This is a genomic window from Kitasatospora sp. NPDC051984, assembly GCF_044593455.1.
Lineage (GTDB): Bacteria > Actinomycetota > Actinomycetes > Streptomycetales > Streptomycetaceae > Kitasatospora.
Map to the genome: position 1 here is coordinate 1 of NZ_JBIUCB010000036.1, position 46,199 is coordinate 46,199.

Below are 46,199 nucleotides of genomic sequence, written 5' to 3' on the forward strand. Positions count from 1 at the left end.
AACGCTCGGCTGGGAAACCCCAGCCGAGCGCCTGCATAAACTCATCGCAGCCTAAACAACCGACCACGTGTTGCAACGACCCCTAGAAACCACCACGACGCGGGGCGGGGCTCGACCAAAACCGAAGGAGCTACTTGCGCCGCCGCACCCGGCCGAGCCGGCGTTTGACGTCGTCGTGCGGGAGGAAGCTCGCCCAGCGTTCGGGGTACTCGCTCGGCACCGGCTCGTCGTCGTCCTCGTCGAAGAGGTCCTCGTCGTGGCCTTCGGCGAGGCCGAACTGGCGGGTGCGTTCGGCGCGTTCGGCGGCGCGGCGGGTGGCGGCCTCGCGGCCGCGCTGGACGGCGGCGTCCTCGGTGAGGCGTTCGACCTCGGCGCGGGCGTCGGCGGTTTCGACGGCGGGCCAGCGGCGGTCTATGGCGGCGTTCATCGCGGCGCCGATCAGGACGGCGAGCGCCACCACGAAGATCCACAGCAGTACGGCGACGGGGGCGGCGAGCTGCCCGTACACCGAGTGGCCTTCGACGGAGCTGACCAGGTAGAGCCGCAGGGCGACGCTGCACACCACCAGGACGAGGAGGGCGACGAGCGCGCCGGGGATGTCCTCGCGCCAGGGCGTGCTGACGGGGACGGCCACATGGTAGAGGGTGGTGAGGAAGACGATCAGCAGCATGATCGCGGCGGGCCAGTAGAGCGAGGTGATCACTCCGGCCCAGCTCTGGAAGGTGTTGATCAGCAGCCCGGGCCCGGTGACCAGCAGTGGCAGCACCAGGGAGCCGATCACCAGCGCGCCGAGGTAGAGGCCGAGCGACATCAGCCGGGTCTTGACCAGGCCGCGTTTGCCGTCGAGGCCGTACATCACGGTGATGGTGTCGATGAAGATGTAGAGGGCGCGGGAGCCGGACCAGAGCGAGAGCAGGAAGCCGATCGAGATCAGGTCCGGCCGGGCGCTGCCGAAGACGTCGTCGAGCAGGGGTTGGACGATCTGGTCGATGGAGCCCGGTGAGAGCACCGTCCCAGCTGCTGAGATGACGTCCGCCTTGAGCCGCACGATGGTGCCGGCGCCGAGGATGTCGTCGAGGTAGCCGAGGGTGCCGGCCAGGCAGAGCAGCAGGGGCGGGATGGAGAGGAGCGTGAAGAACGCCGCCTCCGCCGCGAGTCCGGTGACGCGGTACTCGACGCAGGTGTTGGTGGTGTCCTTCACCAGCGCCCACAGGGTGCGGTACCAGGTGGTTCGCTTTACGGCCCGGCGGCGGCCGCCGCGACGACGGGGCTGCCGGTCGGCGGTCGGACCGGCCCCCCCGGGCGGATGCGGAGTACTGCCTGCTGCTTGCACGTCCCTACGGTATCGGCCCGCACTCGCCGACCGATGCGCCACTGCCGGGAACCGACGGACCACAGGGCGCGGAACGGCCCGGGCCGGCCGACTGTCCCGGAATGCGGAACGTTCAGGTCCAGGATTCGGACGTTAGTGGACCGCGAGTCGCCAGCCGTGCGAATCTCTTGCCATGTCTAGCGCCGGAACCACCCTAGTTGGCCGACTCCACGTCGACCTCCTTCGCGTGTCCAGCGCCATCTGTCCGGTGACCTGAGCCCCACTCGCACGCCGCCCCGCACCGGCGCCCTGCCCGCCCATCCCCGCCGTCGCGGATGCGCGCACCCTCGACACCCGGCCCAGCGTCACCCCTCCCGCCGCCTGCTGAATTCCGCAGGTGGGAGCGGGGCACGCCCGGGAATCGGCCAGCACCCCCCGCACCTGCCAAGCCGCTCAAAGGACTGACACCATGGCCCGCACTCCCGAGCCGGAAGCGCCGGACGAGCCCCAGGCCGGCGCCGCCGTCGCGGCCCGCCCCGCCGCCCGCAAGGTGACCCGCCACCGCGGCGAGGGCCAGTGGGCGATGGGGCACCACACCCCGCTCAACGCCAACGAGCAGATGAAGAAGGACGACGACGGTCTCAATGTGCGGACACGCATTGAGACGATCTACTCCAAGGGCGGCTTCCACTCGATCGACCCGGCCGACCTGCGCGGCCGGATGCGCTGGTGGGGCCTGTACACCCAGCGCCGCCAGGGCATCGACGGCGGCCGCACCGCGATCCTGGAGCCGCACGAGCTCGAGGACGAGTACTTCATGCTCCGGGTGCGGATCGACGGCGGCCAGCTGACCGTCCCTCAACTGCGCGCCATCGGCGAGGCGTCCGAGCAGTACGCGCGCGGCACCGCCGATGTGACGGACCGCCAGAACGTCCAGTTCCACTGGGTGCGGATCGAGGACGTCCCGGCGATCTGGGAGAAGCTGGAGTCGGTCGGCCTGTCCACCACCGAGGCCTGCGGCGACTGCCCGCGCGTGGTGATCGGCTCGCCGGTGGCGGGCCTCGCCGCCGACGAGATCATCGACGGCAGCTGGGCGATCGACGAGATCAACCGCAGGTACATCGGCAACCCCGAGTACTCCAACCTGCCGCGCAAGTTCAAGACCGCGATCTCCGGCTCCCCGCTGCTGGACGTGGTCCACGAGATCAACGACATCGCGTTCGTCGGCGTGGTCCACCCCGAGCACGGCCCGGGCTTCGACCTGTGGGTCGGCGGCGGCCTGTCCACCAACCCGAAGCTGGGCGTCCGGCTCGGCGCCTGGGTGCCGCTGGCGGACGTCCCGGACGTGTGGGCCGGCGTGGTCGGCATCTTCCGCGACTACGGCTACCGCCGCCTGCGCAACCGGGCCCGGCTGAAGTTCCTGGTCGCCGACTGGGGCCCGGCCAAGTTCCGGCAGATCCTCCAGGACGAGTACCTGAAGCGGGAGTTGACGGACGGCCCGGGCCCGGAGCAGCCCGCCGGACGCTGGCGCGACCACGTGGGCGTCCACCCGCAGAACGACGGCCGCTTCTACGTCGGCTTCGCGCCGAAGGTCGGCCGGCTGAACGGCAAGCTGCTCCAGCAGGTCGCCGACCTGGCCGCCGAGCACGGCTCGGGCCGGCTGGCCACCACCGTCGAGCAGAAGCTGCTCGTACTGGACGTCGAGCAGGAGCAGATCGACTCGCTGGTGGCCGGCCTGGAGGCGCTCGACCTGCGGGTCACCCCGTCCACCTTCCGGCGCGGCACGCTGGCCTGCACCGGCATCGAGTACTGCAAGCTCGCGATCGTCGACACCAAGGACCGCGGCCGCACCCTGATCGACGAACTGGAGCGCCGCCTGCCGGAGTTCGACGAGCCGCTGAGCATCAACATCAACGGCTGCCCGAACGCCTGCGCCCGCATCCAGACCGCCGACATCGGCCTCAAGGGCCAGCTGGTCACCGACGAGAACGGCCGGCAGGTCGAGGGCTTCCAGATCCACCTGGGCGGCTCGCTCGGCTTCGAGAACGCCGCGTTCGGCCGCAAGATCCGCGGCCTGAAGGTCACCAGCGCCGAACTGCCCGACTACGTCGAGCGCCTGCTGACCCGCTACCAGGCGGACCGTCAGGACGGCGAGCGCTTCGCCCAGTGGGCGGTGCGGGCGAGCGAGGAGCAGCTGTCGTGAGCGAGCGCGCCGCACCTTTCTACTGCCCGTACTGCGGGGACGAGGACCTGCGCCCGTCCGAGAGCGGCCACGGCACCTGGGAGTGCCGGGCCTGCCGCCGGGGGTTCCAGCTGAAGTTCCTCGGGCTGTTGTCGACTTCCGACGGGGGGGGGGGGACCGGGAATGACGACCGCGACTGACTACGAAGCGATGGCCGTCAAGGCCGGCCGGGAGCTGGAGGAGGCCTCCGCGCAGGAGATCCTGCGGTGGGCGGCCGACACCTTCGGCAAGCGGTTCTGCGTCACCTCCTCGATGGAGGACGCGGTGGTCGCCCACCTGGCGTCCACCGCGCTGCCCGGCGTGGACGTGGTGTTCCTGGACACCGGCTACCACTTCGCGGAGACCATCGGCACCCGGGACGCGGTCGCCGCGACCATGCCGGTCAACGTGATCACGCTGACCCCGAAGCTCACCGTGGCCGAGCAGGACGCCCAGTACGGGCCGCAGTTGCACGACCGCGACCCGGACCTGTGCTGCTCGCTGCGCAAGGTCGAGCCGCTGAACCGCGGCCTGGGCGGGTACGACGCCTGGGCGACGGGACTGCGCCGCGACGAGTCGCCGTCCCGCGCCAACACCCCGGTGGTGGCCTGGGACGCCAAGCGCCGCAAGGTGAAGCTCGCCCCGATCGCCCGCTGGACGCAGGACGACGTGGACGCCTACGTGCAGGCCAACGGGGTACTACTGAACCCGCTGCTGTGGGAGGGCTACACCTCGATCGGCTGCTCGCCGCTGTCCTGCACCGCCAAGCCCGGCGAGGGCGAGCAGGGCCGGGTCGGCCGCTGGGCGGGCTCCGGCAAGACCGAGTGCGGCATCCACCTCTGAGCACCACTTGATCCACCGTCACCGACTGTCAGGAGTAACCACCGTGACCACCGCCGACACCCCGGCAGCGGGCCGCGAGCGCGGCGCCACCGTGTGGCTGACCGGGCTGCCCAGCGCCGGCAAGACCACGCTGGCGTTCGCGCTGGCCGAGCGGCTTCGCGCCGAGGGCCACCGGGTCGAGGTGCTGGACGGTGACGAGATCCGCGAGTTCCTCTCCAAGGGCCTCGGCTTCTCCCGCGAGGACCGGCACACCAACGTCACCCGGATCGGCTTCGTCGCCGAGAAACTCGCCGCCAACGGCGTCAAGGTGCTCGCCCCGGTGATCGCCCCGTTCGCGGACTCCCGCGCCGCGGTGCGCGAGCGGCACGCCGCGAACGGCACCGAGTTCCTGGAGATCCACGTCGCCACCCCGGTCGAGCTGTGCTCGGAGCGGGACGTGAAGGGCCTGTACGCCAAGCAGGCCGCCGGCGAGATCTCCGGTCTGACCGGCGTCGACGACCCGTACGAGGCGCCCGGGAAGCCGGAGTTGCGCCTCCAGACGCAGGGCCGGACGGTGGCCGAGTCCGCCGACGAACTGCACGCCTTCCTGACCGAGAGGGGCCTCGCGTGACCACTGTGACCGACAGCCCGGTCCGTACCGACGACACCCCCTTCGCGCTGTCCCACCTGGACGCGCTGGAGGCCGAGTCGGTGCACATCTTCCGCGAGGTGGCGGGCGAGTTCGAGCGGCCGGTGATCCTGTTCTCCGGCGGCAAGGACTCCATCGTCATGCTGCACCTGGCGCTGAAGGCGTTCGCGCCCGCCCCGGTGCCGTTCGCGCTGCTGCACGTGGACACCGGCCACAACTTCCCCGAGGTCCTCGAGTACCGCGACCGCACCGTGGCGCAGCACAACCTGCGCCTGCACGTGGCCTCCGTCCAGGACTTCATCGACGACGGCCGGCTGCGCGAGCGCCCCGACGGCACCCGCAACCCGCTGCAGACCGTGCCGCTGCTGGACGCCATCGAGTCGAACAAGTTCGACGCGGTCTTCGGCGGCGGCCGCCGCGACGAGGAGAAGGCCCGCGCCAAGGAGCGGGTGTTCTCGCTGCGCGACGAGTTCGGCGCCTGGGACCCGCGCCGCCAGCGCCCCGAGCTGTGGTCGCTGTACAACGGCCGGCACGCGGTCGGCGAGCACGTCCGGGTCTTCCCGCTGTCCAACTGGACCGAGCTGGACGTGTGGCAGTACATCGAGCGCGAGGGCATCGCCCTCCCCGAGATCTACTACGCCCACCACCGCGAGGTGTTCAAGCGCGACGGCATGTGGCTGACCGCCGGCGAGTGGGGCGGCCCGAAGGAGAGCGAGAGCACCGAGACCCGTCTCGTCCGCTACCGCACGGTCGGCGACATGTCCTGCACCGGCGCGGTCGACTCCGACGCCGACACCATCGAGGCCGTGATCGCCGAGATCGCCGCCAGCCGCCTCACCGAGCGCGGCGCCACGCGGGCCGACGACAAGCTGTCCGAGGCCGCCATGGAAGACCGCAAGCGCGAGGGGTACTTCTAACCGTGACCATCGACACCTCAACCTCCCTCCTGCGCTTCGCCACCGCCGGGTCCGTCGACGACGGCAAGTCCACCCTGGTGGGCCGGCTGCTGCACGACTCCAAGTCGGTGCTGGCCGACCAGCTGGAGGCCGTCGAGCACGCCTCCCGCCGCCGCGGCCAGGACGCGCCCGACCTGGCGCTGCTCACCGACGGCCTGCGCGCCGAGCGCGAGCAGGGCATCACCATCGACGTGGCGTACCGCTACTTCGCCACCGCCCGGCGCCGGTTCATCCTCGCCGACACCCCCGGCCACGTGCAGTACACCCGCAACATGGTGACCGGCGCGTCCACCGCCGAACTCGCCGTCGTCCTGGTCGACGCCCGAAACGGCGTCGTTGAGCAGACCCGCCGGCACGCCGCGGTCGCCGCGCTGCTGCGCGTCCCGCACGTCGTGCTGGCCGTCAACAAGATGGACCTGGTCGGCTACGCGGAGCCGGTCTTCGCGCGGATCGCCGAGGAGTTCACCTCCTACGCCGCCTCGCTCGGGGTCAAGGACGTCGTCGCGGTGCCGATCTCGGCGCTCGCCGGTGACAACGTGGTCGAGCCGTCCGGGCACATGGACTGGTACGGCGGCCCGACCCTGCTGGAGCACCTGGAGACCGTCCCGGTCGGCTCCGACCCGAGCACCGAGCCGGCCCGGTTCCCGGTCCAGTACGTGATCCGGCCGCAGAGCCAGGAGCACCACGACTACCGGGGCTACGCCGGGCAGTTGGCCTCCGGCGTGCTGCGGGTCGGCGACCCGGTGACGGTGCTGCCCTCGGGCCACACCACCACCGTCGCGGCGATCGACGCGCTCGGCGTCGAGACCGAACTCGCCTGGGCCCCGCAGTCGGTGACGGTCCGCCTCGCCGACGACCTCGACATCTCCCGCGGCGACCTGATCGCGTCCGGGTCAACCGCCCTGCCCAGCAAGGACATCGAGGCGACGGTCTGCCACCTGAACGAGCGCCCGCTGCACGTCGGCGCGAAGGTGCTGCTCAAGCACACCACCCGCACCGTGCGCGCGCTCGTCAAGGAGATCAGCTACCGCATCGACATCGACACTCTCGAACAGCGTTCCGGCGCCGAGGGGTTGAACGTCAACGACATCGGCCACGTGGTGCTGCGCACCGCCGAGCCGCTGGCCCTCGACCCGTACCGCGACAACCGGCGGACCGGCTCGTTCATCCTGATCGACCCGGCCGACGGCACCACGCTCACCGCCGGCATGGCGGGCGAGGCGTTCGACACCACCCCCGTCAGCACCATCGACGCTTCCACTGAGGAGGACTGGGTCTGATGCCCAGCGAGGCGTTCTCGGGCATGGACAAGGAAGGCGGCCGCATCGGCAGCGGCGTCCTCGGCAGCGGCCAGGGCGGCCTGACGCGATGTGAGGGCTGACAGGGGCGCTGATCCCCTGTCACGGGCCCGCAGCCGCCGCACCTTCCCACAGCAGGTACGGCGGGGGCGGCCCGGCCCCGGTCAGGCACGACCATCTTCCTTCTCCACGAACGGGACACCTCTCATGGCACCCAGCTCCCTGCCCACCCATACCCAGGCCCGCCCCACCGCCGGCCGGATCAGACGCACCGCCGTCGCGACCGTCGCCGCCCTCACCGCGGCCGGCCTGCTCACCGCCTGCGGCTACGGCTCCAAGAGCGACGACAAGGCCTCGGCCGCCCCCGCCGCGTCCGGCGCGAAGCTGTCCGCCGACACCGTGAAGATCGGCTACTTCGCCAACCTCACCCACGGCACCGCGCTGGTCGGCCTCAAGCAGGGCATCCTCCAGCAGGAACTCGGCGGCACCCGGATCAAGACCCAGGTCTTCAACGCCGGCCCCGCCGAGATCGAGGCGCTGAACGCCGGGTCCATCGACATCGGCTGGATCGGCCCCTCCCCGTCGATCAACGGCTACACCCAGTCCGGCGGCAAGTCCCTGAAGATCGTGGGCGGTTCGGCCTCCGGCGGCGTCAAGCTGGTGGTCAACCCGGCGAAGATCACCTCGGTGGACGAGCTCAAGGGCAAGCGGATCGCCACCCCGCAGCTCGGCAACACCCAGGACGTCGCCCTGCTCAACTACCTTGCGGGCAAGGGCTGGAAGGTCGACGCCAACACCGGCGACGGCGACGTCAAGGTGATCCGCAGCGACAACAAGGTCACCCCCGACGCCTACAAGTCCGGCTCCATCGACGGCGCCTGGGTCCCCGAGCCGACCGCCTCCAAGCTGGTCACCCTTGGCGCGAAGGTCCTGCTCAACGAGAAGGACGTCTGGCCGGACAAGAAGTTCGTCATCACCAACATCATCGTGTCGCAGAAGTTCCTCACCGAACACCCCGACGTGGTGCAGGCCGTCCTGCGCGGCTCGGTGAAGACCAACGCCTGGATCAAGGCCAACTCCGACCAGGCCAAGGCCGTCGCCAACGAGCAGATCAAGGCCGACGCCGGCAACGCGCTGGACGCCGCGGTCCTCGACCCGGCCTGGCAGGACATCGACTTCATCGACGACCCGCTGGCCAACACCCTGCAGGCCGAGGCCGACCACGCCGTCACCGCCGGCCTGCTCAAGAAGCCGAACCTGGCCGGGATCTACGACCTGACCTTGCTCAACAAGGTGCTCGCCGCGGCCGGGCAGCCCGCCGTCGCCGACGCCGGCCTCGGCGCCAAGTAGCCCTCCGGAAGCCCTCCCAGGCCCCGGCGTCCGTCTCGCGCCCGCCCACCCGATGCCCACTCGCCGGGCGGGCGCGGGACGGACCCCGGCCACCGCACCCCGCCCCTGCCCTGCCCGGCCCACACCCGCAGGAGGTGCCCGTGACCACGGCACTGACCACCTCGCCCGACGCCCCCGGCGCAGAACACCCGGACAGCGACTTCGCCGTCCGGATCTCGCACGTGCACAAGACCTTCGGCCGCCCCGGCACCGCCGCCCCGGTCCTGGACGACATCAACCTGACCGTCGCCCCCGGCGAGTTCGTCACCCTCCTCGGCGCCTCCGGCTGCGGCAAGTCCACCCTGCTCAACCTGGTCGCCGGCCTCGACCGGCCCACCTCCGGCACTATCGACGTCCCCGGCGGCCGCCCCGCCCTGATGTTCCAGGACCACGCGCTCTTCCCCTGGCTCACCGCCGGCAAGAACATCGAACTCGCCCTCCGCCTGGCCGGCGTCCCCAAGACCGAGCGCCAGACCGAGGCCGAACGCCTGCTCGACCTGGTCCGCCTCGGCGGCTCCTACAAGAAGCGCGTCCACGAACTCTCCGGCGGCATGCGCCAGCGCGTCGCCCTCGCCCGCTCCCTCGCCCAGGGCTCCCAAGTCCTGCTGATGGACGAGCCGTTCGCCGCCCTCGACGCCATCACCCGGGACGTCCTGCACAACGAGATCACCCGCATCTGGGCCGAACGCCGGCTCGCCGTCCTGTTCGTCACCCACAACGTCCGCGAAGCCGTCCGCCTCGCCCAGCGCGTCGTCCTGCTCTCCTCCCGCCCCGGCCGGATCGCCCGCGAATGGCGCATCGACCTGCCCCAGCCGCGCCGCATCGAATCCGCCGGGGTCGCGGATCTGTCCATCGAGATCACCGAAGAACTGCGTGGGGAGATCCGCCGCCATGTCCAGCACTGACACCCTCCCCGCCGCCGACGACTCCGCGGGTGTCGAGGCCGGCCTCGACGCACTCGAAACCGTCCACGCCACTCGCGCGCCCCTCTCCGTCGTCCTGCGCCGGTCGGTCCTCCCGCCCGTCCTCGGCGTACTCCTCGTCCTCGCCGCCTGGCAGCTCGCCTACAGCCTCCACCTCACCACCCCCGACAAGCTCCCCAGCCCCGCCGACGTCTGGGACTCCCTCACCGAACTCTGGTACGCCGGAACGCTGTTCTCCATCATCTGGACCAGCGTCTGGCGCGGCCTCTCCGGCTTCCTGCTCTCCGTCCTGATCGGCACCCCCATCGGCCTCCTGGTCGCCCAGGTCAAGCCGGTCCGCGCCGCACTCGGCCCCGTCCTCTCCGGCCTCCAGTCCCTCCCCTCGGTCGCCTGGGTCCCCGCCGCCGTCATCTGGCTCGGCATCAACAACTCCGCGATGTACGCCGTCATCCTCCTCGGCGCCGTCCCCTCCATCGCCAACGGCCTCATCGCCGGCGTCGACCAGGTCCCCCCGCTCTTCCTCCGCGCCGGCCAAACCCTCGGCGCCACCGGCCTGGCCGGCGCCCGGCACATCCTGCTCCCCGCCGCCCTCCCCGGCTACCTCGCCGGCCTCAAGCAGGGCTGGGCCTTCTCCTGGCGCTCCCTCATGGCCGCCGAACTCATCGCCTCCTCACCGGACTTGGGCCTCGGCCTCGGCCGCTACCTCGAGAACCAGCGCGAGTTCACCAACATGTCCGGCGTCCTCCTCGGCATCCTCCTCATCCTCACCGTCGGCGTCGCCATCGACCTCCTCTTCTTCTCCCCCCTCGAACGCCGAGTCCTCCGCAGCCGCGGCCTCCTCGTCACCACCCGCTGACACCGATGGCTCTCCGCAACCCTGGCCGCCAGGAGCGCAGCGACCTGACGCCCGATCGCAACCCCGCGCCTCGCCAGGAGCCAGCGCCTGACCGCAGCTTCGCACCCCGTCAGGACCGCAGCGACCTGACGGCCGGCAACGGCCTTGCACCTCTACAGGAGCGCGGCGATCTGTCCCGTCCTACGCCCCGCCAGGAGCGCAGCGACCCGACCGGCACTCCCGCGTCCCGTCAGTCGGGCGACAACCTGCCGCCGGGCGGCAGCCTCGCGCCCCGCCAGGAGCACAGCGACCTGACGCCCCGAAACCCCGCGCCCCATCAGGAGCGCAGCGACCTGCCTCACCCCAACCCCGCGCCCCGCCAGGGGCGCGGGGAACTGCGCGCAGCGGAAGGCAACGAGCCGCAGCCGGACACCGCGCCCACCCCCACCCACCGCTCGCTCCGGGCAGGTGAGGAACCACCGCGCCAATCGACCTACCCCGCCTCGGCCCGCCGGCGAGGCAAGGTCGCACGCACATCGGAAGGTAACAAGCCGCGCCCGGCGCGCACCGAACCCCTCCGCCCCCTCCTCCTCCTGGCCCACGGCTCCCGCGACCCCCGCCACGCCGCCACCGTCGAGGCTCTCGCCGACGCGATCCGGGCCCTCCGCCCCGAACTCCCCGTCACCACCGCGTACCTGGACCACTGCGCCCCTCGCATCGCCCAGGTCGTCCCGCGCCTCACCGACGCGATCGCCGTCCCCCTCCTCCTCAATCGCGCCTTCCACGCCAAGCACGACATCCCGGCCGCCCTCCGCGCCGCCGGCTCCGCCATCCCGGTCGCCGACGTCCTGGGCCCGTCCCCGCTCCTCCTCGACGCCCTCGACCGCCGCCTCGCCGAGTCCGGCCTCGACGTCACGGACCCCACCGCCCGCGCCCGTACGGGAATCGTCCTGGCCGCCGCCGGCTCCTCCGACCCGGCCGCCAACGCCACCACCCGCGCCGTCGCCGCCACTTGGCAACGCACCCGAGGCTGGGCCGCCGTCACCACCGCCTACGCCTCGGCCACCACCCCAACGGTCACCGACGCCCTCGCCACCCTCCGCGCCAACCCGACCGTCCACACCACCGCCGTCGCCCCGTACCTCCTCGCCCCGGGCCTCCTCCCGGACCGCATCGCCACCGCCGCAGCCCCGGCCGACCACCTCGCAGCCACTCTCGGCGCGGCCCCCGAACTCGCCCGCCTCGTCCTCACCCGCCACCACGAGGCCGCAACCGCCACCACCTCAACGGCCCGCACCGCCTGACGTCTCACCACAGCGAGGCCAAGTCGCCACTGCCACGGGGCCCGGCCGAACAGCATTCCCCGCCACGAAATTCCGACCGGAGGCATCAGCCCCCGACCGCCGCGAACGCCGCAGCCAGTTCGTCCGCCACCGACGGCAGCGGCGTCGTGACACCGACCCACGAGCCGTCGCGGAAGTGCACGTCGAGGCGGCCCCGCTGCGTGACGCCCTTCGCGTTGCGCTGAGCCCCGGCGATCTCGTCGCGCGGGAGTTCGAACTGCAGGGCGTGCTGTTCGGTGAGCTGCCAGAGCTTGGCGCGGTCGGCGAGCAGCAGCAGCCGCCGGCCGGTGAGGACGAGCAGCGCGCTGCCGTTCGCGCCGTCCTCGTGGAGGCGGACGACCAGGCGGCCGGCGGTGGTGTGCCAGTCGCCGGCCATGCCCTTGCCGTGCCAGACGGAGTCCGGCACGGCGTCCATCATCCGGTCCTCGACGGCGCCGACGCCGGCGGAGACGGGGTTGACCACCGCGTATGCGCGCCGCAGCAGGGTGAACGGCTTGGCCAACTTCTGTTCCAGTTCGCCCGGTTGGCGCGGGGTCAGCAGTGCCTCGGGCGGTCGCGGAATGCCGGGCGCCAGCGAGACGGGGGCAGCGGCCAGCAGCTCCTCGCCGGCGGCGAGGAACGGCGTGGCGAACTGGCGGTCCCGGTCGAGCACGGTGGTCCTCCTGAATGTGGTGGGTGGCTCAGCCGAAGGCGTCCTCGAAGCGGCGGCGGCGCTCCTCGGGGCTGAGGTCGGGTGCCTGGGCGGGCTGCGCGATGCCGGTGCGTTGACGGAGGCCGGTGCTGGGGCCGCGGTTGCCGCTGATCCGGTCGTCGGCCTCGTCGGCGACGATTCCGGCGCCGCTCTGGGTGATCTGCTGGAGCGCTTCGCCGGCCGGGTTGCCGGTCAGGCCGATGCCGTGCAGGCCGCCCTTGCCGATCATCTTGACGCCCGTCTTGGCCAGGTACGCCTCGACGTCGAGCGGCTTGTTCCAGGTCCAGGGCTTCTTCGGGTTGAGGTGTGGGCGCTTGGAGACGGCCTTGAGTGCCTTCATCGCATCGGCGATCTTCTTCAGCGCGCTGGCGAGTTTGCGCACCAGGTTGGCTATCCGGGCGCTGGCGATGGCGCCCTCGGCGGCAGCCGCGGCGGCTTCGGCGGCCAGCGAGATGCCGGCGGTGATCACGCTGAAGGCGAGCGACGCGGCGAGCGTGATGATCGCCCATTCGATCAGCTCGCGAATGATCGTCTCGACCAGGTCCTGTGCCATCCGGGCTTCGGCGGCGGCTTCGGTGAGGAGTTCGGCGGTGCCCTCCATGTCCTCCGCCTCGTCCTCCAACGCCTGCTCGTACTCGGCGAGTTCACGCTGGAACGCCTCGGACGCCTCGCCCTGCCATTCGCCGGCCAGGGCGGCCCGGTCGCGGCGCTGGTCGGCGATCACCTCGCGCAACTGCTCGGCCTGCTTCTGCCACAACTGGGCGGCGGCTTCCAGGCCTTCGGGGTCGCCGGTGACGAACTCCAGCGGCTCGGCGAGGGGTTCCACGATGGGGCGCATGATCTCGTCGATCAGGCTGCCCAGCGGGGTCATCCAGTCGTTGATCTTCGTGTAGGCGTCGACGGCGCCCGCGATCGGCCCGCTCATCCGCCCAGCCCTCCGGCGATCGCCTGCATGGTGCGCCCGATGCCCTCGTCGGTGCGTTCGTACGCGCCGGCCATGCCGTCGGCGTATTCGGCGATCCGGTCCATGGTGTCGGAGGCGGCCCCGGCGTTGTCGATCGCCGCCTCGGAGCGTTCCACGTAGTCGCGGCCGGTTTCGTCGGACTCCGGGAGTTTCCCGAAGGCGGACGGCGACAGCTGGTGTCCGCCGAGTTCGGCGCGGATCGCCCGCAGCCGCTCGGCCCGTTCGGTACTGGTGCGGGCGAACCGGCGCAACGCGTCCGGATCGACCGTGAACTCCCCCGCCATGTCGGCGTACCTCTTCCCCGTTGCCAAGGTCCGATGGCATGGGCGAAGGCATAGGCGGCACCATGCGCAGACCATGAATTGGCAAAAAAGCTAACACGGCGCGGCCCCCAAGTGGTACCCCTGCACGCCCTGCTGACGCTCAGTCGGCCAACCGCTCCCGCACCCACGGGTCGACGCAGCGCTCGGCCGCCTCCCGACGGACCGCCAGGAACCGCTCCGCCACCGGCCCGCCCCCGGCGTCCGCCCACCGCCACGCACCCACCGCGCACACCTGCCGCAACGGGTCTCCGCCCTCCACCGCCGCCACCAGCTCCTCCTGCAGCCGCCGCCGACCGCCCACCGTCAGCAGCACCTGCGCCAGCCAGCGCGGCGAGGACGGGTCGTCGTCGGCCAGCAGCGCGGCCAGCACCAGCGGATAGCAGTGGTGCGCGGCCGCCCGGTCCGCGCTCAGCCGCCGGTACGCGGCCTGCCGCTTGTGCCCGATCCGGTGGTACTGCGCGTAGCCCGGCGCCTGCGCGTCGAGCCGCGCCACCCGGTCGTCCTGCGAGGTGTCGCCCACCGGCTCGCCGAGAGCCTCCAGCAGGGCGTCCAGCGCCGCTTCCTGCGCGTCCATCCGCACGTGCTGCTCCATCGACGTCTCCTCATCTCCCGCAGACTCCCGCCGAATACTTGCAGGCGCGGGAATTTGCACATTTCGACTAAGCTTGTACGGAGTGAAGCGACCCCGAAGGGAGCGTGTCCGATGACCCGCCCTGATCCTGCCCTGGCCCACGGCTGGTGCGCCCTGACCGCTCTGCACGGCCGGATCGAGGCCCATGTCGAACGCGCCCTGCAGGCCGAACACGAGCTCAGCGTCCGCGAGTTCTCCGTCCTGAACGTCCTGAGCGAGCAGCACGACGGCGACGGCGGCCACTTCCGGATGAACCAGCTCGCCGACGCGGTCGTGCTCAGCCAGAGCGCCACCACCCGCCTGGTCACCCGCCTCGAGGACCGCGGCCTGCTCGCCCGCTACCTCTGCCCCACCGACCGCCGCGGCATCTACACCAACGTCACCCCGGCCGGCCTCGACCTCCTCGCCCAGGCCCGCCCCACCAACGACACCGCCCTCGCCGAGGCCCTCACCACCGCGGAGCAGCGCCCCGAGCTGGCTCCCTTGGTCGCGACCGTCCGCGAGATGTCCAAGGCCTGAGAGAGCACCATCAGGGGCGCGGGGAGACTCGCGCGAGCGGATGGGCACGAAAACAGGGGCGCTGGGGGTACCCCCAGCGCCCCTGATGGTGCTCTCCCCGGTCCCGCGAAGCGCTAGTCGGCCTTGCGCCGCTGCCGCCCCGTCCCGTAGTTGGAGCCACTCTTCGTCCCGGACCCCGGCTTCGCCCGCCCGGACGACTTGCCGATGAACCCGGCCGCCATCTGCGAAGTCCCGCCGCCGGGGCGCTGCTTGGGCCGGGGGCGGCGCGGGTTGCCGCTCATGTCGACGTCCTTGGGCAGGCCGCCGGAACGCTTCGCGGGGCGGCGTCGCGCCTCGCCGTCCGCCGGCTTGGCCCCGCCACGCCCGCGGCCACGGCCCTCCGTCCCCTCGGAGACGGGAGCGGCAACAGCCACCGCCGTCGCCGGAACCGGAAGCATGACCGCCACGCCGGACGGCATCCTCGCGCCGGTGATGCGCTTGAGCTCGCCGTCCTCGGGGCGGACCTTGGTGATAGTGGGCCGGATGCCGGCGATGCTCATCAGGCGGTTGACCTCGCGGCGCTGCTCGGGCAGCACCAGGGTGACCACGGTGCCGGACTCGCCGGCCCGCGCGGTGCGGCCGCCGCGGTGCAGGTAGTCCTTGTGGTCGATCGGCGGGTCGACGTTGACGACCAGGTCGAGGCCGTCGATGTGGATGCCGCGGGCGGCGACGTTGGTGGCGATCAGCGCGGTGACCTGGCCGTCGCGGAACTGGTCGAGGACCCGGTTGCGCTGCGGCTGCGACTTGCCGCCGTGCAGCGCGGCGGCGACCACGCCGTGGGCGCGCAGCTGCTTGGCGAGCCGGTCCGCGCCGTGCTTGGTGTGCACGAACATGATCACGCGGCCCTCGCGGGCGGCGATCCGGGCGGTGGTCTCGGCCTTGTCGGCGGGGTCGAGCTGGAGCAGGTGGTGGTCCATGGTGGTGACGGCACCGGCCGACGGGTCCACCGAATGGGTGACGGGGTCGGTCAGGAAGCGGTTGACCAGCCGGTCCACGTTGCGGTCCAGGGTGGCGGAGAACAGCATCCGCTGCCCGCCCTCGGCGACCTGCTCCAGGAGCTTGACGACCTGCGGCAGGAAGCCCATGTCGGCCATCTGGTCGGCCTCGTCGAGGACGGTGATCGCCACGTCGTCCAGGCGCACGTCGCCGCGCTGGATCAGGTCGTCCAGCCGGCCGGGGGTGGCCACCAGCACCTCGGTGCCGCGGCGGACCTGGTTGGCCTGGCGGGTGATCGACATGCCGCCGACCACGGTGGTGATCCGCAGGCCGAGCACCCCGGCGTAGGGGGCGAGCGCGTCGGTGACCTGCTGGGCGAGCTCACGGGTGGGGACCAGCACCAGGGCCAGCGGGTGGCGGGCGCCGGCCCGCTTCCCGGCGGTGCGCACCAGCAGCGGCAGGCCGAACGCCAGGGTCTTGCCGGAGCCGGTGCGGCCGCGGCCGAGGACGTCACGTCCGGCCAGCGCGTCCGGCAGGGTGGCGGCCTGGATCGGGAACGGCTCGGTCACGCCCTGCGCGCCCAGTTCCTTCATCAGCCCGGAGGGGAGGTTCAGCTCGGCGAAGCTCTCCGCCGCCGGGCGGGACGGGGTGCCCTGCACGTGCGTGAAGTCCTCGGCGGGCGCGGCGACCGACGGCGCGGCACTCCGGCGCGGCCGGCGCGGACGCTCGGTACGGGCCTGCTCGCCGCCGCGCGGCTGCTCGGTACGCGGAGCACCGCCACGCGCGGCGCCGGTGCGCGGCTTCCCGCTACGGGTGCGCGGCTTGTCGGCACGGGGCTGGTCGGTACGCGAACCGGACTGCGAAACGGACTTCGAACCGGATCGCGAAACGGACTGCGCCGCGGCCTTCTCGGCGCGCGGACGGGACTGCTCGGGCATGCGTGTTCCTCTTCCTGAGGGCCTTCGGCCGGCGCGCGCGGAGGCACGGCGGCGGGTGTGTCGGCCGTCAGGGAGAAGAAAGGCGCCGCCCCGGCCGTCGGGCGGCATGGGCGAGGGCCCGTACCTTGGAGGTACGGGCCCTCGCCTGCGTCACACTGAGTCGGCGTAGGCCGGGACTCAGATGGGGCGGATGTTCTCCGCCTGCGGGCCCTTCTGGCCCTGGGTGACGTCGAACTCGACCTTCTGGCCCTCGAGGAGCTCACGGAAGCCGGTGGACTGGATGTTCGAGTAGTGAGCGAACACGTCGGCGCCGCCGCCGTCCTGCTCGATGAAGCCGTAGCCCTTTTCGCTGTTGAACCACTTCACGGTGCCGGTAGCCATAACCGTCTCCACTTTCACTGGGGCGTTGGGGCACACACCTCGTGAGCCCCACGTAGCCGCGATCCCCATCCGGAGACTAAACACCGGACAAAACAAATGCGCCTGTGGTTGGAACCAGCAGGCGCACACACACGTTCATGGGAACCAATACTGCAACTGCTTCGACAATAGCACGGTCCCCCTCGCCAACGGCGGCAAAAGTTCCGCTGGTCACACCGCGTTTCAGTGCGACGCCAAGGGGGCATGCGGTCCCGTTGGACCGCATGCCCCCTTCTACTCGGGGCTACCCGTCGGTACCCCCGCAGGGCTGCCCGGCGCTACCCGCCGCCGAGCCCGTCAGGCCCGGCCGGCCACCTGCGGCTCGCGCTCGGCGACGGCCTCGGGGCCGTGGTCGGGCATCGCGCCGTGACCGGGCCACCAGGCCTTCTTGCCGAGCAGCGCGGTGATCGCCGGGGTGAAGAACATCGCCATCACGAAGGCCGCCAGCACGATGCCGATGGCCAGCGCGAAGCCCAGTTCGGCGAAGAGCACGTTGCCCGCCAGCATGAAGGTCGCGAAGGACGCCGCCAGGATGAAGCCGGCCGCGGCGACGGTCGGACCGGCGTGCCGGACCGCCTCCTTGGCCGCCTCGCGGGGGCTGCGGCCCTCGCGGGCCTCCTCGCGGAGCCGGGCGATGATCAGGATGTTGTAGTCGGTGCCGATCGCCACCACGAACAGGTAGATGAAGATCGGCAGCATGAACATCAGGCCGGACTCGGAGCCGAGCTTGAGGAAGGCCACCGTGGTGGCACCCAGCGTGGCCGCGAAGCCGAGGCCGACCGAGGCCATCAGGTACCAGGGCGCGACCACGCTGCGCAGCTGGAGGCCCAGGATCAGCAGGATCAGCACGCCCGCCACCGGGAAGACCAGCTTGTAGTCGTGCGCCATCGCCAGGTTGATGTCCTTGTACACCGACGAGGTGCCGCTGACCAGCGCCTCGGAGCCGGCGGGGGCGGCCGCGTGGGCGGCCGTGCGGACCTTGGTGACGCTGTCGATCGCCGCGTTGCTGGCCGCGGAGTCCTTGAGCACCACGACGAAGTCGGCGGTGGTGCCGTCCTCGCTGAGCTTGGGCTCGGGCTGGACGGCGGCGACGCCGGGGACCTGGCCGAGCTTCGCGCCGAAGCCGTCCAGGCCGGCCGGGTCGAGCTTGCCGCCGCCCTTGGTGCTGGTGGTCAGGAAGACGTGCGTGGGGTCGGCCGCACCCTCGCCGCCCTTCTTGCTGAGGGTGTCCATGACGAGCATGGACTCCTTGTCCTTCGGCATCATGCTCTTCGCCATGTCGAAGGTGCCCTGGTAGCCGAGGCCGGCCAGCGACAGGATCACCAGCAGGCCGCCGGAGACCAGCGCGATCAGGCCGGGGCGACGGCCGACCACCTTGCCGAGCTTGTGGAAGCGGGCGCCCTCCGGCTCCTGCATCCACTTGCGGCCGGGCCAGAACACCGCCTTGGTGGAGGTGACGGCCAGCAGCGCGGGGGTCAGGGTGAGCGAGGCCAGCGCGGTGACGATGACGGAGATCGCCAGCGCCGGGCCGAGCGACTTGAACATGCCGAGCTCGGAGAGCAGCAGCACCGCGAAGGCGACGGTGACCGCGCCGGCCGCGGAGGCGATCGCCTCGCCGACCCGGCCGACGCCGTTGGCCACGGCGGCCTTGCGGTCGTCACCGGCCCGCAGGCGCTCGCGGTAGCGGAACATCAGGAACAGGAAGTAGTCGGTGCCGACGCCGAGGATCACCACGATGTCGATCGCCGAGGCGATCGGCGAGGACTTCAGGTCGAACGCCTTGGTGACGAGGGCGATCAGGCCGCTGGCGGCGATCATCGGGAAGATCGACAGCAGCACCGGCAGCCAGCCGACCAGGATGCCGCGGAAGATCACGCCGACGATGACCACGATCAGCACGATGGTGGCGAGCATGGTGATCGCGTCGGTGGCGCTGGAGGACTCCTTCTGGTCCAGCCCCATCGCGGCCGGGCCGCCGACCTGGTACTTCAGCGCGGTGCCGCCGGCCAGCGCCCTGCCCTCTTCGCGCAGGTCCTTGGCGGCGACGGTGAACTCGTCGGTCTGCATCTTGGTCTTGTCGATGGAGACCATGCCCATGGCGTACTGCCCATCGGGCGAGAATGTCTTCCCCTCGATCGGGGGGATGATCTGCTCGACCAGCGGGATGTGCTTGTCGGTCAGCCCCTTGACGACCTTGGCCATGTCGGCCTTGTCGGCGTCGGTGAGCGCGGCGCCGTCCTTGCGTTCGAACAGCAGCAGTGCGCTCGGGGAGAACTCGGCCGGGAACTTGTCCTGCTGGACCACCGCGGCCCGGATGGACTCGTAGTGCTTCGGCAGGAACTCCGACTCGTCGGTCGAGGCGCTCATCTTCGGAGCGGTGGCGATCAGGGCTATGGAGCCGATCACCCACGCGATGATCACCCACCAGGCCCGCTTGACGACGAAGTGTCCAAGTCGGTGGAACATGATCGAAATGCCTCCCCTGGGCATGGTTCACCGCAGCCGAAAAAGACCAGGTACCGGGCAGCGGCAGGACCGGCGCGCGAAACCCTCAACAGGGCCTAGCCGGTCGGCAGGTAAGTAACAGCGGGCAGTTTACGGGAACTTGCTTGCCGCCCGGCAAGTGGGTTTCGCGTGTGCCCCCTGGGGGCGGCCACGGAACCTGCCCCCGCACTATCGTCGCCCGCCCGCACCCCCTCCCACCTCGTGCGTGGGGTGGAGATCGCTCCCCCTCAGGGTGGACGCCCGGCTGCCCTCAAGGAGGAGACCCCGACCCCGGGGGTGGGGTTAACCCCCTACTCCTTCCTGGGGACAGGGGGAGGAAAAAGTCGGTGACTAGCCGGATGGTTCGTCAGAACCCCAGCTCATAGCGTCTGTTGTGCCGCCGGAAGCAGCCCGGAGGCCCACCGACCGGGGCGGCCCGCACCCGCCCGTAGCCCCTGGGGGACACCACCGTGAAGCATGGAATCGCCGCCTCGATGGGCGCCTGGAGTGCCCGCCACAGAAAGACCGCGGTCTTCGGCTGGCTGCTCTTCGTCGTCCTCGCCGCCTACCTCGGCGGCATGCACGGCTCCACCAAGATCACCGATTCCGAGCAGATGCCGGGCCAGGTCGCGCAGGCCGCCAGGATTCTGGACGACGCGGGCATCAAGTCTCCGGCCGGTGAGGTCGTCCTGGTGCAGAGCCGCACGCTGATGGCGGACGACCCGTCCTTCAAGGCGGTGGTCGAGCAGGTCGCCACCGCCGTCCGGGCCACCGGCAAGGCCGGGGAGCTGCACAGCCCGTACGAGACGGGCGCGATCTCCGCCGACAAGCACTCGGCGCTGCTCCAGTTCACGGTGATCGGGGAGGACGACAAGGCGGCCGTCGCCAACGTGCCGCCGATCATGGACGCGGTGACGGGCGTTCAGAAGCAGCACCCCGAGCTGACGGTCGAGGAGTACGGCCAGGCCAGCTCCGGCAAGTGGTTCGACGAGCAGTTCTCCTCGGACTTCGCCCGCGCCGAGTGGACGGCCGTGCCGCTCGCCCTCGGCATCCTGCTGATCGCCTTCGGCGCGCTGGTGGCCGCGGTCCTCCCGGTGGTGCTGGCGCTGACCGCCTTCATCGCCGCCTCCGGCCTGGTCGCGCTCTCCTCCGGCATGCTGCACACCAGCGGCGACGCCTCCTCGGTGATGCTGCTGGTCGGCCTCGCCGTCGGCGTCGACTACTGCCTGTTCTACCTGCGCCGCGAGCGCGAGGAGCGCGCCGCCGGGCACGACGCCGAGACGGCGCTGCGGATCGCCGCCGCCACCAGTGGCCGCGCCGTGCTGGTCTCCGGCATCACCGTGGTGGTCGCGATCGGCGGCATGTTCCTCACCGGCATCGCCACCTTCAAGGCGATGTCCTTCGCCACCATCCTGGTCGTGATCACCGCCGTGCTCGGCTCGCTGACGGTGCTGCCCGCGCTGCTCTCGATGCTCGGAGACCGGGTGGAGAAGGGCAGGGTCCCCTTCCTGCACCGCCTGCGCCGTGACACGAACGAGGGCAGCCGGTTCTGGAACGCGGTGCTCACCCCGGTGCTGCGCCACCCGCTGGCCGCTGCGGGGCTGGCCACCGTCGCCCTGCTGGCGATCGCCTCGCCGACGCTCACCATGCACACCGCCAAGCTGACTTTCCAGCAGCAGCTGTCCAAGGACAACGCCCTGGTGGCCACCTCCCAGCGGATCCAGGACGCCTTCCCCGGCAGCCCCTCCCCCGCCACCGTGGTGATCAAGGCGAAGGACATCTCCTCGCCCGAGATGAAGCAGGCGCTCGCCGATCTCCAGTCCAAGGCCCTCGCCACCGGCCGGATGCACGGCCCCACCAGCCTGACGGTGCACGCCGAACAGAACGTCGCCACGGTCGACATCCCGCTCAACGGCAGCGGCAACGACACCACCTCCGCCGAGGCCCTGAAGGTGCTGCGCGAGCAGGTCGTGCCCGCCACGGTCGGCGGGATCGCCGGCGCCGAGACCCCGGTCACCGGCAGCACCGCCGCCTCGATCGACTTCAACAAGCAGATGTCCGGCTCGATGCTCCCGGTCTTCGGCTTCGTGGTCGGCTTCGCCTTCCTGCTGATGCTCTGCTCGTTCCGCTCGCTGTCCATCGCCGTCACCGCCGTGATACTCAACCTGCTCTCGGTCGGCGCCGCCTACGGTGTGCTGGCGCTGGTCTTCCAGCACGGCATCGGCGCCTCGCTGATCGGCACCGAAGGCGTCGGCGCGGTGGAGAGCTGGATCCCGCTGTTCCTGTTCGTGATCCTGTTCGGCCTGTCGATGGACTACCACGTCTTCGTGGTCTCGCGGATCAAGGAGGCGCACGACCGCGGCCTGCCCACCGGCGCGGCCGTCGCCCACGGCATCCGCACCACCGCCGGTGTGGTCACCAGCGCCGCCGTGATCATGGTCGGGGTGTTCTCGGTCTTCGGGACGCTCTCCATGCAGACCATGAAGCAGATGGGTGTCGGCCTCGCCGCCGCCGTCCTGATCGACGCCACGGTGATCCGCGCCGTCCTGCTCCCCGCCGTGATGTCCCTGCTCGGCGACAGGAACTGGTACCTGCCGCGCTGGCTGCACTGGCTGCCCCGGATCGAGGGCGAGGCGCCCGCCGCCGCCCCCGCCGGCACCGGCACCCACCGCGGCCGCGGCGACCACGAGCTGATCGGCTGACCCACCCCCTCCCTCCTGACGCGCCCCCGGTTCGCCGACAATGAGCAGGTGATCTTCGACGAATCGGGGGCCCGGGCCCTCCTCCAGCAGGCGTGCGCCCCGGCCGGTATCGACCCGGCCGGGGCCACGCTCATCTCGCTCGGCCAGAACGCCGTCTTCGACCTGCCGGAGCTCGGCCTGGTCGCCAAGGTCGGCCGTGCCCCCGGCTCCGCCGACCGGGCCGCCCGCGAGCTCGCGCTGGCCGGCTGGCTGGACGGCGCGGGCGTGCCGGTGGTCCGCCCCGCCGACCCCGTCGTGCACCTGGCCCAGGACCACCCCGTCACGCTGTGGCACCGGCTGGAGCCCGCCGTCCGCCCGGCCCGGCCCGCGGACCTCGCCCCGCTGCTGCGCGCCCTGCACGCCCTGCCCGCGGAGCCGGCCCCGCCGGTGCCGCTCGGCCGGCGCGACCTCCTCGCCCCCGTGGACAGTTGGCTGGCGACCGCGGAGGGTCACATCGATCCGGCGGACGTGGCGTTCCTCCGTGACCGGAAAGAGACCTTTGTCACCGCTATTTCCGAATTGACCCCTTACCTCCCCTCCGGCCCGATCCACGGCGACGCCCTGCCGCGCAACGTGCACATCACCCCCGCCGGCCCGGTACTGCTCGACCTCGAGTACATGGCCTCGGACCTCCGCGAGCACGACCTGGTGGTGCTGGCCCTCAGTCAGGACCGGTACGGCGTACCGGCCGAGGAGGTCGCGGCGTTCAACGCGGCCTACGGGTGGGACGTCCGCGAGTGGCCCGGCTTCGCGGTGCTGCGCGGCGCGCGGGAGACCGCGAGTGCCGCCTGGGTGGCGCAGCAGACGGCCGGAAACCCGGCCGCCCGGACGGAGTTCCGTCGCCGTGTCGACTCACTGCGTGACGGAGAGGCGGAAGTACGCTGGTTCGCGTTCTGACCGCTTCCGTTCGGTGCCCGCCTTGTGGCGCAGCGCACATCCGGACGGAACCACCTCGGTCGTACCTGGCGTCGTCGTAGTCGACCGGACGCCCCGCTGCTCGCGGCAGGTACGACGTAGGAGTCGTCCATGGTGAAGTCCCGCATAATCGCCCGTCGTCGTTCTCTTCTTCTCGGTGCCTCCGCCGCACTGCTCGCCCCGGCCCTGCTGGTGGCGTGCGGTGCGCACGGCACCCCCTCCGCGGCAGGGGCAGCCGCGCAGCACCCGGCCACGCCGAGCGCGAGCACGACCACGGGCGACAGCGGGGGTTCCTCGGTGGCGGCCCGGCCGACGCCGAGCGAGGGCACCCCGTCCCCGTTCGCCTCGCCGAGCCAGGACCCGACGGCGCCCACCCGGACGCCGGCCCCGCCCGCCCCGAGCACCACCCCGTCCACGCCCGGCACCGGCGCCTCGCAGCCGTCCGGCGGGCAGCAGAGCCACGCCCCGGCCACGCACGTGCTGGCGCACACCGCCTCGGGCGGCAAGACCGTGGCGCTGACCTTCGACGACGGCCCGGGCCAGGCCACCGGCCAGGTGCTGGACCTGCTGGCGCAGTACGACGCCAAGGCGACGTTCTGCGAGATCGGCGACAACGCGCAGGCGCACCCGGCGATGGTCAAGCGGATCGTCGCCGAGGGCCACCGCCTGTGCGACCACACCGTGGACCACCCGCAGCCGATGCACACCCAGTCGCACCAGCAGCAGGTGGCGGAGATCGCCGACGCCAAGACGCAGATCGAGGACGCCGCCGGCGGCAACGCCCCGATCGCCTGGTGGCGCGCCCCGGGCGGCGACTTCACCGCCGAGAACGAGAAGATCGGCGCCGACCAGGGCATGAAGTCCCTCGGCTGGTCGGTGGACCCGCGCGACTGGTCCCGCCCGGGCGTGCAGTCGATCGTCACCACCGTCGAACAGAACCTCCGCCCGGGCGGCGTGGTGCTGATGCACGACGGCGGCGGCGACCGCACCCAGACCGTGGCGGCCCTGAAGCAGCTGCTCCCGTGGCTGGTGGCCCAGGGCTACACTTTCGACTTCCCGCAGTCCTGACCGGCTCTCTTGCCGAGGCGTCCTGACGGCTTGTCAGGGCGCCTCTTCGGCCTTCAGGAGCCCCGTGCCCGCCTTCGTGCACCGCGTCACCAAGTACGACCCCGCCAACCGTGACGAGCGCGGCCACTATCTGGCCGACGACGACACCGACAGCGACCGCGGGCCGATCGAGGCGGCGTACCTTCAGGCGGTAGTCGCGTTCGCCGAGGAGTGCGGCCTCGACCGGCTGACGATCGGCCGCCCGGAGGCCGCCTTCTTCGCCTCCCCCGAGGACGGCGGCCGCCTGGAGGACCTCTTCCCGGGCCTGCACGGGTTCCACGACGGCGCGGAGGTCTCCCTCGAGACCGCGCTGGAGCTGGTGCGGATGATGCTGCGCGGCGGCGAGGGCTGGTGCCTGCTGGAGGCCGGCGACCGGTTCTTCGTGCACATCGGCTGGGACCAGTACATGTACATCGGCACCCACCGCCCCTGCGAGCGCGCCGCGGCGCGAGTCCGCCGGCTGGGCCTGTTCCCGGAGCCGATACCGGAGTCGCCGTACTCCGAGGAGTCGGATGAGCCGGGCGAACAGCGGCCCGCCGACGAGGAGTTCTGGGCCCGGGTGCACTGGCTGGTCGCCGGAGGCCGGGCGGGCCTGCTGGAGGAGGGCTACGTCCAGAACGCCTCCCGCTGGCACCGGCTGACGCCCGAGACCATCGACGCCGTCCGCGCCGGCCTCACCCCGCGCGCCATGCTGACCCTCTGGCCGCCGCTGTCCGCCGACGTCGCGGCCGTGCTGGCCTCGCTCCCCGAGGACGACACCCGGGAATTCGTCTGGGAGGACGGATCGGGCGCCGTTCACAGCGTGGTCGTGCACGACGACCAGCACGAGGAGTTGACCGCCCGGGTGGCGGACGCCCGGGCCGCCTGCGCGCTGCCGATCACGGTCGACGAGCACCGTCCGCTGCTCAGCGGCGTGCTCCCCGACGAGGACGGCATGCTGCGGGCCCGCTGGCGCACCACCTGGTCGCCGTGCGACGAGACCTGGATGTTCCTGAAGTCCCTGCGCCCCGGTCAGGCCGTCACCGGCACCGTCACCGGGATCGCCGACACCGTCGTGTTCGTGGACGTCGACGGCTTCACCGCGCGGATCCGCCGACCCGAGCTGTCCTGGCGGTCGTTCACCTCCCCGTCCGACCTGGCCCCGGTGGGTGGGCAGGTCACGGCCGCGGTGCTCGGCGCGGACCTGGTGCGGGAGGAGCTGTACCTGTCACTGAGGGCGCTGCAGGACAACCCGCTGGAGTAACTGCCCACCGGCGTCGGCGAGTTGGTGGACGGCGTGGTGACGAGGGTGCTCACGTTCGGCCTGCTCGTCCGGATCGAGGACCGCCCCGACGGCCTCCAGGGGCTGGTGCCCGCCGCCGAGTCGGCCTGCGGGGCCGTTCAGGTCGGCGACGGGCTGACCGTGCGGATCCTCGAAGTCGACCTGGCCCGGCAGCGGGTCCTGCTCTCCTGCCGCTGATCGTCGGCCGCCGCCCTCAGGACGCCGCCTTGAGCGGCCAGCGCGGGTCCACGGTGGCGGCCGGGTCCTTGCGGCGCAGCCAGTCCTGCAGGCCGGTGGCCCAGTCGCGGTGCCAGGCGATCTGCCGCCGGTGCAGTTCGTCGAGCGGCAGGTCGCCGGCCTGTTCGGGGTAGCGGTGGCCGAGGGCGACGGCGACCCGGACGGCGGCGAGTGCGTCGCTGCCGGCCTCGTGGGCGTCGTGGAGTTCGACGCCGTAGACCTCGCAGACCCGCTGGAGGGTGCGTGAGCCCTTGCGGTACTTGTCGAGGGCGCGGTCGACGACCATGGCGTCGACCACGGGGGTGACCGGCCCGCCGAGGCGTTCGGCGAGGGTGGGGCGGCCGTGGCGGCGCAGTTCGGCGTCGAGCAGCGACAGGTCGTAGGGCGCGTTGAAGGCGACCACGGGCCGTCCGGCGGCGAGCCGCTGGTGCAGGGCCTGGGCGATCTCCTCGATCGCCTCGGCGGCGGGCCGGCCGTGGGTGCGGGCCTCGGTGTCGGTGATGCCGTGGATGGCGGTGGCCTCGGCGGGTATCGGGACGCCGGGGTCGATCAGCCAGTTGGTGGCCGTTTCGACGCGCCCGCCGAGGGTGTCGACCACGGCGGCGGTGACGATCCGGGACTCCTGCGGGTCGGTGCCCGTGGTCTCCAGGTCGAATCCGGTGAGTGGCCCCTTCCACCAGGTCATGGGGTGTGTCCTTCCGTCAGCACTGCCAAGACGCGGACCATCATCGCGCGCCGCTGTGACAGCGCCGACGGCGCGTCCGCCCTGGCGGGGGCGACCGTGCTGGTCAGGACACTGCGCGGGAGTCCCCCCAGAGGTCCTCGAACTCCTCCCGGTAGACCTCCAGCAGCCCGGGTTCGGTGCCGCCGGCCTCCTGCCCGGCGCCGCCGCGGAGCACCAGGGCGGGCGATTCGATGCCGCGGGCCTTGCGCAGGTAGGGCTGGATGACGCCGAGGTCGGTGGAGCGCCGCCGTCCGCCGGCGCCCGTGGTCCGCGGGCCCTCCACCAGGTAGGCGGTGAACCGGGGCAGTTCGTCGAAGACCCGGATCTCGAAGCTTCCGGGGTCGCGCAGCCGGGCCCGGACCCGCCGCGCGTGCATGATGTTCATCTCCACGGAGCGCCCCAACTCGCCGCGACCGAGGCCGAGTTCGCGTTCGCGTCGGCGGACGGCGCTGCTTGCCGGGTTGAGGAACAGCAGCCGCACCCGGCAGCCGTCGCTGGCGAGGCGTACCAGGCGCTTGCCGGTGTAGTTCTGGCAGAGCATGCCGAGTCCGATGCCGACGGCGTCCAGGCGCCGGGCGCCGTCGAGCAGGTCCTCGACGGGCAGGTCGCGCTGCAGGCGGACCCGGTCGGGGTGGACGGCGATCACGTCGGCGTAGCGGCCGGCCACGAGTTCCTCGACCACGTCGGCGGGCACGCCGCCGTGGGTGCCGTCGAGCAGGGCGAGCAGCCGGGCGGCGGCCCGTTCGGTCTGGTCGAGGACGGTCTTGGTCAGGGCCCGGTTGCGGGAGACCACGTGCCGGGCGACCTCGAGTTCGTCGAGGGCGAGTTCGATCTCCCGGCGGTCCACCAGGTGCGGTTCGAACAGCGGCCAGTGCTGGACCATCAGTTCGCGCAGCTGCGGAAGGGTGAGGAAGACCAGCGGGTCGTCGTCGACGGGGTCGAGCAGGTAGCCCTTGCGGCGGGAGACCTCGCGGACGGCGGCGGCCCGGTGCACCCATTCCTCGCCGGCCGGTCCGGCGGCGGCGGTGACCCACTCCTCGCCGTGCGCGGGCGCGTAGACGGGGTGCAGCACTTCGTGCACGAGGGCGCGCATCCGCTGTTCGACCAGGTTGAGCCAGACGTAGGCGCGGCCGGCCAGCCGGACCCGGCGGTAGGCGCCGTCCCACTGGTCGGCGGCCCAGGCGGGCGGCATGCCCTCGGCGGGGCCGCCCTGCGGGGGCAGCGCCCCGCGTCCGACGCCGGTGCGGACGACCAGCGTCGGGGCCTCGCTGCCGCCGGCCCGCGGGTCGGGTCCGTCGCCGTCGGCGGGGAACGCCATCCGCTACCTCACCTCTCGCCCGCCGCCACTCGGCCGCCGGTCTGTCCGCTGACTCGCTCCACCATGACGGCCCTTGGTCGCCGGCCGTACGGGCCCGGGGTTCTCGCGGTCCGGACGATCAAGGGTATCGCCCCCCGTGGCCCCGACACAGCCCTCTTGACAGCACGCGCACCGGCAGTCGACGGGCCGTCAGTACGCGGTTGTCCGGCCCGACATCCGGGACACCCGTTCGGGCGAACAACGGGCGAATGGGACCGGATGGGCGCGGCGTTCGGCCGTCCGGCGGGGAGTATGCGGGTGTGCCGTGCGTCCGGCCCGTCGCGCCACCGACGCCCCGCACACGTTCGGGCGCTCCGCCGGGTGGTCACCCGTAGGGGCGCCGATTGGCGTCTGGCACTGGGAGTCGAGGACACATGCAGGTCTGGCCGGGGCAGCCCTACCCGCTCGGCGCCACCTATGACGGCGCCGGCACCAACTTCGCGGTGTTCTCCGAGAGCGCGGACCGGATCGAGCTCTGCCTGATCGCCGAGGACGGCTCCGAGACGGCCGTCGAACTGCGCGAGACCGACGCCTTCGTCCGGCACGCCTACCTGCCGGGCGTGCTGCCGGGCCAGCGGTACGGCTTCCGGGTGCACGGCCCGTACCAGCCGGGTCTGGGCCTGCGGCACAACGCCTCGAAGCTGCTGCTTGACCCGTACGCGAAGGCGATGGGCGGCCACATCGACTGGGACGAGTCGGTGTACGGCTACCACTTCGGCGCGCCGGAGCGCCGCAACGACCTGGATTCGGGGCCGCACACCATGCACTCGGTGGTGATCAACCCGTACTTCGACTGGGGCACCGACCGGCCGCCGCGCACCGACTACCACCGCACGGTGGTGTACGAGGCGCACGTGAAGGGCCTGACCAGGCTGCACCCGGGCATCCCGGAGGAGATCCGCGGTACCTACGCGGGCCTGGCGCACCCGGCGGTGATCGAGCACCTGGCGAAGCTGGGCGTCACGGCGATCGAGCTGATGCCGGTGCACCAGTTCGTCCGCGACCACCGGCTGCGCGACCTGGGGCTGTCCAACTACTGGGGCTACAACACGATCGGCTTCTTCGCCCCGCACTCCTCGTACTCCTCGACGGGCGACCGCGGGCACCAGGTGCAGGAGTTCAAGTCGATGGTGAAGGCGCTGCACGCGGCCGGCATCGAGGTGATCCTCGACGTGGTCTACAACCACACCGCCGAGGGCAGCCACCTCGGGCCGACGCTGTCCTTCCGCGGCCTGGACAACGCCTCGTACTACCGGCTGGCGAAGGACCAGCGGTTCTACGAGGACACCACCGGCACCGGCAACTCGCTGCTGATGCGCTCGCCGCACGTGCTCCAGATGATCATGGATTCGCTGCGTTACTGGGTCACCGAGATGCACGTGGACGGCTTCCGCTTCGACCTGGCGGCGACGCTGGCCCGGCAGTTCCACGAGGTGGACCGGCTGTCCTCGTTCTTCGACCTGGTCCAGCAGGACCCGGTGGTCTCGCAGGCCAAGCTGATCGCCGAGCCGTGGGACCTCGGCGAGGGCGGCTACCAGGTCGGCAACTTCCCGCCGCTGTGGACGGAGTGGAACGGCAAGTACCGCGACACCGTCCGCGACTTCTGGCGCGGCGAGTCCGCCACCCTGGCCGAGTTCGGCTCCCGGCTCACCGGCTCCTCCGACCTGTACCAGGACGACGGCCGCCGCCCGATCGCCTCGATCAACTTCGTCACCTGCCACGACGGCTTCACGCTGCGCGACCTGGTCTCCTACAACGACAAGCACAACGAGGCCAACCGGGAGGACAACCGGGACGGCGAATCCTTCAACCGGTCGTGGAACTGCGGCGCCGAGGGCGACACCACCGACCCGGGCGTCCTCGAACTGCGCGCCCGCCAGCAGCGCAACTTCATCGCCACCCTGATGCTCTCCCAGGGCGTGCCGATGCTCTCGCACGGCGACGAACTCGGCCGCACCCAGCGCGGCAACAACAACGCCTACTGCCAGGACTCCGAACTGACCTGGCTGACCTGGCCGACCCGCGACGGCGGGCAGGCCGACACCCGGCTGCTGGAGTTCACCCAGGGCATGATCTGGCTGCGCCGCGACCACCCGGTCTTCCGCCGCCGCCGCTTCTTCCACGGCCGCCCGGTCTCCGGCACCCACGACGCGCTGACCGACATCGCCTGGTTCACCCCGGGCGGCGAGGAGATGACCGAGCAGGACTGGTCGACCTCGTACGCGAAGTCGCTGACGGTCTTCCTGAACGGCAACGCCATCTCGGAACCGGACAGGCGCGGCGGCAAGATCGTCGACGATTCGTTCCTGCTGATGTTCAACGCCCATTCGGAGCCGATCGCCTTCACCGTCCCGGCCGGCCACGGCGAGGTCTGGCAGGTCGTCGTCGACACCTCGCTGCCCGCCCTCCCCGCCCCCGGCACCGGCCCGCGCGCCAAGGCCGGCGACACCCTGCACCTGCCGGACTACTCCCTGCTGGTCCTCCAACGACCGGCCTGACACCGCCCGTTCGGGGCAATCTGCGGTAGGCCTCCGCCGGTCCGGGTAGGGATTCGGCTATGACGTCAGCCGCCGCGCGCCCTTCCACGGCCCGCTTCCCGACGGCCACCTACCGGCTCCAGCTGCAGCCGGAGTTCACCCTGCACGACGCCCGCCGGGCGGTGCCGTACCTGGCGGCGCTCGGGGTCTCGCACCTGCACCTGTCGCCGCTGCTGGAGGCCGTGCCGGGCTCCACGCACGGCTACGACACCGTCGACCACGGCCGGATCGCCGAGCAGCTGGGCGGCGAGACGGCGCTGCGCGAGCTCGCGGCCGCGGCCCAGCGGCACAACCTGGGCCTGATCGCCGACGTGGTGCCCAACCACATGGCGCTGCCCGTGCCCGAACAGCTGAACCGGCCGCTCTGGCAGGTGCTGGCGAACGGCCCGGACGACCCGTTCGCCGCCTGGTTCGACATCGACTGGACGTCCCAGCCGGGCCCGATCGACGCCCCCGGGCGCGGCCGGCTGCTGCTGCCGCTGCTCGGCGACCGGCTCGGCGTGGAGATCGACCGGCTGACGGTGGACGGCGAGGTGCTGCGCTACCACGAGCACGAGTTCCCGCTGCGCCCCGGCACCGCCCAGCTGCCGCTGCCGCAGCTGCTGGAACGCCAGTGGTACCGGCTGGCCTGGTGGAAACTCGCCGACGAGCAGGTCAACTACCGGCGGTTCTTCACCGTGAACGAGCTGATCGCGGTGCGGATGGAAGTCCCCGAGGTGTTCGAGGCGACGCACGCGGTGCTGCTGCGCCTGCACCGCGAGGGCGTCCTGGACGGCTTCCGGATCGACCACCCGGACGGGCTGGCCGACCCGCGCGGCTACCTGCGGCGCCTGGCGGAGGCCACCGGCGGCGCGTACACCGTGGTGGAGAAGATCCTCACCGGCGAGGAACAACTGCCCGAGGACTGGCCGTGCGCGGGCACCACCGGCTACGACGCGCTGCGCCGGATCGACGGGGTGCTGACCGACCGGCGGGGCGCGGAGAAGCTGGCGGTCTCCTACCGGCGCGACGTCGGCGACCGGGCCGACGCGGCGGCGTCGGCGCTGATCGGCCGGGCCGAGATGGTCGCGCCGGACGGGGCGCTGTCGGCCGAGACCGACCGGCTGGTGCGCCTGGTGGAGCGGATCTGCGCGGACGGCCCGGAGCTGGCCGACCACTCGCCGCTGGCGGTGCGCCGGGCGCTGGAGACCCTGCTGACCGAGTACCCGGTGTACCGCCCGTACGTGGTGCCGGGCGAGGCGGCCCCGCCCGACGCCGTCCGGGCGCTCGCCCTGCCCGAGGAGGCGTCCGGCGCCGAGCGGCTGGTGCACCTGCTGGCCCTCGGGGAGCTGGGCCGCTCCCCCGCCAAGGACGAGTTCTGCCACCGTTTCGGCCAGACCGCCTCGGCGGTGGCGGCCAAGGGCGTGGAGGACACCGCGTTCTACCGGTTCAACGCGCTGCTGTCGCTGAACGAGGTCGGCGGCCTGCCCGAGCACCCGGGCGTACCGCCCGCGGACTTCCACCGCTGGTGCGAGCGGCAGGAGGAGCACTGGCCGCACGCGATGACGGCGCTGTCCACGCACGACACCAAGCGCAGCGCGGACGCCCGGGCCCGGCTCGCGGTGCTGGCCGAGCTGCCGGAGGCGTGGGCGGCGGAGTGCGCGGCGTGGACGGTGGCGGCCGGGCCGTGCCCGGACCGGGCCTCGGCGTGGCTGCTGTGGCAGACCCTGCTGGCGGCGTGGCCGCTGTCCGAGGAGCGGCTGCTGGGGGTGCTGCTGAAGTCGGTGCGGGAGGCCAAGCGCCGCACCTCGTGGACGGAGCCGGACGAGGCCTTCGAGCGGCGGCTCGCCCAGTACGTGCGCGGGGCGCTGGCCAATCCGGGGCTGTGTCCGCGGATCGCCGGGTTCGTCGGGATGCTGGAGCCGTTCGCCCGGGTGAACTCGCTGTCGGCGGCGCTGCTGCACCTGCTGGTGCCGGGCGTTCCGGACGTGTTCCAGGGCGGCGAGGAGCCGCTGTACACGCTGGTCGACCCGGACAACCGGGCGCCGGTGGACCTGGACGCGCTGGCGGTGCGCCTCACCGACTCGGCCGCGCCGCGCCCCGGCGACCTGGCCCGGGAGAAGCTGCACCTCACCAGGACCGCGCTGCACCTGCGCCGGGAGGGCGCGCTGGGCCGCTACCGCCCGCTGGCGGGGGTGGGCCCGGCGGCCGACCACCTGGTGGCGTTCGCCCGCGGCGGGCGGGTGCTGGGCGCGGCGACCCGGTTGCCGTACGGGCTGCACCGGGCGGGCGGCTGGGGCAGCACCCTGCTGGAGCTGCCGCCGGGCCGCTGGACGGACCGGCTCACGGGCCGCCACTTCGTCGGCGGGCCGGTCGAACTGTCGTATGTGTTCCAGCAGTTGCCGGTGGCGCTGCTGGTGGAGGGGGCCTGATGCGGTACCGGGTGTGGGCGCCGGCGGCCAAGGTGGTCGAGGTGGAGGTCGGGGCGATCCCGTACCTGCTGGAGCGCGACCCGGCGCACCCGGGCTGGTGGCACGGGGACGGCCCGGACGGCGACTACGGCTTCCGGCTGAACGGCGGTTCGGCGCTGCCCGATCCGCGCTCGCCCCGGCAGCCGTTCGGCCCGGACGGGCTGAGCCGCCCGGTCGACCACGCCGCGTTCGACTGGTCGGAGACGGCCTGGCGGGGCCGCCCGCTGCCGGGCACGGTGGTCTACGAGCTGCACGTGGGCACCTTCACCGCCGAGGGCACCTTCGACGCGGCCGCCGCCCGCCTCGACCACCTGGTCGAACTCGGCGTGGACTTCGTCGAGTTGATGCCGGTCTGCCCGTTCCCCGGCCGCTCCGGCTGGGGCTATGACGGGGTGTCGCTCTGGGCGGTGCACGAGCCGTACGGCGGCCCGGACGGGCTGAAGCGCCTGGTGGACGCGGCGCACCAGCGCGGCCTCGGCGTGATCCTGGACGTGGTGCACAACCACCTCGGCCCATCCGGCAATTACCTGCCCCGGTTCGGCCCGTACTTCACCGACCGGCACCACACGCCGTGGGGCGCGGCGGTGAACCTGGACGCACCGGGCTCGGACGAGGTACGGGCGTACCTGATCGGCAGCGCGCTGGCCTGGCTGCGCGACTACCGGATCGACGGACTGCGGCTGGACGCGGTGCACGCGCTGGCGGACGACCGGGCGCTGCCGTTCCTGGAGGAACTCGCCCATTCTGTAGAGGAGTTGGCGGAGGCGACCGGACGTCCACTGTTCCTGGTCGCCGAGTCGGACCTGAACGATCCGCGCACCACCGCGCCCCGCCCGGCCGGCGGGCTCGGACTGGCCGGGCAGTGGAGCGACGACTTCCACCACGCCCTGCACGCGCTGCTGACCGGCGAGAGCCAGGGCTACTACGCGGACTTCGCGGCCGACCCGTGGACGGCGCTCGCCAAGACGCTCACCAACGGGTGGTTCCACGACGGGAGTTGGTCCTCGTTCCGGGGGCGCTCGCACGGCCGACCGTTCCCCGCCGCCTACGGGCACCGGCTGCTGGGCTACGCGCAGACCCACGACCAGATCGGCAACCGGGCCACCGGCGACCGCCTGTCTGCCTCGCTGCCACCCGGGCGGCTGGCCGCCGCGGCCGCGCTGGTGCTGACGTCCCCGTTCACGCCGATGCTGTTCATGGGCGAGGAGTGGGGGGCGTCCACCCCGTGGCAGTACTTCACCGACCACACCGACCCGCAGCTCGCCGAGGCCGTCCGGCAGGGCCGGCGCCGGGAGTTCGCCGAACACGGCTGGCGTGCCGAGGACGTCCCCGACCCGCAGGACCCGGCCACGGTGCGCGCCTCCACGCTGGACTGGTCGGAGCCCGGCCGCGCCCCGCACGCCGAACTGCTCGGCTGGTACCGGGCGTTGATCCGGCTGCGGCGCGCCGCGCCCGAGCTGACGTCCGGCGACCTGGCGGCGGTGCGGGTGCGGCACGACGCGGCGGCGGGCTGGCTGGCCGTCCACCGGGGCCGCTACCGGGTGCTCGCCAGGATCGGCGGCGAGGGGCCCGCCGCCGTCCCGCTGGAAGGTGAACTCGCCGCGCTGGAGGCGGCGTTCGGCGAGGTACGGCCCGGGCCGGACGGCGCGGTGCTGCTCGGGCCGGACTCGGCGGCGGTGCTGCGCACGGCCTGAGGCTCTACCGCCATCACCACAGGAAGGCGGCGATCCGGGCGTTCAGGTGGGCCGCGTCCAGGCCGTACGCCGTCAGGTGCTCGGCCATCGACCCGTAGTGCCGGTGCTCCGCCACCGGCACGCCCAACCCGAGGAAACGGTGCGGCAGTTGCTCCAGCGCCCGATGTGCCTCGCGCTCCGAGGTACCGGCCAGGTACGGCTCCACCAGCACCACATCGGCCCGGCCGCCGATCGCCGCCCGCAGGCCCGCCGCGTCGAACGGCCGCACGGTGGCGGCGTACAGCACCGTCACGTCCAGCGTCTCGGTGGCCTCCAGTACCGCGTCCAGCATCGGGCCGACCGCCAGCACCACGCCGCGGTTGCCCTCGCGGACCGTCAGGAACTTCCCCGGGACGATCGGCCGGGCCTCGCGGTTCTGCTGGGCGGACAGCCGCACGTACTGCAGGCTGTCGCCGGCCGCGACGGCGTGGCGCAGCAGCAGGTCGGCCTCGGCGGGGTGGCCGGGGACGTGCACGTTCCAGTCGGGGAGGGTGTCCAGCAGGGCGATGTCGCCGGGCGCCATGTGGGTGCGGCCGCCGGCCGCCCAGTCGTAGGAGCCGTACGCGCTGACCAGCACCGCGCCGACGCCTTGGTGGTTCAGGTCGAGCTTCACCTGCTCGAAGGGCCGCTCGATCAGGAAGCTGGCGAAGGTGTGCGCGATCGGGCGCATCCCGGTCAGCGCCAGGCCGCCGGCGACGCCGATCAGCAACTGCTCGCGGATGCCGACGTTCACCACCCGGTCCGGGTGGGCGCGGGCCGCCTCGGGGAACTGGGCGGCGCTGACGTCGGCGAGCACCAGGGCGGTGCGCGGGTCCCGGGCGAGCAGCTCGGTGGTGGTCAGCGCGAACTGGTCGCGCATCGTCAATTCCTGGGTGGTCATGGCCTGTTGTCTCCGCTCTCAGCTGTACTTGGGTTCGGTGCGGGCCACCACCACGTGCGGGCGGCCGGGGTGCGGGGCGGTGTACGCCCGGTACAGCTCCTCGTGGTCGCGGCCGTTCACGGAGGCCGTCGACCAGCCCGCGCCGGCGAACCGGGACGCGATGCCGCCGCTCCAGCCGTGCGTGGCCGAGGAGTTGTCGATCACCACCGCGTGCAGCCGCTCCAGGCCGTACGCGCCGGCGAACGCCAGCGCCTCGTGGTTGCTGCCCTCGTCGAACTCGGCGTCCCCGAGCAGCACCCACACCGCCGGGGCGTCCAGGCCCTGCGCCCGCAGGCCCAGCGCGGTGCCCACGGCCAGCGGCAGTCCGTGCCCCAGCGAGCCGGAGCCGATCTCCGCGCCGGGCACCAGCAGCCGGTCCGGGTGATGGCCGAGCGGCGAGTCGTACGACCCGAAACTCGACAGCAGCTCCACCGGGAAGAAGCCCTTCGCGGCCAGCACCGCGTAGTACGCCATCGGGCCGTGGCCCTTGGACAGCAGGAAACGGTCCCGCTCGGGCGCGTCGGCGGTGGCCGGGCCGACCTTCAGCACCTGGTCGTACAGCACCCACAGGGCGTCCAGGGTGGAGGTGGCGGCCGGCGTGTGCTTCTCGTCGCCGGTCATCAGCGAGATCAGGTGCGGCAGGTCGGTGAAGCCCAGGCCGGTGGCGGCCGGATCGGTGGCGACCGGGTGGGTGGCGGCCGGGTCCTTCTGACTGCCGGGAGTGCTCGTTGCTTCGCTCGTCATGCCGATGAGCATCCAACTTCAAGTCCGCTTCAGGTCAAGGGGCGCTCGCGGGTAGTGTTCCGGACCATGACGCCGTCCCGGCACGACCGCCTCACCATCGGCCAGCTCGCCCAGCGCAGCGGGCTCGCCACCTCCGCGCTGCGCTACTACGAGAGCCTCGGTCTGATTCACGCCGAACGCACCAGCGGCAACCAGCGCCGCTACCCGCGCGCCGCGCTGCGCCGGATCGCCTTCGTCCGGGCCGCCCAGCAGGTCGGCCTCTCGCTGGAGGAGGCCCGCACCGCGCTCGCCCGGCTGCCCGAGGACCGCGCCCCCTCGCCCCGCGACTGGCACACCGTGGCCGCCACCTGGCAGCACCGCATCGACCGGCAGATCGCCGAACTCCAGCTGATGAAGGCCAAGTTGACGGGCTGCATCGGCTGCGGCTGCCTCTCCCTGAGCCGCTGCACGCTGTACAACGCCGAGGACCGGGCCGGCGCCGCCGGACCGGGCGCCCGCTACCTGCTCACCCGTGACCCGGACACCGGGCCCGAGCCCGCCGCCGAACCTGTCGCCGAGCCCGTCACCGGACCGGCTGCCGGACCCGACCGGTAGCCTGGCCGCGTCGCCGGACCGACCGGTTTCGGCCATCCGTGGTCGTACCGGTTTCCCGGCCGTCTATGCTGCCCCCGAAAGCGCGTTCCAACTGACGGGGGGCCGGAAATGACCGATCATCAGGAGATCTCGCTCGGCTGGATGTCCGGCGACCAGAGTCCGCCGCCGTCCTCCGAGCTGCGACCCGAGGTCCCGCACCCCGCCCGGATGTACGACTACTACCTGGGCGGCAAGGACAACTTCCCCGCCGACCGGGCCGCCGCCGAGCAGGTGGTCGCGCTCAGCCCGCTGGTCCGGATCAGCGCGCTCGCCAACCGGGCCTTCCTGCAGCGCGCGGTGCGCACCCTCGCCGCCGAGCAGGGCATCCGCCAGTTCCTCGACATCGGCACCGGCATACCCACGGCGGGCAACACCCACGAGATCGCCCAGTCCGTCGACCCCACCGCCAAGGTCGCCTACCTGGACAACGACCCGATCGTGCTGGTGCACGGGCGGGCCCTGCTGGCCGGCGCCCAGCAGGGCAGCGTCAGCGTCCTGCAGGCCGACCTGCGCGACCCCAAGGCGATCCTCGCCGACCCCGCCGTCCGCGAACTGCTCGACCTCGACCGGCCGGTCGCCCTGATGCTGTTCGCGATCCTGCACTTCATCGACGACGCCGACGACCCGTACACCCTCGTCCGCACCCTGATCGACGCCCTGCCCTCCGGCAGCTACCTGGCGCTCTCGCACGCCACCGCCGACTTCATCGACCCGGCACACGCCGAAAAGGGCCCGGCCATCTACCGCTCCGCGACCGCCCAGCTCACCATGCGCACCCGCGCACAGGTGCTGCGCTTCTTCGACGGCCTCGAACTGCTCGAACCCGGCCTGGTCACCGCCCCGCAGTGGCGCCCCGACCTGGCCCCGCAGGACACCGACGGCCAGGTCGCCATCTGGGCCGGCGTCGCCCGCAAGCCCTGACACCACCTCAACTGCCCGACGGCGGCGGTGCGATCATTCTGTCTCCCCCACCTCTGGAGCCCCCCGTGACCGCACTGCCGCCGCCCCCACCCCTGGTCGACGCCGCCTGGCTCGCCGACCACCTCTACCACCCCGACCTGGTCGTCCTCGACGCGAGCATCGGCGCCCATCGCCACGCGGCCCACCGCATCCCCGGAGCCCGCCCGTTCGACCTCGACGGGGCACTCTCCGACCACCGCTCCGACCTGCCGCACACCATGCCGCCGGCCGCCGACTTCCAGCGCGAACTGCGCGCCCTCGGCGTCAACGACCGCTCCACCGTGGTCGTCTACGACGGCGCCGGAATCTACTCCAGCCCGCGCGCCTGGTGGATGCTGCGCGCCATGGGCTTCGACCGCGCCGCCGTCCTGAACGGCGGACTCCCCGCCTGGCAGGCCGCCGGCCACCCCGTCACCGACCTCCAATCCCCTTACTCCCCCGGCGACTTCACCGCCCACCCCCGCCCCGGCCTGCTCACCGACCGGGACGCCGTGGCCGCCGCCCTCACCGACCCCGACACCACCGTCCTGGACGCCCGCTCCCACGACCGCTTCACCGGCGACGCCCCCGAACCCCGCCCCCACCTGCGCCCCGGCCACCTCCCCGGCTCCACCAACCTCCCCTTCACCGACCTGCTCACCCCCGACGGCCACTACCTCCCCCTCCCCGACCTCCACACCCGCCTCACCACCGCCACCGCCCACCGCCCCCACCTCATCACCACCTGCGGCTCCGGCATCACCGCCTGCATCCTCGCCTTCGCCGCCCACCTCACCACCCACCCCACCCCCACCGTCTACGACGGCTCCTGGTCCGACTGGGGCCGCCCGGAAACCAACCTCCCAGTAGCCACCGGCAGTTGACCGGCCGCCGGCGAGCCCCGAGCCGCTCACGCACAGGGCCAGTGCCGTCACTCTCCCGTCGAGCCCTGCGGGGGCGTTGCGCGGGACAGCCGGCCCGGCCACCACATGTGGTGGCGGAGGTCGGCGGTGAGGGCGGTGACCAGGACGGAGCGGACGACCAGGGTGTCGAGGAGGACGCCGAGGGCTACGGCGAAGCCGATTTCGGCGAAGCCGACCAGGGGGAGGGTGCCGAGGACGGCGAAGGTGGCGGCGAGGATGAGGCCGGCGGAGGTGATGACGCCGCCGGTGGCGGCCAGGCCGGCGACGGCGCCGCGGCGGGTGCCGAGGTGGGCGGATTCCTCGCGGACGCGGGTCATCAGGAAGATGTTGTAGTCGATGCCGAGGGCCACCAGGAAGACGAAGACGAAGAGCGGGAACGCCGGGTCCTGGGCCTCGAAGTGGAAGACGTGCGCGAAGAAGAACGCGCTGATGCCGAGCGCCGCCGCGTACGAGAGGACCACGGTGGCGATCAGGATCAGCGGCGCCACCACGGCGCGCAGCAGGGCGGCGAGGATCACCAGGACCACGGCCAGCACCAGCGGAATGATCACCCGGTTGTCGCGGCTGGCGGCCCGTCCGGCGTCGAGGACCACCGCGGTGGATCCGCCGACCTGCGCGTTCGCCCCTGGTACGGCGTGCACGGCCGCCCGGACGCGGTCGACGGTGGCGCGGGCGGCGGCGCTGTCGGGTGGGTCGGTGAGTGTCGCCTGGAAGAACGCCTCGCCGCCGCGCACGTCGGCCGGGCCGATCCCGGCGATGCCGGGGGTGCTCGCGGTGGCCTGCCGGACGGCTTCCAGTGGCGGCCCGGCGTTGCTGATCACCGACAGCGGCGCGCCCGTCCCGCCGGGGAAGTGCGCGGCCAGGACCTGCTGGCCGGTGACGGAGTCGGGTGTGCCGGTGAACGATCCGGCGGCGCTCAGGCCGGTCGCGTTCAGCGACGTCAGCCCGGCGGTGCAGGCGGCCAGGGCGAGCGCGGTGCCGATCCACACCTTGCGGGGGCGGACGGCGATCCAGGCGCCGATGCGTGCCCAGCGTCCGGTCTTCGTCGGTTCGGGTGTGCCGTAGCCCGGGCGGACCGGCCAGAACACCCAGCGTCCGAAGGCGACCAGCAGCGCGGGCAGCAGGGTGAGCATGGCCAGCAGGGCGACGACCACGCCGATCGCGCAGACCGGGCCGAGGCCGCTGGTGGAGTTCATCTCGGCGACCAGCAGGCAGAGCATGGACGCGACGACCGTCGCCGAGCTGGCCAGGATGGCCGGCCCGGCCCGGCGCAGGGCGGCGGCCATCGCCTCGTGCCGGTCCTGGTGGCGTCTGAGTTCCTCCCGGTAGCGGGCGGTCAGCAGCAGCGCGTAGTCGGTGCCCGCGCCGAGCACCAGCACGATCAGGATGCCGGCGCTCTGCCCGTTGACGATCAGTCCGGCGTGCTTGGCCAGCAGGTAGATGACGGCCTCGGCCACCGCCAGCGCCGCCCCGGCGGACAGCAGCGGCAGCAACCACAGCACGGGGCTGCGGTAGGTGAGCAGCAGCAGCACGATCACCACGCCGACTGTCGCGAACAGCAGCGTGCTGTCGATGCCGGAGAACACCTTCGCCTGGTCGGCGGCGATCCCGCCGGGGCCGGTGACGTGGGTGACCAGCCCGGCGGGCGCGCCGGCGGCGGCGGTGGCGCGCAAGCTGTCCACGGCCGGCTTGAGGTTGTTCCACCCGGTGGTGCCGACCGCGACGGGCACCACGGTCTGCATCGCCTGCCCGTCCGCGGAGACGATCGGCCCGACCACCGGCGCGACCACGTGCGGCGCGGTGGTGAAGCTCTCGGCGTCGCGGGTCGCCTTGGCGTGGTCCTCGGCGGTGATGCCGCCCGGCCGCTGGTACACCACCACGGCCTCGGCGGTTTCGACCGGCTGGAACCGGCGTTGCGCGTCCAGCACCCGGGTCGACTCGGCGTTGGCGGGCAGCCAGCTGGACGCCTCGTTGTTCTCGGCGCCCATCAGCTTCCCGGCCAGCGGCGCGGCGACCAGCAGCAGCACCAGCCACAGGCCGAGCACCACCCACTTCCGACGCCGCCCGCACGGCAGCGCGGACCATCTCGTGCCGGAACTCATCGCGACCGGCCCCCAGTCGACGACCCCGGGCGGGGCCGTCCGCGCCGCCCTCCTCGTCCCAGCATCGGGCCGGGGCCGCCCGCCCGCCCGTCATGGGCACAAAAGCCCAGGTCAGGCGCTGCGCTGCTCCAGTTGCCGCCACAGTTCGCGGACGCGGGTGGTGAGGCCGTCGAGGTCGCCGCTGTTGTCGAGGACGAGGTCGGCGACGGCGAGCCGGTCCTCGCGGGTCGCCTGGGCGGCCATCCGGGCGCGGGCCTCGTCCTCGGGCATGCCGCGCAGGGCGGTGAGGCGGCGCAGGCGTTCGGCGTCGGGGACGTCGATGACCACGACCAGGTCGTACAGCGGGGCGAGGCCGTTCTCGGCGAGCAGCGGCACGTCGTGCACGACGATCGCGTCCGGCCCGGCGGCGGCCTCCAGTTCGGCGGAGCGGGCCCGCACCAGCGGGTGCACGATGGCGTTCAGCGCGGCCAGCCGGGCGGGGTCGGCGAAGACGATCCGGCCGAGCGCGGGGCGGTCGAGCGAGCCGTCGGGCAACAGCACCCCGGGGCCGAACTCGGCGGCCACGGCGGCCAGTCCGGGCGTTCCGGGGGCGACCACCTCGCGGGCGATCACGTCCGAATCGACGATCACCGCGCCCAGCGCGGCCAGTTGGCGGGAGACCTCGCTCTTGCCCGCGCCGATGCCGCCCGTCAGTCCGATCCTCAGCATGCCGTCAGGCTACCGGCCCGTACGAGGGCGCCGGTCGCAGCCCCGGCAGAACGAACGCCGAGCGAAATCCGCGGGAACTCTCCGACCGCCTCCCCAAGGGGCGTCCGGGAAAAGTTGTCCATACAGCTCCGCTGGCCCGATCCGGCCGCTAGGGTCTGTCCGGTCGATCTTGTCGGATCAGCGCGCGGCTCCCCCAGCCCTTGCGGGCTGGGAGGTGCCCCCATTTCGCGCCCGGCTGGGAGTGCCGGCGAACCGTCCTCGTACTGGGTGTACTTGGGCGGTTTGCCGGTGCTTCCAGGCGGGATGATCCGGCGTCGGGCGCCCGGCAAGATCGGCCGGACAGACCCTAGGGTTCCGAACACCCGCACCACCCTCGAACGATCGGAGCACCACCCGTGTCCAGCAACTGGCCCGCCGGCCCGCGCCGGGTCCTGGTCGTCGGCATCGACGGCGTCCGTCTCGACCTGCTGCCCGAGCTGCACACCCCGCACCTGGACGCGGTCGCCGCCGCCGGCTTCCTCGGCACCGTCGAGGTGGACGACGCCACCCCGACCATGTCCGGACCGTGCTGGGCGACCATCGCCACCGGCGTCGGCGTCGCCAAGCACGGCGTGCTCGGCAACCACTTCGGCGGCCACCGGCTCGACGTGTTCCCGGACTTCGCCACCCGCCTGGCCAAGCAGCACCGCCGCCGCACCTTCGCGGTCGGCGGCTGGGAGCCGCTGTTCCTGGCCCGCGACGGCGGCCCGCTGTTCAACGCGCCCGGCCGGCTCTCGTACATCGCGCCGCTGGAGGACACCCCGGAGGCGTGGGAGGTCTGCGACGAGCGGGTCACCGCCGAGGCCGAGTACGTGCTGGCCCGCTCCGACGACGACCCGCAGGCGTCCTTCGTCTACCTCGGCGCGGTCGACGAGACGGCGCATTTCCGCGGCTGCGGTGAGGACTACCGCCGCTCGATCGAGGCCGCCGACGTCCGCCTCGGCCGCCTGCTGGCCGCCCTGCGCGAGCGCTCCACGTACGCCGCCGAGGAGTGGACGGTGATCGTGGTCACCGACCACGGCCACGTGGACGCGGGCGGCCACGGCGGCCGCAGCGAACTGGAGCGCACCGCGTGGATCGCCGCGTTCGGCCCCGGCATCACCCCGGGCGCGCCGGTCGGCCCGCTGCACCACACCGACGTCGCGGCGCACGTGTACGCGGCACTGGAGATCGCCTCCGACTCGCACTGGACGCTCGACGGCCGCCCGTTCACGGCCGCCGCGCCCGTGCACTGACCGGTCAGGCCAGCTCGACCGACTCGCCGACGTCGAGGGTCCGGTACACCACGCCGCCGGTGCCGGGCCCCTGCGGGCCGAGCAGCCGCCCGTGGACGGCCCGCCCGGCCTGGCTGAGCGTCTCCTCGTGGATCGCCACCGCCTGCCGGGGCCGGGCGTCGCGCAGGTAGTCGACCAGCTCGCCGACCCGCAGCCACGGCGCGCCGAGCGGCAGCAGCAGGGTGTCGACGGTGTCCGGCGGGACGGTCAGCGCGTCGCCCGGGTGGAACACCCGGCCGCCGAGCAGGAAGCCGATGTTCGGGATCCGCTCGATGTCCGGGTGGATCTCCGCGTGCCACTCGCCGTGCACCGTCACCGGCAGCCCGTCCAGCTCGAACGCGTCGCCTTCGCCGACCACCGTCACGTGCGTCCCGATGCCCTCGAGCTGCCGGGCCACCGAGCGGTTGCTGTACACCCGCAGCCCCGGGTTGGCCTCGACGGCGGCCCGGACCTGTGGCTCGGTGAAGTGGTCGGCGTGCTCGTGGGTGATCAGCAGTGCGCTCACGTCCCGCACCGCCTCGGGGCCGGTGAACATGCCGGGATCGATCAGCACCGCCCCTTCCGCATGCTCGATCCGGACGCAGGCATGGCCGAACTTCGTCAGTCGCATACCGCCAGACTAGGGCGCACCCACCAGCGCGGGCTGCTCGGCGGTGCGCGGCAGCCTAGGACGCAGGCACCAGCGCGGGCTGTTCGGCGGTGCGCGGTGCGGGCAGCGCTGCCGGGCGCAGCGGCGGCAGTTCGACGTGCTCGCTGAGGCCGATGATCCGGTGCAGGCGGCGCAGCGGGGCGGGCGCCCACCAGTTGAGCCGGCCGAACAGCGACATGGTCGCGGGCACCAGCAGAGTGCGCACCAGGGTGGCGTCCACGGCGACGGCGACGGCGAGCGCGATGCCCATCTGCTTGACCATCAGCATCTGTCCGGCGGCGAATCCGGCGAACACGATCACCATCAGCAGCCCGGCCGAGGTGATGATCCGACCACTTCGCTGGAGTCCCAGCTCCACCGACCGCAGACAGCCGTGGCCCTGGTCGTGCAGCTCCTTGATCCGGGACAGCAGGAACACCTCGTAGTCCATCGACAGCCCGAACGCGAAGGCGAACACCAGCACCGGGATCATCGTCTCCAGGCCGCCGGTCGGAGTGAACCCGAGCAGCCCGCTGAAGTACCCGTGCTGGAACACCAGCGTCAGCGCCCCGAGCGAGGCGCCCAGCGACAGCACGTTCATCAGCAGCGCCTTGACCGGCAGCACCACCGACCCGGTCATCATGAACAGCAGCACCAGCGTCCCCGCCGCGACCAGGCCCACCGCCCACGGCCCGCGCGAGCCGATCTCGTGCTGGAAGTCCACCAGCGACGCCGCGTCCCCCGTCACGTACGTCTCCAGGCCGCCCCGGTGCTCGCGCAGCTCGCCGACCACCCGCTTGGCCTGCGCGCCCTGCGGGTCGCCCTTCACCAGCACGTCCACGGTCTGCACCCCGTCCGAGACGGGGGTGACGGCCCGCACCCCCGACACTCCCGGCAGCGCCGCCACCACGGTGTCCGCGTAGTGCTGCGCCTGCTGCGGCGTGCCCTCGACGACCACCTGCACAGGGGCCGGGGCCTGCGCCGGGAAACGTTCCTGCACGGCCTCGGCGACCTGCCGGGACGCGAAACTCTTCGGCAGAACGTCGGCGCCCGAGTTGCGGAAGTGCGAACCCAGGAACGGCGCCCCCGCCGCGAGCAGCAGCGCCACGCACGCCAGCATCACCGGCACCGCCCGCCGCTGCACCCGGCGCACCGTCCGGGAGAAGAACCCCTCGTCCGGGACGGGCGCGCTCGGCGCCTTGATCCGCCGCCCCATGAAACCCAGCAGCGCCGGAATCAGCGTCAGCGCCGCCGCCACCGCGATCACCACCACGCTCACCCCCGCCGCCGCGACCGCCCGGAACACCGGACTGGTGAACACGAACAAGCCGCTCAGCGCCACCGCCACCGTCAGCCCCGAGAACGCCACCGTCCGGCCGGCCGTCGCCGACGTCCGCTCCACCGCCTGCGCGATCGTCGCGCCCAGGCCGCGCTCCTCGCGGAAACGGCTCACCATCAGCAACGCGTAATCGATCGAAAGACCCAGCCCCAGCACCGTCGCGATCGGCAGCACGCTGGTGTCGATCTCCATGATCCGGCTGAACCCGAACATCGCCAGCAGCGCCCCGCCCACCGAAGCCACCGCCCCGATCCCCGGCAACCCCGCCGCGGCCAGCCCGCCGAACACCAGCACCATCACGATCAGGGTGAGCGGCAGCGTCACGATCTCCCCGAACCGGGTGTCCTTCGCGGTCTGGTCCTTCACCTCCTGTTGCAGCACCAGATCGCCGCCCACCACGGTGTGCGCCCCGTCCGCGGTGATCCGCTCCAGCCGGTCGGTCACGGCGCCGATCTGCTTGGCGCTCGCCCCGTCCGCCATCCGGACGTTCACCAGCGACGCCCGGCCGTCGTCAGCCGTCAACTGCCCCTGCATCGAATACGTGTCCGCCACCGAGAGCACCCCCGGGAGCTTCGCCACCTCCGCACTCGCCTGCTGGACGGCGCCCTTGACGCCTTCGCTACCCACCTGCGGCCCGCCCACCACCGCCGTCACGGTGCCCTGCACCGGATCCGCCGCCTGCACGACCGCAACCCCACGAGCCGACTCCGACCCGCCACTCCCCGTCCCCGCCACCGACCCCTCGAACACGCGCCCGCCGATCAGCACCCCCGCCACGAGCACCAGCGCCCACACCCCCAACACCCAACGCCGGTGCCGGAAACACACTCGCCCAAGCCCCGCCAACCGGCCGGATACCTGGGAAACCTCGACCTCTGCTGCGGTGGAGCGACAGCTGCGCATGCGGGGAGCCTTTCGGACAAGTCACCTCAATGTATGCGTGACTTCCCGAACGTCCTATAGCCGGACGATGAGCCGCATCTCACAATTCCCTTCACATAAACGCCACTTAAGCTCCCCCACTCCCACCCACCCACCCGCCCGAGCACCCGCCAGCAGAGGACACGCCGCGCGAGGCAGGCCGGGACGGGGGCATTGCGCGCACCGGGCCCCGGCACCGTGCACCGCGCCGCGATCCGCCCTCCCCCGCGCGGAGCGCACCCTTCGCTGGCGGGTGCCCGGGCGGGTGGGCGGGC

General features: G+C 72.5%; 40 protein-coding genes. 24 read left to right on the forward strand and 16 right to left on the reverse strand.

All coding sequences use genetic code 11. The annotated features are described in order from the left end of the window. Positions 1 to 130 precede the first annotated feature (130 nt). Positions 131 to 1,201, reverse strand: coding sequence for a YihY/virulence factor BrkB family protein (locus tag ACIHEI_RS34825; protein WP_396609571.1), 1,071 nt, complete (start codon positions 1,199 to 1,201; stop codon positions 131 to 133). Between the two features lie 304 nt (positions 1,202 to 1,505). Between ACIHEI_RS34825 and ACIHEI_RS34830 the strand changes: the two genes are divergently transcribed. From ACIHEI_RS34830 to ACIHEI_RS34880, 11 genes are all read left to right on the forward strand, one after another. Beyond that, on the forward strand, positions 1,506 to 1,589 hold the full coding sequence (locus tag ACIHEI_RS34830) for a putative leader peptide (protein WP_318264789.1): 84 nt from the start codon (positions 1,506 to 1,508) through the stop codon (positions 1,587 to 1,589). A gap of 192 nt (positions 1,590 to 1,781) precedes the next feature. Then, on the forward strand, positions 1,782 to 3,515 hold the full coding sequence (locus ACIHEI_RS34835; protein ID WP_396609572.1) for a nitrite/sulfite reductase: 1,734 nt from the start codon (positions 1,782 to 1,784) through the stop codon (positions 3,513 to 3,515). Then, positions 3,512 to 3,694 carry a hypothetical protein gene (locus ACIHEI_RS34840; protein WP_396609573.1) on the forward strand — a complete coding sequence of 61 codons (183 nt, stop codon included), beginning with the start codon at positions 3,512 to 3,514 and terminating at the stop codon, positions 3,692 to 3,694. The genes ACIHEI_RS34835 and ACIHEI_RS34840 overlap by 4 nt, the downstream gene beginning before the upstream one ends. After that, positions 3,678 to 4,376: a phosphoadenylyl-sulfate reductase gene (locus tag ACIHEI_RS34845; protein ID WP_396609574.1), complete on the forward strand. Its 699-nt coding sequence runs from the start codon at positions 3,678 to 3,680 to the stop codon at positions 4,374 to 4,376. The genes ACIHEI_RS34840 and ACIHEI_RS34845 overlap by 17 nt, the downstream gene beginning before the upstream one ends. Positions 4,377 to 4,419: 43 nt before the next feature. Further along, entirely contained in the window at positions 4,420 to 4,986 is a 567-nt protein-coding gene (gene cysC, locus ACIHEI_RS34850) for an adenylyl-sulfate kinase (protein ID WP_387645678.1), read from the forward strand. A gap of 5 nt (positions 4,987 to 4,991) precedes the next feature. Next, positions 4,992 to 5,921 carry a sulfate adenylyltransferase subunit CysD gene (gene cysD, locus ACIHEI_RS34855; protein ID WP_387645980.1) on the forward strand — a complete coding sequence of 310 codons (930 nt, stop codon included), beginning with the start codon at positions 4,992 to 4,994 and terminating at the stop codon, positions 5,919 to 5,921. Positions 5,922 to 5,923: 2 nt separating this feature from the next. After that, positions 5,924 to 7,240 (forward strand): sulfate adenylyltransferase subunit 1, encoded by a 1,317-nt coding sequence (locus ACIHEI_RS34860; protein WP_396609575.1) that lies wholly within the window; start codon positions 5,924 to 5,926, stop codon positions 7,238 to 7,240. A gap of 225 nt (positions 7,241 to 7,465) precedes the next feature. Beyond that, the gene (locus ACIHEI_RS34865; protein WP_396609576.1) at positions 7,466 to 8,608 is read left to right on the forward strand and encodes an aliphatic sulfonate ABC transporter substrate-binding protein; all 1,143 of its coding nucleotides are present in this window, start codon (positions 7,466 to 7,468) and stop codon (positions 8,606 to 8,608) included. 140 nt (positions 8,609 to 8,748) lie between these two features. Next, positions 8,749 to 9,552: an ABC transporter ATP-binding protein gene (locus tag ACIHEI_RS34870; protein WP_387645683.1), complete on the forward strand. Its 804-nt coding sequence runs from the start codon at positions 8,749 to 8,751 to the stop codon at positions 9,550 to 9,552. After that, positions 9,539 to 10,426, forward strand: coding sequence for an ABC transporter permease (locus ACIHEI_RS34875; protein ID WP_387645686.1), 888 nt, complete (start codon positions 9,539 to 9,541; stop codon positions 10,424 to 10,426). Before ACIHEI_RS34870 ends, ACIHEI_RS34875 begins: the two co-directional genes overlap by 14 nt. Positions 10,427 to 10,998: 572 nt before the next feature. Further along, positions 10,999 to 11,709 carry a sirohydrochlorin chelatase gene (locus tag ACIHEI_RS34880; protein WP_396609595.1) on the forward strand — a complete coding sequence of 237 codons (711 nt, stop codon included), beginning with the start codon at positions 10,999 to 11,001 and terminating at the stop codon, positions 11,707 to 11,709. 85 nt (positions 11,710 to 11,794) lie between these two features. On the opposite strand, the gene ACIHEI_RS34885 is transcribed toward ACIHEI_RS34880, so the two are convergent. From ACIHEI_RS34885 to ACIHEI_RS34900, 4 genes are all read right to left on the reverse strand, one after another. Then, positions 11,795 to 12,400 (reverse strand): hypothetical protein, encoded by a 606-nt coding sequence (locus ACIHEI_RS34885; RefSeq protein WP_396609577.1) that lies wholly within the window; start codon positions 12,398 to 12,400, stop codon positions 11,795 to 11,797. A 28-nt stretch (positions 12,401 to 12,428) separates the two neighbouring features. Continuing rightward, complete coding sequence (locus ACIHEI_RS34890) at positions 12,429 to 13,364, reverse strand: WXG100 family type VII secretion target (RefSeq protein ID WP_392948490.1); 936 nt, start codon at positions 13,362 to 13,364, stop codon at positions 12,429 to 12,431. After that, entirely contained in the window at positions 13,361 to 13,687 is a 327-nt protein-coding gene (locus ACIHEI_RS34895; protein WP_392948493.1) for a type VII secretion target, read from the reverse strand. The genes ACIHEI_RS34890 and ACIHEI_RS34895 overlap by 4 nt, the downstream gene beginning before the upstream one ends. Before the next feature lie 139 nt (positions 13,688 to 13,826). Next, positions 13,827 to 14,318: a hypothetical protein gene (locus ACIHEI_RS34900; protein ID WP_396609578.1), complete on the reverse strand. Its 492-nt coding sequence runs from the start codon at positions 14,316 to 14,318 to the stop codon at positions 13,827 to 13,829. A gap of 111 nt (positions 14,319 to 14,429) precedes the next feature. On the opposite strand from ACIHEI_RS34900, the gene ACIHEI_RS34905 reads away from it, so the two are divergent. Then, positions 14,430 to 14,876 (forward strand): MarR family winged helix-turn-helix transcriptional regulator, encoded by a 447-nt coding sequence (locus ACIHEI_RS34905; RefSeq protein WP_387645699.1) that lies wholly within the window; start codon positions 14,430 to 14,432, stop codon positions 14,874 to 14,876. Positions 14,877 to 14,989: 113 nt separating this feature from the next. Here ACIHEI_RS34905 and ACIHEI_RS34910 read toward each other — a convergent pair whose 3' ends face one another. From ACIHEI_RS34910 to ACIHEI_RS34920, 3 genes are all read right to left on the reverse strand, one after another. Continuing rightward, positions 14,990 to 16,789: a DEAD/DEAH box helicase gene (locus ACIHEI_RS34910; RefSeq protein ID WP_396609579.1), complete on the reverse strand. Its 1,800-nt coding sequence runs from the start codon at positions 16,787 to 16,789 to the stop codon at positions 14,990 to 14,992. A 177-nt stretch (positions 16,790 to 16,966) separates the two neighbouring features. Next, positions 16,967 to 17,170 (reverse strand): cold-shock protein, encoded by a 204-nt coding sequence (locus tag ACIHEI_RS34915; protein WP_376047050.1) that lies wholly within the window; start codon positions 17,168 to 17,170, stop codon positions 16,967 to 16,969. A 336-nt stretch (positions 17,171 to 17,506) separates the two neighbouring features. Next, a complete protein-coding gene (locus ACIHEI_RS34920; protein ID WP_396609580.1) occupies positions 17,507 to 19,675 on the reverse strand; it encodes an MMPL family transporter in 2,169 nt (722 codons plus the stop codon). A gap of 512 nt (positions 19,676 to 20,187) precedes the next feature. On the opposite strand from ACIHEI_RS34920, the gene ACIHEI_RS34925 reads away from it, so the two are divergent. The 5 genes from ACIHEI_RS34925 (at position 20,188) to ACIHEI_RS34945 (ending at position 25,915) form a co-directional block, all read left to right on the forward strand. Beyond that, entirely contained in the window at positions 20,188 to 22,395 is a 2,208-nt protein-coding gene (locus tag ACIHEI_RS34925) for an MMPL family transporter (RefSeq protein ID WP_396609596.1), read from the forward strand. 48 nt (positions 22,396 to 22,443) lie between these two features. Next, on the forward strand, positions 22,444 to 23,331 hold the full coding sequence (locus ACIHEI_RS34930; protein WP_396609581.1) for a phosphotransferase enzyme family protein: 888 nt from the start codon (positions 22,444 to 22,446) through the stop codon (positions 23,329 to 23,331). Between the two features lie 129 nt (positions 23,332 to 23,460). Continuing rightward, positions 23,461 to 24,417, forward strand: a complete 957-nt coding sequence (locus ACIHEI_RS34935; protein ID WP_396609582.1) for a polysaccharide deacetylase family protein — start codon at positions 23,461 to 23,463, stop codon at positions 24,415 to 24,417. 64 nt (positions 24,418 to 24,481) lie between these two features. Continuing rightward, positions 24,482 to 25,699, forward strand: a complete 1,218-nt coding sequence (locus ACIHEI_RS34940; RefSeq protein ID WP_396609583.1) for a S1 RNA-binding domain-containing protein — start codon at positions 24,482 to 24,484, stop codon at positions 25,697 to 25,699. Between the two features lie 24 nt (positions 25,700 to 25,723). Continuing rightward, complete coding sequence (locus tag ACIHEI_RS34945) at positions 25,724 to 25,915, forward strand: S1 RNA-binding domain-containing protein (protein ID WP_396609597.1); 192 nt, start codon at positions 25,724 to 25,726, stop codon at positions 25,913 to 25,915. A 16-nt stretch (positions 25,916 to 25,931) separates the two neighbouring features. Here the strand turns inward: ACIHEI_RS34945 and ACIHEI_RS34950 are convergent, their stop codons facing one another. Both ACIHEI_RS34950 and ACIHEI_RS34955 read right to left on the reverse strand, forming a co-directional pair. After that, complete coding sequence (locus ACIHEI_RS34950; RefSeq protein WP_396609584.1) at positions 25,932 to 26,639, reverse strand: exonuclease domain-containing protein; 708 nt, start codon at positions 26,637 to 26,639, stop codon at positions 25,932 to 25,934. Between the two features lie 103 nt (positions 26,640 to 26,742). Then, positions 26,743 to 27,996, reverse strand: a complete 1,254-nt coding sequence (locus tag ACIHEI_RS34955) for an SAV2148 family HEPN domain-containing protein (RefSeq protein ID WP_387645713.1) — start codon at positions 27,994 to 27,996, stop codon at positions 26,743 to 26,745. A gap of 413 nt (positions 27,997 to 28,409) precedes the next feature. Between ACIHEI_RS34955 and glgX the strand changes: the two genes are divergently transcribed. From glgX to treZ, 3 genes are read left to right on the forward strand one after another with little or no spacing between them, the layout of a single operon-like run. Further along, positions 28,410 to 30,533, forward strand: coding sequence for a glycogen debranching protein GlgX (glgX, locus tag ACIHEI_RS34960; protein WP_387645715.1), 2,124 nt, complete (start codon positions 28,410 to 28,412; stop codon positions 30,531 to 30,533). Positions 30,534 to 30,592: 59 nt separating this feature from the next. Then, positions 30,593 to 32,983 carry a malto-oligosyltrehalose synthase gene (treY, locus tag ACIHEI_RS34965; protein WP_396609585.1) on the forward strand — a complete coding sequence of 797 codons (2,391 nt, stop codon included), beginning with the start codon at positions 30,593 to 30,595 and terminating at the stop codon, positions 32,981 to 32,983. Next, the gene (treZ, locus tag ACIHEI_RS34970) at positions 32,983 to 34,716 is read left to right on the forward strand and encodes a malto-oligosyltrehalose trehalohydrolase (protein ID WP_396609586.1); all 1,734 of its coding nucleotides are present in this window, start codon (positions 32,983 to 32,985) and stop codon (positions 34,714 to 34,716) included. Before treY ends, treZ begins: the two co-directional genes overlap by 1 nt. Before the next feature lie 13 nt (positions 34,717 to 34,729). On the opposite strand, the gene ACIHEI_RS34975 is transcribed toward treZ, so the two are convergent. Further along, a complete protein-coding gene (locus tag ACIHEI_RS34975; protein WP_396609587.1) occupies positions 34,730 to 35,635 on the reverse strand; it encodes a transketolase family protein in 906 nt (301 codons plus the stop codon). Positions 35,636 to 35,653: 18 nt separating this feature from the next. Continuing rightward, entirely contained in the window at positions 35,654 to 36,295 is a 642-nt protein-coding gene (locus ACIHEI_RS34980) for a transketolase (protein ID WP_387863972.1), read from the reverse strand. Between the two features lie 189 nt (positions 36,296 to 36,484). Between ACIHEI_RS34980 and soxR the strand changes: the two genes are divergently transcribed. The 3 genes from soxR to ACIHEI_RS34995 all read left to right on the forward strand — a co-directional run bounded on the left by soxR (position 36,485) and on the right by ACIHEI_RS34995 (position 38,874). Further along, positions 36,485 to 37,012 carry a redox-sensitive transcriptional activator SoxR gene (gene soxR / locus ACIHEI_RS34985; RefSeq protein ID WP_396609588.1) on the forward strand — a complete coding sequence of 176 codons (528 nt, stop codon included), beginning with the start codon at positions 36,485 to 36,487 and terminating at the stop codon, positions 37,010 to 37,012. A 108-nt stretch (positions 37,013 to 37,120) separates the two neighbouring features. Next, positions 37,121 to 37,972 (forward strand): SAM-dependent methyltransferase, encoded by an 852-nt coding sequence (locus tag ACIHEI_RS34990; protein WP_396609589.1) that lies wholly within the window; start codon positions 37,121 to 37,123, stop codon positions 37,970 to 37,972. A gap of 65 nt (positions 37,973 to 38,037) precedes the next feature. Then, positions 38,038 to 38,874 (forward strand): sulfurtransferase, encoded by an 837-nt coding sequence (locus ACIHEI_RS34995; protein WP_396609590.1) that lies wholly within the window; start codon positions 38,038 to 38,040, stop codon positions 38,872 to 38,874. A 47-nt stretch (positions 38,875 to 38,921) separates the two neighbouring features. On the opposite strand, the gene ACIHEI_RS35000 is transcribed toward ACIHEI_RS34995, so the two are convergent. After that, entirely contained in the window at positions 38,922 to 41,015 is a 2,094-nt protein-coding gene (locus tag ACIHEI_RS35000; RefSeq protein ID WP_396609591.1) for an MMPL family transporter, read from the reverse strand. A gap of 111 nt (positions 41,016 to 41,126) precedes the next feature. After that, the gene (gene coaE, locus ACIHEI_RS35005) at positions 41,127 to 41,723 is read right to left on the reverse strand and encodes a dephospho-CoA kinase (RefSeq protein ID WP_387645741.1); all 597 of its coding nucleotides are present in this window, start codon (positions 41,721 to 41,723) and stop codon (positions 41,127 to 41,129) included. A gap of 395 nt (positions 41,724 to 42,118) precedes the next feature. Here coaE and ACIHEI_RS35010 point away from each other — a divergent pair, with 395 nt between their 5' ends. Next, positions 42,119 to 42,997 (forward strand): alkaline phosphatase family protein, encoded by an 879-nt coding sequence (locus tag ACIHEI_RS35010; RefSeq protein WP_396609592.1) that lies wholly within the window; start codon positions 42,119 to 42,121, stop codon positions 42,995 to 42,997. A 4-nt stretch (positions 42,998 to 43,001) separates the two neighbouring features. On the opposite strand, the gene ACIHEI_RS35015 is transcribed toward ACIHEI_RS35010, so the two are convergent. Together ACIHEI_RS35015 and ACIHEI_RS35020 are read right to left on the reverse strand one after the other, a co-directional pair. Beyond that, on the reverse strand, positions 43,002 to 43,646 hold the full coding sequence (locus ACIHEI_RS35015; protein ID WP_396609593.1) for an MBL fold metallo-hydrolase: 645 nt from the start codon (positions 43,644 to 43,646) through the stop codon (positions 43,002 to 43,004). 55 nt (positions 43,647 to 43,701) lie between these two features. Further along, positions 43,702 to 45,807 carry an MMPL family transporter gene (locus ACIHEI_RS35020; protein WP_396609594.1) on the reverse strand — a complete coding sequence of 702 codons (2,106 nt, stop codon included), beginning with the start codon at positions 45,805 to 45,807 and terminating at the stop codon, positions 43,702 to 43,704. Positions 45,808 to 46,199 lie beyond the last annotated feature (392 nt).

Excerpts from the sequence above, each read along its gene's own strand:
- coaE (WP_387645741.1), bottom strand. The coding sequence starts at position 41,723 with ATGCTGAGGATCGGACTGACGGGCGGCATCGGCGCGGGCAAGAGCGAG.
- ACIHEI_RS34975 (WP_396609587.1), bottom strand. The coding sequence starts at position 35,635 with ATGACCACCCAGGAATTGACGATGCGCGACCAGTTCGCGCTGACCACC.
- ACIHEI_RS34905 (WP_387645699.1), top strand. The coding sequence starts at position 14,430 with ATGACCCGCCCTGATCCTGCCCTGGCCCACGGCTGGTGCGCCCTGACC.
- ACIHEI_RS34980 (WP_387863972.1), bottom strand. The coding sequence starts at position 36,295 with ATGACCGGCGACGAGAAGCACACGCCGGCCGCCACCTCCACCCTGGAC.
- ACIHEI_RS34900 (WP_396609578.1), bottom strand. The coding sequence starts at position 14,318 with ATGGAGCAGCACGTGCGGATGGACGCGCAGGAAGCGGCGCTGGACGCC.
- treZ (WP_396609586.1), top strand. The coding sequence starts at position 32,983 with ATGCGGTACCGGGTGTGGGCGCCGGCGGCCAAGGTGGTCGAGGTGGAG.
- ACIHEI_RS34925 (WP_396609596.1), top strand. The coding sequence starts at position 20,188 with ATGGGCGCCTGGAGTGCCCGCCACAGAAAGACCGCGGTCTTCGGCTGG.
- ACIHEI_RS34935 (WP_396609582.1), top strand. The coding sequence starts at position 23,461 with ATGGTGAAGTCCCGCATAATCGCCCGTCGTCGTTCTCTTCTTCTCGGT.
- ACIHEI_RS34890 (WP_392948490.1), bottom strand. The coding sequence starts at position 13,364 with ATGAGCGGGCCGATCGCGGGCGCCGTCGACGCCTACACGAAGATCAAC.
- ACIHEI_RS34845 (WP_396609574.1), top strand. The coding sequence starts at position 3,678 with ATGACGACCGCGACTGACTACGAAGCGATGGCCGTCAAGGCCGGCCGG.
- ACIHEI_RS34990 (WP_396609589.1), top strand. The coding sequence starts at position 37,121 with ATGACCGATCATCAGGAGATCTCGCTCGGCTGGATGTCCGGCGACCAG.
- ACIHEI_RS35000 (WP_396609591.1), bottom strand. The coding sequence starts at position 41,015 with ATGAGTTCCGGCACGAGATGGTCCGCGCTGCCGTGCGGGCGGCGTCGG.
- ACIHEI_RS34895 (WP_392948493.1), bottom strand. The coding sequence starts at position 13,687 with ATGGCGGGGGAGTTCACGGTCGATCCGGACGCGTTGCGCCGGTTCGCC.
- ACIHEI_RS34910 (WP_396609579.1), bottom strand. The coding sequence starts at position 16,789 with ATGCCCGAGCAGTCCCGTCCGCGCGCCGAGAAGGCCGCGGCGCAGTCC.
- treY (WP_396609585.1), top strand. The coding sequence starts at position 30,593 with ATGACGTCAGCCGCCGCGCGCCCTTCCACGGCCCGCTTCCCGACGGCC.
- soxR (WP_396609588.1), top strand. The coding sequence starts at position 36,485 with ATGACGCCGTCCCGGCACGACCGCCTCACCATCGGCCAGCTCGCCCAG.
- ACIHEI_RS34865 (WP_396609576.1), top strand. The coding sequence starts at position 7,466 with ATGGCACCCAGCTCCCTGCCCACCCATACCCAGGCCCGCCCCACCGCC.
- ACIHEI_RS34875 (WP_387645686.1), top strand. The coding sequence starts at position 9,539 with ATGTCCAGCACTGACACCCTCCCCGCCGCCGACGACTCCGCGGGTGTC.
- ACIHEI_RS34830 (WP_318264789.1), top strand. The coding sequence starts at position 1,506 with ATGTCTAGCGCCGGAACCACCCTAGTTGGCCGACTCCACGTCGACCTC.
- ACIHEI_RS34920 (WP_396609580.1), bottom strand. The coding sequence starts at position 19,675 with ATGTTCCACCGACTTGGACACTTCGTCGTCAAGCGGGCCTGGTGGGTG.
- ACIHEI_RS34835 (WP_396609572.1), top strand. The coding sequence starts at position 1,782 with ATGGCCCGCACTCCCGAGCCGGAAGCGCCGGACGAGCCCCAGGCCGGC.
- ACIHEI_RS34915 (WP_376047050.1), bottom strand. The coding sequence starts at position 17,170 with ATGGCTACCGGCACCGTGAAGTGGTTCAACAGCGAAAAGGGCTACGGC.
- ACIHEI_RS35015 (WP_396609593.1), bottom strand. The coding sequence starts at position 43,646 with ATGCGACTGACGAAGTTCGGCCATGCCTGCGTCCGGATCGAGCATGCG.
- ACIHEI_RS34955 (WP_387645713.1), bottom strand. The coding sequence starts at position 27,996 with ATGGCGTTCCCCGCCGACGGCGACGGACCCGACCCGCGGGCCGGCGGC.
- ACIHEI_RS34950 (WP_396609584.1), bottom strand. The coding sequence starts at position 26,639 with ATGACCTGGTGGAAGGGGCCACTCACCGGATTCGACCTGGAGACCACG.
- glgX (WP_387645715.1), top strand. The coding sequence starts at position 28,410 with ATGCAGGTCTGGCCGGGGCAGCCCTACCCGCTCGGCGCCACCTATGAC.